The following is a 54617-nucleotide window of genomic DNA, read 5'->3' as shown; positions in this document are numbered from 1 at the left end:
TTCCAGCTTGTCGCGTTCCTCGTTGATCTTGAATTCTTCCAGGCGGGCCAGCTGGCGCAGCTTGGTTTCCAGGATGTAGTCGGCCTGCTCGTCGTCCAGGCGGAAGCGCGCCATCAGCACGGGCTTGGGTTCTTCCTCCGTACGGACGATGCGGATCACCTCGTCGATGTTGAGGTAGGCGATGCGCAAGGCCTCGAGCATGTGCAGGCGGCGCTCGACCCGGCCCAGTCGGTGGTTGAGCCGTCGCGTGACCGTGTCGGTACGGAAGCGCAGCCACTCGCTCAGGATCATTTTCAGATCCTTCACCTGCGGCCGCCCGTCCAGGCCGATCATGTTCATGTTGACGCGGAAGCTCTTTTCCAGGTCCGTCGTGGCGAACAGGTGCTGCATCATCTCGTCCGCGTCCACGCGGCTGGAGCGCGGCACGAGCACCAGGCGGATCGGGTTCTCGTGGTCGGACTCGTCGCGCAGGTCCTCGATCATCGGCAGCTTCTTCGCGCGCATCTGCGCGGCGATCTGCTCGAGGATCTTGGACGGCGAGACCTGGTGGGGCAGGGCGGTGATGACGATGTTGCCATCGTCGCGCACGTAGACGGCGCGCGCGCGGACCGAGCCGACGCCGTTCTGGTACATCGCCGCCAGCTCGCGGCGCGGCGTGATGATCTCGGCATCCGTGGGGTAGTCCGGACCCTGCACGTGTTCGCACAGATCCGCGATGGTGGCGTCCGGGTCGTCCAGCAGACGGATGCAGGCGCTGGCCACCTCGCGCAGGTTGTGCGGCGGGATATCGGTGGCCATGCCGACGGCGATGCCCATGGAGCCGTTGAGCAGCACGTGCGGCACGCGGGCGGGTAGCCACGAGGGCTCGTTCATCGTGCCGTCGAAGTTAGGTACCCAGTCCACGGTGCCGTGGCCCAGTTCGGACAGCATGACCTCGGCGATGGGGGTGAGGCGCGACTCGGTGTAGCGCATGGCCGCGAAGCTCTTCGGGTCGTCGGGCGAACCGAAGTTGCCGTGTCCGTCCACCAGCGGATAGCGGTAGGAGAAGGGCTGGGCCATCAGCACCATGGCCTCGTAGCAGGCCGAGTCGCCGTGTGGGTGGAACTTGCCGATGACGTCACCGATGGTGCGAGCGGACTTCTTCGGCTTGGCCGTGGCGCCCAGCGCCAGCTCGCTCATGGCGTACACGATGCGCCGCTGGACGGGCTTCAGCCCGTCGCCCACGAAGGGCAGGGCGCGGTCCAGCACCACGTACATGGAATAGTCGAGATAGGCCCGCTCGGCGTAGTCCTTGAGCGGGATCTGTTCGTAATTGGCTTGCAGGTTCATGGGTTTGGCTGTCCGGCAGGCGCGCGTCCGCGCGTCGTAGCCGGAGGATGGTGCCAGAAAGCGGTCTCAGGAGCGAAGACCGGATGCGTTCAACCTAGAAGCTGGTGTCGAAGCGGTTCGTCTTGTTGGTCAGCGTCCGCGGCGAAACAGGCTCCTCTTTATCCATCGTTTTGAAGGTGCCTCCACTATATCGAAGGGGGACGCCTATGTCGCTGAAATACCGAGCTTTGTTCGGCTTTGGGACATTCCCCGAGCCGATAGCGGTATAGGTCTGCGTCATACGTACCACCTTACTGCCGTGCTCCTGCTTGGCGTGGACCGTCATATCGCTCATATGCCCGTGGCCGGAGCTTTCGAGGGTGACATGAGGGTAAGGGCGCGGCGTCATCGTCCCATCCACTGTCCCAATAGGGAGGAACACCTGCCGACCGTCCAGCGTCTTATTCCCTGCGAATACCGCACGGCTGTCTATGGTCTTCGGCGCCTTCGGCGGCCCCGATCCTCCGATCGAACTCATGTCTTGCTCCTTTGTAAGAGCCGCCGAGGAAGACGGCGGCTGCCTGATCGGGGCAAGGCCGAATCACGTTTCGTGCCAACAGCCCTATGGCTCGCGCAGGTGTGTCGCGCCGTGTTTACGCGCGGCGGGGAGGATGGATCGATCCTGATCGGGCGTGTGGAAAAGCACCCGCCGTGTGTCGGCAGCCACACCGGCTACACCGCTTTCACATCCACATCACGTAGCCAAAGCGGAGCGGAACGAAAGAACCTGCGTTCACCGGAGGGCCAAGTCGGTCTTGCTTCCATGACCGTTTTTCTCCGGAAGGACGATGACCAAAGACCTCTCAGCCGACGGACTGCGTGGCCTCGCCGCGGTCAACGTGCTGCTGTGCCATCTTTTCCTGGCCTTCCTGCCCGGCGGCTTCGCCTGGATCTACCCGGACACCACCACGCCCGCCGCCATGCACGGCGTGGTCGACCACGTGATCGCCTTTCCTCCGCTGTCGGTGCTGTGGAACGGGCAGTTTGCTGTCTGCATCTTCTTCGTGCTGAGTGGCTACGTACTGACCAAGTCGTTCATCGAGAACGGCGACGCCACGGTGTTCCGCCTGCGCGCGTCACGCCGCTACCTGCGCCTGGGCGTACCCATCTTCGGCTCGGTGATATTCGCCTGGCTCGTCATGGCCATGGGCTGGAGTCACGCCGTGGAAGCGGGGGCGCTTTCGGGCTCGCACTGGCTGGCGGACTTCTGGAAGAAGCCGGCCGACCTGATGGAGGCCCTGCGCGACGGTACCTACGGCACGATCCTCGGCGGCTGGTCGCGCTTCAATCCCACGCTTTGGACGATGAAGATCGAATTGCTTGGGTCGATGTTCGTCTTCGCCTACCGGTCGCTCACGCTGCCGGGGCGTGCCGCACCGTTGAATTTCGTCTTCGCGGTGGCGCTGCTGGCGTGGTTTTTCCCGCACGACTGGCCGTACTACACGGCGTTCCTGGCCGGCAGCCATATCGGCGAGGCCCGACTGACCCGGTCGCGTACGTGGCTGGCGCTGGCGGCGATCGGTGTGGTGATCTGCGGCGGCTTCGACGCGTCGCCGTGGTACGACTGGACCCGCGTGTTGCCGCTGGCCGACAACGAGCGCAAGGCCTTCTTCAACGTGCTGGGTGGCGTGCTGCTGCTTTACATCGTGCGGTGCGGCTGCCTGGATCGTGTCCTGCAGAGCCGCCCCGCCCAGTTCATGGGGCGTATCTCGTACGCGTTCTACCTCGTCCACCTGCCGATCCTGCTCAGCGTCTCCGCCTGGTGCTTCATCCAGATGGCGGGGCGCTTCGCGCTCGATCCGGTGCTGGCCGCACTGATCACGGTGCCGGTGACCTTCGCGGTGGTCATCGCCGCGGCCATGGTGTTCGACCGAACCTTCGACCGGTGGGGCATCCGGCTGGCGGCGTGGGTGTTTCCCGCTCCGCGCTCACCGGTGCGCACCGTGGCATTGCGTAGCGCGGACGGCTTCCGTCGCCGCGTGCGCTACCACCGTCGTCGCCCGCTGGAGAAGGCGGGCTGACGCGAGACGCGTGACGAACGGGCCATGCGGCGCCCCGGTGCTACCGCGATGATCGAGGTTCCATCCAGGAAACCAGGGGCCCACCATGTCGCGTCGTCTCGTCCTGCTGTCCGCTTCCTTGCTCGCTTGCGCCGGCGCCGCCACGGCCGCGGTGGCGAGTGATTCGTCGGCTACGCCCGAAGCCGCCGTTTCCCGTTACGTCGCCGCCGAGCACGCGTTCGACGTGGCGACCTTGCGGGCGGTGCTGCTACCGCGCTTCGTCGAGGTATCGCCACGCGGCGAGGTGGACGAGCACGATGCCGTGCTTGGGTTCTATGCGCCCGAGAAAAAGACCACGGCGCCGCCCGTCGCCTTGCGCGACGTGGTGTCCCGCGTGAACGGCGATACCGCCTTCGTCACGGCGTCCGTCGTGTTCACGGTGAAGGATGCGGAGCATCGCCTCACGCTGGGCGCGTCGGTGGTGAAGGGCGCGGATGGCTGGCGCCTGGCCTCGGCGCAATACACCGGCGTTCCGCCGCGCAGCCCGTCGGCGCCCCAGCAGCCCTCGGCACCGACGCCGCCTGCCGCACCCATGGCGCCCCGGCCGCAGGCCTGAGCGCACGGACGCGGCGTGTGCCGGATCAGAGCGCGAAGTCTGCCTGCACGGGGAAGTGATCGGAGGGATATCGCCCGTTCTTCGACGTGGTGACCGTCTGCGCGGAGGTCGCTTCGACGCCCCGGTAGAGAATCCAGTCGATCCGTTTGGTCGCCTTGCCGGTGAAGTCGTGGAAGGTTTCCGCCGGGCCGGTGTGCGTCGGCGCGGCGACCCATGCGTCCTTGAACGTGGCCGTGAGCGCCTTGTGCGTTTCGCTTTCCGGTCCCGTGTTGAAGTCGCCCGTAAGGATCACCGGTACGTGGGCGGGAAGCTTCGCGATCCATGCTGCGATCTGATGCGCGCTGCGCGAGCGGGCGTCTTCGTCCTGGTCGCGATAGGGGAAATGCGTGTCCAGCAGGTAGAACCGCTTGTGGTCCGACAGCCGCTCGAACAGCGCCCAGTTGACCATGCGTGGAAACACGTTGCCCCAGGTGATGCTGGCCACCTTGTCCGGCGTGTCGGACAGCCAGAAGTCGCCCGATTCGATCACCTTCAGGCGGTCTTTCCGGTAGAAGATGCCCATGTGCTCGTCACGGTGCTCACCGAAACGGTCGCGGCCGAACCAGGTGTATTCCGGCAGCCGCGCCACGGTGTCGTCGCCCTGCGCCTTGTACAGCTCCTGCGTGCCGACGATGTCCGGATCCAGTTGGCGGATGGTATCGGCGAACAGGTCGCGTCGGTGCGGCCAGTCGTTCAGTCCGTCGTTGCCGGTCATCGTGCGTACGTTGAACGTCATGACTTTCAGGTCGTCCGCCATGGCGGGCGTGACGAAGGCGGCGGCCAAGCCGGTGATCAGGGCGAGGTGGCGAAAGCGAAGCATGCGGGTCGGCTTCCTTCTGGGGAGGGATCGCCCGACTATAGCGACGTAACGCCGTAACGGCATGAAGCCGCCTTTCTGCAGCGACGCGACATTGCGCCGCCCACCGCACGACGGCCGATGGTGCAGAATGATCGTCCGCCATTCGATGGAAGCCGGGATCCCGCCATGACCGAAGCCGACCGCAACGCAACACCCTCCGGCTCGAACGGTCGGCGGACGGCGATCATCGTCATCCTGGTGGCATTCATCGCTTCGGCCACCACCACCTTCCTTGCCATCACCGAGTCGCATCGCGTGCGCAAAGCAGATGCCGTCGCCCAGGACGCTGATGTACGCGATCTGCGCGCCTTCGCCAGCGACTGGGTGTCGCGCGTGGGGCAACTGCGCGAGGCGCCTGCCGCGGTCCAGCCGGATCGGTTGGCGGCACTTCCGCCCCGTATCGAAGCACTCGCGGCCTGGAAGCCGCGTACGCCCTGCGGCAACGATGCGCGCGAGGCCTTGCGCGCGTCGATGGAAACACGCGTGGGTTATGTCCGGCGCGTGCTGGCGAAAGACACCGTGCCCGAGGCGCACATCGACGAAGGGCGCGCTCTAGAGCAGAGCCTGCAGCGTTGCATCGCGGAACAAGGGCGGGACGTCCCGACCTGAGCTGCCGGTGGCTCACCTGTGGCCGTGCATCCGCATGAGCAGAAAACCGGGGATCACGCCCGGGTAGTTGCCTCGGCGTCGTAGCGCTGGCGCGCCGCGTCTACCTCGTCGAGGTTCCGGTGCATCCACACGTAAAGCTCCTTGAACGGCCTATGTAATGACCGGCCCAGATCGGTCAGTGCGTATTCCACGCCGATGGGCGCGGCCGGCAAGATGGTCCGGGTCAGCAGGCCGTTGCGTTCGAGGCGGCGCAGGCACTGGGTCAGGGCCTTCTGCGTCACGCCTTCAAGCTGGCGTTTTATCGCGTTGAAGCGCATGGGGCCGCTGTGCAGCACGGTGAGCACCATCATCGACCACTTGTCGGTTACCTGCTCGAACAGCAGGCGGCTGGGGCAGCCGGCGGAAAACCGCTCGGGACTGCACGTGGCCGATAGGGTGGTTTCCATGGATATACCTGAGCGCCTGCAAGTGCCTTATTGACGCCAAGTATATCGCGTATACCATGCGGCGCATCCTCCAATGCGAAAAATCTCATGTCCCAGGCCGCCGTCGATCCGCTGTTTCGTCCCTTCACCATCAAGGGCTTGACCCTTAAAAACCGCATCGTCATGGCGCCCATGACGCGCACGTTCGCTCCGGAGGGCGTGCCCGGCGAGGCGAACGCCGCCTATTACCGTCGCCGCGCCGCCGGCGATGTCGGCCTGATCCTCTCGGAAGGCACGGTGATCGATCGTCCCGCGTCGCGTAACGAGCGCGACATCCCTTCGTTCTTCGGTGAGGCGGCACTTGCCGGCTGGCGCGGTGTGATCGACGAGGTGCACGCCGCAGGCGGACGCATGGGCCCGCAGATCTGGCATACCGGTGCCACCCACGGCCGCTCCGGTTGGAATCCGCCCGCGCCGAAGGAAAGCCCCTCCGGCCTGAACGGCCCGGGCGATGCCAATGGCGTGGCCATGACCGAGGAAGACATCGCCGACACCGTGGCGGCGTTCGCCAGCGCGGCGGCGAGCGCGAAGGTCCTGGGCTTCGACGTGGTCGAGCTGCACGGTGCGCACGGCTACCTCATCGACCAGTTCTTCTGGCAGGGCTCCAACGAGCGCACCGACCGCTACGGCGGCGCGACCCTGGCCGAGCGTTCGCGCTTCGCCGGCGAAGTGGTGGCTGCCATACGCGAAGCCATCGGTCCGGACATGCCGCTGATCCTGCGGGTCAGCCAGTGGAAGCAGCAGGACTACAAGGCCCGCCTGGCGCCGACGCCGGCCGAACTGGAGGCCTGGCTTTCGCCACTGGTTGATGCGGGCGTGGATGTACTGCACTGCTCGCAGCGCCGGTTCTGGGACCCTGAGTTTCCGGAGATCGACGGCGAGAACGGCCTCAACTTTGCCGGCTGGGCGAAGAAGGTCACCGGCGCCGCAACGATCTCGGTCGGGTCGGTGGGGCTTTCGGGTGAGTTCCTGGCATCGTTCGGCGGCGAGACGTCGTCACCGGTGGGCGTGGAGCGTCTTGCCGAGCGGCTGGAGCGGGAAGAGTTCGACCTGATTGCCGTTGGTCGTGCGTTGATTGCCGATCCGGATTGGGTGTCGAAGGTGCGTGCGGGAGAGACCGAGAAGATGAAGTCGTTCGATCCGGCGTCGTTGGCCGAGCTGGTCTGAGGTTTGCGAGCTGGCTATGCGTAGGGTCGGCTCGACCGGCGGCACCAGTACATCGTCATCGCCGCATTGACGATGACCAGGGCCGCCGGCAAAAGCAGGCCCGCCCGTGGATGGCCTGCATGGAGGACGGCCCCTGCCGTCGCGCCGGCAATGAAGCAGGTGATGACCAGCACACTGACCTGGGCGCGTCGGACGTCAGGGGCTGCGCCGCGCAGCCATTGGCCGAGCGTGATGCCCAGGTCGGTGAACATGCCCGTCAGGTGCGACGTACGTAGCACCGCACCGGTGACGAACGATGTGGTGCCGTTTTGCAGGCCGATGGCCAGCGCGCACAGCCACGCCGCGCGCGCGGGATACACCTCGATGGACCAGGCCGCGGCGCCCAGGAGCGCGGCCTCGAAGAGGAGCATGAGTGCCGCCGCCTGGCTCGCCCGCCATCGCTCCGCCCGAATACACCATGCGCTGATCGCGCACCCGGCGGTGAAGAGGCCGATGACCAGCCCGGCGTGGCCCAGCAGGTTGGCGTCCGCACTGGCCATGCCCAGGGCTGCCTCGGTGCTGACACCGGTGAGGTGCGTGACACCGCCGTGCTGGAGGGCGAGAAGCGCCGAGGCGTTGACCGCGCCCGCCACGAAGGGGAGGGTGATGGCCCATAACCAGATCCATCGGGGAAATGCGGGGATCATTTGGTGGGATGCCGTGTCTGTTGGCGCAGTGTGGGAAGGGAGTGATGCCGTGTATGCACGCGACCTGGAAACGATCTGATCGCTACAGTCCGAGAATCTCGAATGCATCGTCACGTGGGGCATAGCCGATCGCGCGTTTCGTCTTCTCGATGGAAAGACGCTTGTAACGGTTGTCGGAAACCCCGTTCACAACGGTGAAGCCCTGTAATTCCGCCTCGATGCAACGGGCAAGAAGTGCAACCACGTCTCTGTAACTGACGAACGCAGCCACGTCTCTTGCGCTATGTGTCTCACCTGCCTTGAAGTCGGCCACGTTTGCTATACGCACGGCGACCGTGGTCATTGATCCATCGTTCGAGTGCAGCGAAGCCATGGCTTCCCCAAAAGCTTTGCTCGCGCCATAAAGGTTGCCCGGTCGTGCCGGTGCATCTTCATCGATCTGGACATCCGTCGGGTAGCCCTCGATCGCTTGGGCACTGCTGGCGAAGATGAAGCGCTTGCAGCCTTGTGCCTGGGCCGCGGCCAACATGTTGTAGGTACCGACGATATTTATCGGCAGCAGCGACTCCATGAACGGTGCATCGGGGTTGGGATCGGCCGCCAGGTGGAGCACGGTATCCATGTCCTCGCAAGCCTTGAGGCACGCAGCGTAGTCGGTTACGTCGAGCACCACTTTTCCCGACGAATCAGGCAGGCTGCCTGGATTGATATCCGCGAGCCGCAGATCGAAGCGGGTGCCTTGCGACATGTAAAAAGCAGAGCCAATCCTGCCACCGGCCCCTGTGACCAATACCCGCCGCAATGCCATGGATAACTCCTGTAGTTGTCGGAGCATTTTAGCGTGCATAAGGGACGGTTTAGCTTGTCCGCTCATTGGCGGCGTTTGCTCGGACACCGTGTTCGTCGCCCCGGTTTGGCAAAGGCTGTCGGTGTGAGGCGCCCGCCTCAAAGCGAAGCTGAATGGAAGTCGACGAGGCCAAGCACAACGGTCATTTGACGAAGGGCGAGCAGAAGCGCCTCAATCAGTCGGAAATCGCGATAGCAATCACATTTACCGTCAGAAGCACTGATGCCTGCTTGAAGAAATGCATGCATGAAAAAGGCCACCGCAAGGGAGGCCTTTTCAATGAATAAATGGTGGCTCGGGACGGAATCGAACCGCCGACACGGGGATTTTCAATCCCCTGCTCTACCAACTGAGCTACCGAGCCACGAGTGCCTGCGACGATCGTCGCGGCGTGTGGAGCCGCGTATTAAATCGGGTGAGGGCCCCCGCGTCAAGCCTCTTGTTCGGGCGGCACGTAACCGGCGGGCTGGATCACGTCGCCGCCGAAGAAATACTTCTCCATCTCCCCGCTGAGGAACCCGCGCGTCTTCGGGTCCAGCGGGGACAGGCGCATCTCGTTGATCAGCATGGTCTGGTGCGACAGCCACTGGGCCCAGGCTTCCTTGGACACGCTCTCGTAGATGCGCTTGCCCAGATCGCCGGGCCAGGGGGCGAAGTCGAGGCCTTCGGCATCGCGGCCGAGCTTGACGCAGTGGACCATGCGGGTCATGGGGATATCTCCGGAAGATTGTCGAGCAGCGTGCGAACGGGGGCGGGAAGGCCCAGCGCGGCCAACTCGCCGGGCGAGCACCAGCGGCGGTCGTCGCGGTCGGCCACGGCGGCCAGCGGGGCCGCATGGTCGAACAGGATGGGCGATACGTCCAGCCGGTAGTGGCTGAACACGTGGGTGAAGGCGGGCAAGGCGTCGGGCTGGCCCACACGTGCGAGACGCAACGCGGCGGCGGGCGCGGCCTCGGCATCGGTCGCCTCGGGCAGGCTCCACAGGCCGGACCACACGCCTTGCGGGCCGCGCTTCTCCAGCAGGATGCGGCCTTGCGCATCGCGCAGCAGCAGCATCGCCAGGGCGCGGGTGGGAATCTTCTTGCCGGGCTTGGCCGTCGGCAGCATGGCGGTCAGCCCGTCGCGATGGGCGACGCACGTGGTGGCGTGCGGACACAGCAGGCAGGCCGGCTTGCTGCGTATGCACAGCGTGGCGCCCAGATCCATGATCGCCTGCGTGTAGTCGGCGGTGCGCTCGGCGGGCGTGTGCCCGTCCGCGTGTATCCACAGGCGCTTTTCCACGGCGCTTTCGCCGGGATGCCCGGCAATGCCGTGGTAGCGGGTCAGCACGCGCTTGACGTTGCCGTCCAGGATCGGGTGCCGCAGTCCATAGGCCTGCGCCAGGATCGCGCCGGCCGTCGAGCGACCGATGCCGGGCAGGGCCATCAGTGCGTCGAGGTCGCGCGGCAGCTCGCCGCCGTGGCGCTCGACGCATAGCTGCGCGGCACGATGCAGGAAGCGCGCGCGACGGTAATAGCCCAGGCCGGACCACAGCGCGAGCACGGTGTCTTCGTCGGCGGCCGCCAGTGATGCGAGGGTGGGCAGGCGCTGCACGAAGCGCTGGAAGTAACCGATCACAGTGACCACCTGCGTCTGCTGCAGCATGATCTCCGACAGCCACACGCGGTAGGCGTCGCGCGGGTGCTGCCAGGGCAGGTCCTTGCGGCCGTGATGGTCGTACCAGCGCAGCAGTTCGCGGGCGAAGGGATTCATCGCGGGGTGCCGGCCTTCGCTGCGGTGGCGGTGTGCGCGGGCGTAGGTGTCGGCGCGGTGACGGTCCCGGCGGGCGCGGATGTCGAAGCCGATGCCGGGAGGGTCGCCGCGTCGTCCGCCGTGGCGCGAATGCGCAGGCCCGTCACGTGCACCGATCCCGCATCCACCGCCTGCGCGTCCACCGTGCCGAGCAGGGGCGGCAGCGTCGGCGTGCCGCCTGCGTTGATACCGGTCCACCATTGAGCCACGGCCAGCGGCGGCACGCGCACATCGACGTGCTCCGTGGGGCTGTCGACCTTCAGCGCCACGGAGAGCGGGTCCTTCTCGTTCGCCGGCGTCATGCCCAGCGCGATGTCCAGCGGCGGTGCATCGTGACGTGTCGCGCGGCCGGCGAGCGACGCGCCCACGTCGGCACCGCCGCGCCAGGTGGCGGTGCCTTGCAGTGAAGCGGCGAAGCGATCGTCACTGGACAACTCCAGTTGCAGTTCCTCCAGGGTGAGTACACCCCGGGCCAGGAGCGGTCGCGTGCCCAGCGTCATCGCGTAGTGGCGGTCGCCGATCAGGGCGGACAGCATGAGATCGAACACGCGGCCGTTGGCGAGGCGCCCCGCGTCGATGTCCACATTGGACATCAGCAGGCGATTGCCGCGGGTCAGCGTGCCGCGCGAAATACTGAAGCCCGCATCGATGCCTGGCAGGAAGGCACCGGACGTCGAGGGCTGCGGCGGCCGTGTGTCGAGGTAGGCGGACACGGCATCCATGTCGATACGCGCGCCTTCCAGCTCCAGTCGCGACACCGTGGTCTCGCCGCCCAGCAGCGTGCGCCAGGGCAGCACCAGCTTGCCACGCGATGCCACGATCAATGGCGTGCCGGAGCCGCGCGCACGAAGGGTAAGGCCTTCCAGCTCCAGCGCGGGTTTCGGCCACAGCGTGGGGCTGGCCGGGTTGGCCAGGCCGAGGTCGAGCCCGGCGGCCTCCGCGCGCGACTGCAGCATGGCGGTGAAGCGTTCGGGCTGCAGCACCACGTACATGGCGATCAGCGCGGCAAGCAGGAAAACGACAAGCAGGCCGGCGACGGCGAGCACGCCGATCCGCAGTCGACGGGTCACGAAGTCGACCTGTGTGCCATGCCTGTCATCAGCCGCCGAGGTTGGCCGGGAGCAGCCCGTCGACGAAGGCGGCCGCATCGAACACGCGCAGGTCGGTGGCGGTTTCGCCCAGGCCGACGTAGCGGATCGGCAGGCCGAACTCGCGGGCCAGCGCGAACATGACGCCGCCCTTGGCGGTGCCGTCCAGCTTGGTCACCACCAGGCCGGTGACGCCCGCCGTGTCGCGGAACTGGCGCAGCTGGCTGATCGCGTTCTGGCCTGTGGTGCCGTCGATCACCATCAGCACCTCGTGCGGCGCGGCGCCATCCAGTTTCTTCATCACGCGGACGATCTTGCCCAGCTCGTCCATCAGGCCGCCCTGCGTGTGCAGGCGCCCGGCGGTGTCGGCGATCAGCACCTGGGTGCCACGCGAGCGCGCCGCCTGCAGGGCGTCGAAGATGACACTGGCGGAGTCTGCATCCTGCCCCTGCGAAACCACGGGCACCTTGTTGCGGTCACCCCAGGTTTTCAGCTGCTCGACGGCAGCGGCGCGGAAGGTGTCGCCGGCGGCCAGCATCACGCCGCGGCCCTCGTCCACGTAGCGCCGCGCCAGCTTGCCGATGGTGGTGGTCTTGCCCACGCCGTTGATGCCGACGGTGAGGATCACGAAAGGCGTGTGGGTGGAGACGTCCAGCGGGCGCTCCACCGGCTTGAGCAGGGCGACCAGTTCATCGCGCAGGGCTTTCAGCATGACGCCCGCGTCGGCGAACTCGCGCTTGTGCATGCGCTTGCGCAGCCCTTCGACGAGTTGGGTGCTGGCGTCGACGCCCACGTCGGCGGTGATCAGGGCGGTTTCCAGCTCGTCGAGCAGGTCGTCGTCGAGCTTGGGGTGGCGCACGAACAGCGCGCCCAGGCTCTTGGCGAAGCCGCTGCCGGACAGGCGATCGCGCCAGCTACGCCTGGCGGCGGCTTCCGGCACGGGATCGGCCTCGCGCGCGGCTTCGACCACCACGGCCGGCTCGGCCTCGGGTTCTACCTCGGGGGCTTCCGGCTCGGGCGCGACGGTCTCGGCCAGCGCCTCGGCGACCAGGCTGCCCAGGTCGGTGGCGGCCGGATCGGCAGTGCGATCGACACGGTCGTCAGTGACCGGGGCGTCCGTCGGGGCGGGGTCGGCGGGCTTCTTTTTCCAGAACTTGAGCATTGCGCGAGGGATTCAAAGACAATGGGCGAATGCTAGCACTCCCGCCCACACTGGCCGCTGAGCGATGACCGCCACCGGCCGCATCCGCATCATCGGCGGAACCCTGCGCAACTCCCGCCTGGCCGTCCCCGAACTGCCGGGGCTGCGGCCTACCGCCGAGCGTGTGCGCGAAACCCTGTTCAACTGGCTGCAGCCGGTGCTTGCCGGGTCGCGCTGCCTGGATGCCTTCGCCGGTACGGGCGCGCTGGGCATCGAGGCCCTGTCGCGCGGCGCGGCGGCGGTGACCTTCGTCGAGCGCGACACGCGCCTGGCCGCGGCGCTGCGGGACAACCTGTCGCGTCTGAAGACGGCGGGGGCGGTGGTCGGCGACGACATCGCCCGCTGGCTGACGGGCCCGGCCACGCCGTTCGACGTGGTGTTCCTGGACCCCCCGTTCGCGCTGGCCGCCTGGGCGGATACGGCGGCCCTGCTGGAGGCCGGCGGCTGGCTGACCCCCACGGCGTGGATCTACGTCGAGACCCCGCGTGGGGCCTCCTTCACGTTGCCCGACACATGGCGTCCGCACCGCCAGGGCCATGCCGGTGAAGTCGCCTACGCCCTCTATCGCCGCGCCCCGGCCGATCCGTTAAGCTAGCCCGCGATTTCCCTGACCTTAGTGTCCATGACTCCTGCGCCGGCCAATCCGCGACTTGCCGTCTATCCCGGCACGTTCGACCCCATCACGAATGGTCACGCCGACCTGGTGTCGCGTGCTGCCCCGCTGTTCGACCGCATCGTGGTCGCGGTGGCGGAAAGCCGCAACAAGGGCCCGGGCTTCAGCCTGGGCGAGCGCATCGCCCTGGCGCGGCTGGCCCTGGCCGACCTGCCGAACGTGGAGGTGCGCGGTTTCGACTGCCTGCTGGCCCACTTCGTCACGGAAATCGGCGCGGGCGTGATCCTGCGCGGCCTGCGTGCCGTGTCCGACTTCGAATACGAATTCCAGCTGGCCAGCATGAACCGTCACCTGATTCCCCAGGCCGAGACGCTGTTCCTGACCCCGGCCGAGCAGTACAGCTTCATTTCCTCCTCGCTCGTGCGTGAAATCGGTCGCCTGGGTGGCGATATTTCCGGCTTCGTGCATCCGGCGGTGCAGCAGGCCATGCGCCAGCGCTGGCGCAACTCTTGAAACCAAAGGTGATCATCATGCGTAAGTTCGTCCTCGCCGCGTCCGTGGCCCTGACCGCCGCCCTGGCTCTTTCCGCCTGCAACAAGTCGGAAGACACCGACCAGGCAGCCACGCAGCAGGAAGCCGCCGTCGCCAAGCCGTCCAACCCGACCGATACCAAGGCCTGGAGCCAGTACTTCGGCCAGATCGTGCGCAAGAACATGGAAGGCATGACCGCCGACCGTCCGTTCCCGTACTTCGTGCCGGCCGGTGACGACCAGAACGGCCAGGACGGCCGCGCCCGCCAGCTCGAGAACGTGCAGGGCACCGTGGCCCGTGGTGTCACCCCGGGCAACATGCTCGTGTTCGGCGGCCCGGAGTCGACCAAGACCGCCGACCTGATCGTCGAGGCGTTCAAGGGCGCCAATGCGGGCTCGTTCAAGAACGTCATCGTGCTGTTCATCGGCGACCAGGCCGACCAGCAGCGCGTGACCGACGCCCTGACCCCGACCGGCGCCACCGTCCGCTTCGTGCAGATGTAAACGGCCCGGTCTAGCGGTACGTGATGAAGAAGGCGCCGCACCCGCGGCGCCTTCTTCCGTTATGGGAGTAAAATGCCGCCATGTCCCTGATCATCCTCGACACCTGCGTCAACTGCGACGTCTGCGAGCCTGTGTGCCCCAACAAGGCCATCTCCCTGGGCGAGCAGTACTACGTGATCGACCCGGACCTCTGCACCGAGTGCGTCGGCCACTTCGATAACCCGCAGTGCGTGGAGGTGTGCCCGGTGGAGTGCATTCCCCACGACCCGGATCGTGTGGAAACCGAAGACCAGCTGCGGCTGAAATACGAACACCTGATGGCCCGGGCTGCTTCCTGAGACCCGCCAGGGTGCCATGCGGTACCCTCGTGGGCAGAGAATTTTCCTGTCCGGAGACAACATCCATGGTCCATGCTCCGTCATGGCGCGTGCTCGTCGCGAGCCTCGTCCTGGTCCTTGGTGCCGGTGCGTCCGCCGCCAAGGACACCGCCAAGGCCTCGCGCGGCCCCGGCCACGCGGCTATCGCCAGCGCCAATTTCCTCGCCACCAACGCCGGCTTCGAAGTGTTGGGCAAGGGCGGCAACGCCTTCGACGCCGCCGTGGCGGTCTCGGCCACGCTGGCCGTGGTGGAGCAGCAGAGCTCCGGCATCGGCGGCGGCTTCATGGCGCTGCTGCATCGCGCATCGGACAACCGCGACGTGTTCATCGATGCGCGCGAGGCCGCGCCCCAAGCCGTGGACATGAAGGCCTACGTCGGCAGCGACGGCAAGCCCAACCGCGACACCTCCACCAATGGCCCGCTGTCGTCCGGCATTCCCGGCGAGCCGGCCGGCCTGGTCTGGATGGCCGAACACTACGGCAAGCTGCCGTTGTCCACGTCGCTGGCGCCAGCCATCCGCATCGCGCGGGAAGGCTTCCAGCCGGATGCGCGCTTCCTCGGTGCCATCGAGGGTCGCCAGGCGGTGCTGTCGCGTTACCCATCGTCCGCCGCCATCTACCTGCCGGGTGGCGCGGTGCCGTCGCCGGGTTGGACATTGCGCCAGCCCGACCTCGCCAACACGCTCGAGCGCCTTGCCGCCAAGGGGCATGACGGCTTCTACAAGGGCGAGACAGCGAAGCTGCTGGTCTCGTCATCGCGTGCCGCGGGCGGCAACTGGACAGCGGCCGACCTGGATGCCTACAAGGTCAAGGAGCGCCAGCCGCTCACGGTGAACTACAAGGGGTTTCGCATCGTCACGGCGCCGCCGCCGTCCTCCGGTGGCGTGGCCATCGCCGAGGTGCTGAACATCCTTTCCGGCTTCGACCTGACCAGGCTCGACATGGCGCACGCCACGCACCTCACCATCGAGGCCATGCGCCGGGCGTTCCGCGATCACAACGAGTACCTGGGCGATCCGGACTTCGTGAAGATGCCGCTCGACATGCTGCTGTCGCCGTACTACGCCGACGGCCTGCGCGCGACGATCTCTCCCGACAAGGCCACGCCCTCCGACCTGCTGCCCACCTCCATGGCGCCGGAGCCGGGCATGCACACCACGCATTTCTCGGTGATCGATGCCGACGGCAACATGGTGGCCTCCACGCTCACGGTCAATCTCGAGTTCGGCTCGGCCTTCGTCGCCGCGGGCACCGGTGTGGTGCTCAACGACGAGATGGACGATTTCGCGCTGGTGCCGGGACAGCCAAACGCGTTCGGCCTGCGCGGCGCACTGGCCAATGCACCCGCCCCCGGCAAGCGCATGCTCTCGTCGATGTCGCCCAGCTTCGTGTTCGGCGCGGACCGCACGGCGGTCATCGGCTCGCCCGGCGGCTCCACCATCATCACCCAGGTGCTGGAAGGCATCCTGGCTTTCGTCGACGGCAAGAGCGCGTCCGAGATTGCCGCGCAAAAGCGCTATCACCACCAGTACCTGCCCGATCGCGTGGACGTGGAAGCCGGCGTGTTCGACGATGCCACCACGAAGACACTGACCGACATGGGCCACGTGCTGAAGAACCGCTCGCCGTGGGGATTCATGAACGTGGTGACCTGGGACCACCGCACCGGCAAGCTCGAGGCCGCCAGCGATCCGCGGCGTCCGTCCGGCCTGGGCAAGGTGCAATAGGAGCACGCATGAAGCTGTGGTCGCTGATGGGTAATTCGCAGAAGCTGGACGGCGGTGCCATGTTCGGCAACGCCCCTCGCGCGCTGTGGTCGCGCTGGGCCGAGCCCGACGAGCACAACCGCATTCGCCTGGCCTGCCGCTGCCTGCTCGCGGCCGGGCTGGATGGCCGCAACGTGTTGTTCGAGACGGGTATCGGCGCGTTTTTCGAGCCCGCCATGCGTGAGCGTTACGGCGTGATGGAAGACCGGCACGTGCTGCTGGAGTCGTTAGCCGAGGCCGGCTTCCGCCACGAGGACATCGACGTGGTGGTGCTGTCGCATCTGCACTTCGATCATGCCGGCGGGCTGCTGGCGCCCTGGGCGGATGGCGAGCCGGCACGGCTGCTGTTTCCCAACGCGCGCTTCCTTGTCGGTGCCGCGCACTGGGCCCGCGCGACCGATCCGCATCCGCGCGATCGTGCCTCGTTCATTCCGGACATCGTGCGGTTACTCGACGAGAGCGGCCGGCTCGAGCTGGTCGAGCCGGGTGTCGCGACCTCGCTGGGCGAGGCCGTGCGCTTCGAGTTTTCCGAAGGACACACGCCGGGACTGATGCTGGCTGAAGTGGGCGGCATGGTCTTCTGCGCCGACCTGATTCCGGGCACGGCGTGGGTGCATGTGCCGGTGACCATGGGCTACGACCGCTGGCCCGAAAAACTGATCGATGAGAAGAAGGCTTTTCTCGACGACAAGATCGCGCGGGGGGTGAAACTGTTTTTCACTCACGACGAACACTGCGCCGCAGCCACGCCTGTAAAAGACGATAAAGGCCGCTACCTCGCGGCCGATATGCTGGAGAGACTTGCCGGCGTCGATAGCAAGGCGGGTGCCATACGGGAATCGGGATGCGGTCCAGACACACGATGAAACACACCGGCCTGGCCTGGGCGTCACGGCTGGCCGGTGCGGCGTTGCTCCTGGTAGGGCTGGGTCTGATCGCCTGGAACGAACGGCGCGTCATGGATTACGGCACCGCGGTCGCCCGCCACGGCGGCGCGGCTGTGCTCGACCTGGGCGCGAACGGGCGACCCTCCGCGGGGCAATACGGCTCGCTGACGCGGGTCAGCGGTGTCCCGAAGATCATCGATGCGCCGCGCGATGCGGACTTCAACGTACGTGTCGAGTCCACCGTGCTCGTGCGCCATGTGGAGATGTACCAGTGGCGTGAGATCACCGTCGGTGGGGTCACGCACTACGAGGTGGACTGGGTCGATCGCCCGATCGATGCATCGGCGTTCGCCAAGCCGGCGGGGCACGTCAACCCGGGCGCCTTCCCGATCCAGGGGCGTCAGTTCGAGGCGGGCGAGGTCAGGCTCGGTCATTTCCGGCTGTCCACGCCCATCCTCCGGGCGTTCCCCGGTCGCGTCGATGTCGCGCCGGACGAGAAGAAGCTGCCGGCCAACTTCGCCGCCACCTTCCAGCGCGCCGGCGATGCGCTGGTCACCAGCGCCAGACCGGATAACCCGCGCCTGGGCGACCTGCGCATCTCTTGGGAAGCCGTGCCCGTGCAATCGATGACCGTGCTGGCCCGCATCGATGGCGACACCCTGGTACCCGGCACGCCGGTGAGGGAAGGGGATGCCGGGTTCGACGTGCAGGTGGGCGTCCGCAGCCTGCTCGACGTCATGCCCGTGCTCCCGCAGGCGCCAGGCGGCGTGACCTGGGTGCGCCTGGCCGCTTTCCTCGCCGCCTCGCTGGGCGCGCTGCTGCTTGCCTGCACCAGTCGCCTGCGCCGCGACGTGCTTTTCGCCGCCGGTACCGGGGCCGTTATCGTCGCGTCCGTGGCCGGTGTGATGTGGATGGCTGGCGACGCGATGGCTGCCAGCGTATGGTTGCTCGTCGCCGTACTGGGGGCGGGGCTGGCCATCTGGCGTGTGCAGCAACGAACCTCACCGGTATCGAACTGACCTGGGAAGACAAGGCATGCGTATCACGGGATTGTATGCGGCGCTGGTTGCGCTGCTGATGATGGGACTCGCCATTCGGGTGATACGGCTGCGCCGGCGCACCAGCATCGGGCTGGGCGATGGTGGCAACCGCGCCGTGGCGTGTGCGGCGCGTGCCCATGGCAACGCCGCCGAGTACGTGCCCCTGGCACTGATCCTGCTGCTGGTGCTGGAGCTCAACCAGACCCTGCCGATGCTGTTGCACGTGTTCGGCATCGTGCTGGTGGTTGCCCGCGTGCTGCATGCGATCGGGCTCTCGCAGACCCCGGGCGTCTCGGCGGGGCGTGCTATCGGTGCGGGGCTGACCCTGCTGGTGATTTTCGCCATGGCGGCGATGCTGATCTGGCAGTACGTGGTGATCCACCTGATCGCGCCGGCGACACTCTGAGCCGGCGATCAGGCCTCGGCGGTGGCGGAGCCGTCCGCGAACGCGTAGACGTGATCCGCCCAGCTGGTCGCCTCGACATACATGGTGGCCATGGCGGCCACGTGCTGCTCGCGTAGCGCGTCTTCGCTCTCCACCTCGCCCTGTTCCCAGTGGCGGACCTGGTCGAGGATGGTGGCGAAGGGCCCGGTGCCGTCAAGCAGCGCCTCGCGGATCTCGATGGCCAGGGGCAGGTGCTCCAGCACATAGGCCATCGACGCGTTCATCAGCGTATCCAGCAACGAGAACAGGCCGGCGGTGAAGGCCATCTCCTGCAGCTCGGGCTTGATGCTGCGGGCCAGTTTCTCGCACATGTGCGCGCGCACCAGGGCCAGCCGCAGCAGCTCGGGCGGACGCTCGTCCATGCCCGAGACGGCCATGGTGAAGATCCAGTTGCGCATACGGTTGACGCCGAAGAACACGGCGGCCTGTTCCACGGATTTCAGCTGGCGGGGCAGGGCGAAGTAGGCGGAGTTGACGCAGCCCAGCAGCTTGTAGCTGAGGATGGCATCGTCGCGGACGATCTTGCCCAGTTCGACGGGGCCGTTTTCCGGGTCTTGCAGGGCGCCCATCAGGCGCAGCACGCCCAGCTTGCTGGGCGTCAGCCGCGGCATGTCCACCCGCTCGGGGCGAAGCAGGTACTTGCCCTGGAAACCATCGACGTCCTGTTCGGCGTAGTCGACGAAGTTCTCGTGGGTGTCGATGCCGGTGAGGATGACCTTGACGCCGAACGCATGGACGTAATCCATGTGCGCCCGTGCGGCCACGGGATGCCGGTGGTCCACCGCGATCTTGGCGAACTGGACGATACGCAGCAGGGCATCCACGCCGGCACGGTGTTCCGGATCGGCGGGGAGGTTGAAATCTTCGAGCATGAACAGGCAGCCGTGGCTTTTCAGCTCACGCAGCTTGGTCAGCAGGGCTTCGTCGCTGCCGACATCGGCGCCGATACTGGCACCCAGGCGCGCGTTGTGACGCAGGATGTCGGCGTGCTCGAGAAGCAGCGAGCGCGACATGTGCAGGAAGGCGCGGTTGTCGCGCACCAGGCGCTTGAGGCTGCCGTCGGCGATGGCGCTCAGCGTCGCCTGCGTATGCGCGATGGCGGCCGTCTCGATGTCGGTGCCGGCCGGCCGCGGGAAGATCAGCTCGTACGCGAACAGCGACTGCTTCTTGTCCAGAACGGGGACGCGGACGATGGGCAGGATGCCGTCGTCGTTCACCGCTATCGGCTGGGGGGATGCTGCCATGACTGTCTCTTACGCCGTGTGGTGAACCTGCGGTATCGCGTGTGCCGTGGTGTCAGGCCTGCGCCAGCATCCCGGAACGGAGCCTTACTTTCGTCGCGCCGGTGGGGCCGTAGGTGGAGCCGCCCGGCGCATCGCCCGCCAGCAGGGCAAGAGCCTGCCGTACATGGGCCATGCGTTGCGCCACGATGCGGCCGTTGACGTCGTTGAGCCGACGGCATTCGAGCAGGCGCTCGATGGTCGGCGACCAGCGGGCGTCGTGCAGGCTGTCGACGCCGGCGGCGTCGCTGATCTGACGGCGCTCGACGTCGAGTTTTTCGATGTGGTCCAGCAGGCGGCTCTTGGTCCGTCCGGCGACTTCCAGCGCGGGCATGTTTGCCTGATCGAGCGCCATGCGCTCGTCGATCAGGCTGGCGTGCAGCGCATCGACGTCACGGGCGAGGTCGCCCATGACGGCGCCTAGCGCCACGTCGAAGTCGGAGGCGGACGTCGGGCTCATGCGCTGCCGGCGCCTCCGATCTGGCCTTCCATCGCAAGAAACTTGCTGGCGATGGCCTGGGCGTCGGGCTTGTAGCTGCCCTCGGCGAGGCGCGAGCGGATCTCGTCGACGCGCTTGGCGTCGATGCCGTCGCCGCGGCTGGCGGCATCCAGCGCCTTGGCCGAGTCCGTGATCCTGACGCTGTCGCCGCTCGGACGAGCCGGGCTGGCGTTCTGCGTCGGGGCGGCCGAACCCGTGGCGGCGTTCTGGGTGCGGAGCTGCACCGGCGGCTGCTGGTTAGGAATACCTGGCTTGATGGTCGTGGTCATGGTTTTTCCTCGGATCTGTTGTCCCTCAAGATCCTTATCGGCGGTCCCTCGGAGAACTTTAACTGGCGCGGGTCGGAAATGTGACGCGGTCGGGCTTTTGCTCAGGGTAGCACCGCGACCAGGCCCGGGCCCCGCACCACGGCATCCAGCACCTTGCCCGACGAGGCGTTGCGCACCTTAAGCCGCGAGCCGGTATCCCCGGCTCCCATGGCCACGCCTTCGGCACGGATGACCACACCTTCGACGCTGGCCTCCATGCTGACGGCGTCGCCGATGCGTACGGCCTGGCGGCCGGCCAGCATGCCCGGCGTCAGTACGGTGCCGGCATTGATCGGGCGGGCCAGCGACCGTCCGCCGGCCTGCTCCAGGTCGGCGACGTAGCCGTAGGCCAGTGTGGCGACGTCGCGTTCTTCCGTATGGACATCGGTGGCGCCCAGGCCGTCGCCGCGGGCCAGCGGGTGGCTGCTGACGAGTACGGGGGCGAAGAGCTTGACCATCACGGGCACGCGCACCGTCCAGCCACCCGGCACCGGGCAGCGTACGGTAACGCTGACGCGCGCGTTCAGCGGGCGATTGCCGGGCAGGGAGGCATCCAGGGGCGACGGACAGTCGGCCAGGCGCAGCCGGCTGTCCAGCGGCGCCGCCTCCAGCACCATACGGGTGCCGGGCAGCGCGCGATGGGTTTGCAGCCAGGTCACCGCAGCCTGGCTCACCGCGTCGATCGGCTGCGCCGCCGCCGCGGCGAGCGGCCAGCCGCACAGTGTCGCCAGGGCGATCCCGCAAGGCAGGGCGCGACGGATCACGCAGCGCGCTCCGCGAGGGCGGCGGACAGGCCCTGGATCACGGTGTCCAGTTCCTTGTTGAGGCCGGCGACCATGTGGCTGGCGTCGGCATGGCGTCCTTCGCCCAGCGTGATGGCGAACTGCGAGGCCATCGAGGTGAAGCGCTCGCCAGCGCCGCGGATCCCGTCGATCGATACATCCGGGCGGCGCACACGGAGCTGGTCGATGCAGCGCATCAGCGGCGTGGTATCCAGCCAGCGGCGATCGAGGCCGGCCGGGTCGCGCGACGCCAGTTCCACCGCATAGCGGAGGCCCTGGCAGGCTTCGCGGATCATCTGGCTGAGACCGGCGGCGTCGAGGGCCCCGTCGGTCTCGAGGCGGGCAAGGCTGAGGCGATGCGCCAGCACGGCGGCACGCGCACCGGCATCGGCCTGGCGACGGGCCTCGTTGCCGATGCGGCCCAGCGACGTCTGCGACGTCTGGATGGCAGCGACACGAGTGTTCAGTGCGCCCATGCCCTCGCGAGCGGCATCGAGGCTGCCCTGCGCACCGCGCACGGCGGCGTCCACGCGCCCCAGCGAGGCCTGCATCCCGGCGATACCGGATTGGGTCTGGTCCAGCCGGCGCAGGCTGTTCTGCACGGCGTCGTCCAACTGGCCGGAGAACTCGCCGACGGTCTGCGTGACCTGGTCGATCTCGGCGGTGGCCTGCGTGGTCTTCTCGGCCAGCTGCTTCACCTCGTCGGCCACGACGGCAAAGCCGCGGCCGGCTTCACCGGCACGCGCCGCTTCGATGGCGGCGTTGAGGGCCACGAGGTTGGTCTGGTGGGCGATGTCCTGCACCGCGGCGGTCAGCTTGCGGATCGCCGTGAAGTATTCGGAGAACTGGGCGTGATTGCGGCTCATGCCCGACAGGGCGCTGCGCAGCAGGCGCAGCTGGCCGTCGAGGTCGCCCGCGGTGGCCTGGCCCTGGTTGCCCGACTCGGCCATGCCCGCGACGCTGCCGTGCGCGTGGTCGATCGCCGTCGAAATCCTGGCGCTGGCCTCCGTCAATCGACCGGCGGTGTCGCGTGCGCCCTCGAGGTTGCCCACCAGGTCCTGCAAACTGACGCCTAGCGCCTGCGCGTTGGTCAGCACCATGCCCTGCTGCTCGATCGCCTGGATGGTGGTGGCCGGCGGCGTTCGCGGCACCTCGGCAGGCCTGAGCAAGGCGCCGAGCGCGCTGGCGGCCGCCGGGTACTGGGCGGAGAGGGCGCTGACTCGTGCGGCGTCGCCCGTGGCGGCGGCGTTGGCGAGGAGGCGTACGTGCTGGCTCCAGAGGAGGGTCATGATTTCGCTTTCGCTTGGTCGGATGGTCGCCCCTAGTAATCGTCCAGGAGCCGTCGTTCTTGAGCCAAGCAATCCGCGTGCCATGTTGGGTCGGGGCAAGAGCCGGCGGGTGCCACCCTCGTGGCCACGCCTGCGGCGACCCGTCAATGAAGGGCCGCGTACGCGGCCGTTTATCGATTGCCCTTCGGGCCGGGTCGGGCTTCGAACGGGGGTTTTCGACTCGACATCCTGTCTCGCGAAAACGGCCGGCCGTCCTGGCCGACCCCGCTTCGCGGCCTTTTCCGTTCGAATCCCTCGCCTGCGGCTACCGGCCACGAGGGTGGCACCCGCCGGCTCTTTCGACGACTGAGGTTGCGTGTGGGAAAAGCTAAGAGCTGGGTTTCGCTTCGTGGGTGGGAACGCTCGCTTGCCTGCTTTGCATGGCACCGGTCGCCTTAGGTACGTCGAGGGTTCGCGCACGTGCGTGCGCTCCTACCCCCCCAGACGGCGGATAACGCGTTGGATATGCCACAACCTGTCCTATCCCTGGGGTAGGAACCCACGATGTGGGCGAAAAGCCAACAAAGCGACGACGCCATACCCCGCACCTCTGCGACCGCTCGCGTCACAACCCACCTCAGTCTTGGAAAGAGCCGGCGGGTAGCCCCCTCGGTGCCGGTAGCCGCAGGCGAGGGATTCGCACAGATCAGGCCCGAAGGGGGCCGGCCAGGACGGCCGGCCGTTTTCGCGAGACGGGATGTCGAGTCGAGAACCCCTGTGCGAAGCCCGACCCGGGCCCGAAGGGCCATAAGGATACGGCCGCGCCAGCGGCCCTTCCTTAGCGGGTCGCCGTAGGCGTGGCACCGAGGGGGCTACCCGCCGGCTCTTGCTCCGAAGCCAGCATGCTCTTGCTCCAAGACACCAAGACTCTCGCTCCGAGCCCCCCTCAGGCTCAAGCAAACCGCCCCGCCGCCGATACGCTCCGCGACACCCCCTTTCGCAAGCCCAGGCACGACATGGCCCGCCCGCTGCTCGACACCGTCGAAACCTTCACCCGCCTGGCCGGACACAATCGCGTGGCCATGCTGCTGTTCCGCCTGGGCGACCGCCAGGCGTTCGGCATCAACGTGTTCAAGGTGCGCGAGGTACTGCGCCGCCCGCGGCTGGAGCGCATGCCCAGCATGCACGAGTTGGTCTCGGGCAGCTTCGATTATCGCGGCCAGACCATTCCGGTGGTCGACCTGGCCGCGGCCATGGGCTACCCGCCGCTGGCCGACGTCGCCAGCGCGCACCTCATCGTCACGGAGTTCAACCGGTCCGTGCAGGGTTTCCTCGTTTCCGACGTGGATCGCATCGTCCATATCGACGGCTCGAACATGGCCGCCCCGCCGCCGGCCCTGGGCTACGGAGCGCGGGTGAACGCCGTGACCCGCCTCGACGGCGACCTGCTTGCCGTGGTCGATGTGGAACAGGTGCTGGCCAGCGTGGACCCCCGCGCCGTGGAGCTCTCGGAGCGCGTCCAGCAGGCCGCCCACGTACAGAAGGTCGGCAGCCGCCGCGTGCTGGTGGTGGACGATTCCCTGGTCGCCCGCACCCAGATCGTCGACCTGTTCCGCAAGATGGACCTGGAGTGCGTGGTGGCGAAGGACGGCAAGGAGGGCCTGGAGAAACTGCGCGAGCTGGCGGCGGGCCCGGCGGCCGATCGTGTCGCGCTGGTCGTGTCGGACATCGAGATGCCGCTCATGGACGGCTACGCGCTCACCCGCGCCATCCGCGAGGAACCGGGACTGCGCCATTACAAGGTCCTGCTGCACAGCTCGCTCAGCGGCGTATTCAACGAGGCGATGGTCGAGCGCGTGGGTGCCGACCGCTTCATCGCCAAGTTCCAGCCGGACGTGCTGGCCACGGCGGTGCTGGAACTGCTCCCGGCCTGACGTTGGCCTGACACGGAGGCTGCCGCGCCGCGTCGGAATTCCGGCGCAGCGCCGGGTCGCTCCCCTGCATCACCCCGAAAACGGCGCTACGGCGCCGTTTTTCGTGAAGCCTGCCGCGTGGCACGCGTCTTGCTCAACCCCTCGGGCCAGGATCACCGAGGGGAAAGCCCATGATCGACTCATCCGACAAGCTGTTCGGCGTACACGCCCAGGCCCTTGGCCTGTGGCAGCGCCGTGCCGAGGTCATTTCCTCCAACCTCGCCAACGCCGACACGCCGGGCTTCCTCGCTCGCGACCTCGACTTCAAGAAGGCCATGACCGCCGCCACGGGTGCCACCGACGGCACCACGCTGCCGATGACGGCGACCGAGTCCGGCCACATCGGCGGCAACCCCGCCGTGGCGCTGGGCGAAGCCAACAAGATGGCCTATCGCGCCGAGACGCAGCCGTCCATGGACGGCAACACCGTCGACACCCAGGTCGAGCAGGCGCAGTTCGCCGCCAACGCCATCCATTACCAGGCGTCGCTCAGCTTCATCAACGCGCAGATCCACACCATGCGCCTCGCCATCACCGGGACCGCCTCATGAGCCTGCTGAAGATCTTCGATGTGGCCGGCTCGGGCATGGCCGCCCAGTCCGCCCGGCTCAATACCACCGCCAGCAACATGGCCAACGCCGACAGCCTGTCGGGCAGCGAGGCCACCGCGTACCGCGCGAAGCAGCCCACGTTTGCCGCCGTGCAGCAGCAGGTGGACGGGCAGACGGAAAACGGCGGCGTGCGCACGCTCGGCGTCACCGAAAGCCAGGCCCCCGTGCAGTCGCGCTACGAGCCGGCCAATCCGCTCGCGGATGCCAACGGCTATGTCTATTCGAGCAACGTCAACCCGGTCGACGAGCTGGTCAACATGATCTCCGCGTCGCGCTCCTACCAGAACAACGTCGAAGTCATGAACAGCGCCAAGCAGCTCATGCAGAAGACGCTGGACCTCGGCAAATAAGGCTCCTACCCATGGTCGACTCCGTTACCGGTTCCACCTCCACGTCGTCGTCCGCGACCACGCCTACCTCCGCCGCGTCCTCGTCCAGCCAGCTGAAGGAACAGACCCTCAACCAGTCCGACTTCCTGAAGCTGATGGTCACCCAGATGACCAACCAGGACCCGACCAAGCCGATGGACTCCACGCAGATGGTCGCGCAGATGGCGCAGTTCTCGCAGGTGGCGGCCACGCAGCAGCTGCAGGGCTCGTTCGATTCGCTGTCCACCAACCTCACCGGCGACCAGTTCGTGCGTGCGGCGTCGCTGGTCGGCAAGGATGCGCTGGTGCCCTCCACGGCGGCCAAGCTCGAGGGCAGCGCCATGAGCGGCGCGGTCAACGTGGGCAGCTCCGGCACCTACGTCAATGTCCAGATCAAGGACGCCTCCGGCAACGTGGTGCGCAACATCCCGATGGGCCAGCCGGATGCCGGCCTGCAGACCTTCGCCTGGGACGGCAAATCCGACGACGGCACGCAGCTGGCCGACGGCGTGTACCAGATGTCCGCCACTTCCGGCGGCACCGCGATCAATACCTTCGTTCGCGGAAAGGTGGAAGGCGTCGGCGCTTCGGGCACCGACGGTACCTACGTGCAGGTGGCCGGCTACGGCGGTGCCCTGCTCAGCCAGATCGCACAAATCCTGTAACTCCAGCAAGGAATACCCACCATGCCTTTCGATATCGCCCTCAGCGGCATCAACGCGGCGTCTTCCGACCTGGAAGTCACCGCGAACAACATCGCCAACGTCAACACCGTCGGCTACAAGGGCTCGCGCGCCGAGTTCTCGCAGGTCTACTCGGTGGCCGGTGAAAACCTCTCCGCCACCGCCGCCGGCAGCGGCGTGCGCCTGACCAACATCGCCCAGCAGTTCGGCGACGGCAACGTCACCCAGACCGGCAACTCGTACGATTTCGCCCTGAGCGGCGCGGGTTTCTTCACGCTGCGCGACGCCTCGGGTTACTCGTACTCGCGCGCGGGCAACTTCCATCCGGACGACAACGGCAACATCGTCAACGCCACCGGCCAGAACCTGCAGGTGTACCCGCCCACCGCCACCGGCGGCTTCGACATCAGCGCCCTGAAGGACCTGAAGATCACCACGGGCACCAGCGCGGCCAAGGCCAGCGGCACCGTGGGCCTGACCGCCAACCTGTCCTCGTCGGACACGGTCAAGACCGCCGCCTTCGATCCCACGAACGACCAGAGCTACAACTACGTGTCGACCTTCCAGTCGTACGACTCGCTGGGCGCGACGCATACCACCAACGTCTACTACGTCAAGGATGCGGCCACGCCCAACTCGTGGAACGCCTATATGACCCTGGACGGCACCCAGGTCGGTACCGCGCAGCCGCTGACCTTCAGCTCGGGCGGTTCGCTGACCACCCCGGCAAACGGCAAGCTGAACTTCGGTGCGGCCACGCCCAACGCCGGCGCGGCGCCGATCAACCTGTCGGTCGACATGACCAAGGTCACCCAGTTCGGCAGCTCGTATTCCACCTCGGCGATCACGAATGACGGCTTTGCCGCCGGCAAGTTCTCCAAGATCGACGTTTCCAAGGACGGTACGGTCTCGGCGGTCTACACCAACGGTGTGTCCACGCCGATGGGCCAGCTGGCCATCGCCACGTTCGCCAACAACCAGGGCCTGCGCCAGCAGAACGACACCAACTGGGTGGCCTCGGTCGATTCCGGCCAGCCGATCCGCGGCGTAGCGGGTTCCGGTGACGTGGGCTCGGTGCAGGCCGGCTCGCTCGAGGCGTCCAACACGGCCGACCTCACCGCCCAGCTGGTCAACATGATCAAGGCGCAGCGCAACTACCAGGCCAACGCCCAGGTCATCTCGACCGACAACACGTTGACCCAGACCATCATCAACATCCGCAACTAAGCGGGGGCCTAAGCCATGGATCGTTCCGTCTATGTCGCCATGACCGGGGCCTCGCAGATCATGCGGGCCCAGGCCGAAGTGGCGCACAACCTGGCCAATGCCAACACGGCCGGCTTCAAGGCCGAGCTGTCGGCGTTCCAGAGCATGCCCGTGAAGGGCGACGGCCTGCAGACGCGGATCAACGGCGTCGCCCAGGGCACGGGCTGGGACACCACGGCCGGTCAGCAGATGCACACCGGCAACGACCTCGACATCTCGGTGCAGGGCGACGGCTGGATCGCCGTGCAGACCCCGGACGGCACCGAAGGCTACACGCGGGCGGGCAACCTCCGCGTGGACGCCGACGGATTGTTGACGGACATGCGCGGCAATGCCGTCCTCGGCGGCGGCGGCCCGATCACCATCCCGCAGTCCACCAGCGTGAAGATCGGCTCGGATGGCACGATTTCCGTCGTGCCGCTGGGTGAAAGCCCGGCCACGGTGGCTACCACGGACCGGATCAAGCTGGTCAATCCGGGCAACGACCAGCTGACCTATGCCAGCGACGGCCTGATGCACATGAAAGACGGCTCCCAGGCGCCGGCCGACGCCAACGTCAAGGTGGTCAACGGCACCCTGGAATCCAGCAACGTCAACCCCTCCGACGTGCTGGTGAAGATGATTTCCCTGTCCCGCGAATTCGAAATGCAGGTCCGATCGATCAAGACGGCGGACGAAAACGCCCAGTCGGCATCGAAATTGCTACAGGTGGGTTAACCCCCACCAGGCGACGCAAAACCGTCGCCGGTATGTAGAGCGCCAACGCGCAGGAGTCAACGATGTTCACGTCCCTCTGGATCGCCAAGACCGGCCTCGACGCTCAGCAGACGAAGATGGACGTCGTCTCCAACAACCTGGCCAACACCAACACCACGGGCTTCAAGCGCGCCCGCGCCGAGTTCGAAGATCTGTCCTACCAGAACCGTGGCCAGGCCGGCGCCCAGACCACCGAGCAGACGCAGTCGCCCACGGGCTTCATGATCGGCACCGGTGTGCGCGTGGTGGGCACCCAGAAGATGTTCGAGCAGGGCGGCGTGCAGCAGACCGACAACCCGCTGGACGTGCGCATCGATGGCCGCGGCTTCCTCCAGGTGACCTTGCCCGACGGCACGGTCGGGTATACCCGTGACGGCTCGCTCAAGCGCGACCAGGACGGCCAGATGGTCACCAACGACGGTTACCCGCTGGAGCCGTCCATCACCATTCCGGCCAACGCCTCCACCGTGACCATCGGCACCGACGGCACCGTGAGCGTCACCGTGCAGGGCTCCGCCGCCGCGCAGAACATCGGCACGATCCAGCTGGCCGACTTCGTCAACCCCGCCGGCCTCCAGCCCAAGGGCGACAACCTCTACGTGGAAACCGCGTCCAGCGGTGCGCCGCAGACCGGCACCGCCGGCCTCAATGGGCTGGGCACGCTCAACCAGAACAGTCTCGAAACCTCGAACGTCAACGTCGTCGAGGAGATGGTGAACATGATCGAGACACAGCGCGCCTACGAGATGAATTCGAAGGCGATCACCGCATCCGATCAGATGCTCCAGACCATCACGAACAAGACCTGAGACACGTCATGAATCGCACCTTCGCCCGTGTTTTCTCCGCCGCGCTGCCGCTGGCCCTCCTGGGTGGCTGCGCCATCGTGCCGCCCACGCCGCGGCCGATGTACGCCGCCACGCTGCCGGAAGACCCGACCGCGCAGCCGCGCGCCACGGGCTCGATCTATGCCGACCAGCAGTCGATGGAACTGTTCGCCGACCCGCGTGCGCATCGCATCGGCGACATCCTGACCATCACGCTGGTGGAATCCACCCAGGCCAGCAAGAAGGCCAAGACCAACACCAGCAAGAAGAACGGCAACACCATCACCTCGCCCACCCTGCTGGGCCAGGGCCTGCGCATCGGCGGCAACAGCGCCGACAGCTCGCTCGCCAGCAACAACGCCTTCACCGGCGACGGTTCCAGCGAGCAGAGCAACCAGCTCACCGGCGAGATCACCGTCACCGTGGCGCAGCGCTTGTCCAACGGCGCGCTGGTGGTGCGTGGTGAGAAATGGCTGACGATCAACCAGGGTGAGGAACTGGTCCGCATCTCCGGCATCGTGCGCCCGCAGGACATCGGCAACGACAACATCGTCGCCTCCAGCCGCGTGGCCGACGCCCGCATCGAATACGTGGGCAAGGGCACGCTGGCGGATTCGAACACGCGCGGCTGGCTGTCGCGGTTCTTCGATTCCAAGTGGATGCCGTTCTGATGAAAGCCGTGCCGCGCTTTCTCACCTTCGTGCGCAGCGCCGCCATCGTGCTGGCGCTCGGCGCCGTGCTGCCCGCCCACGCCGATCGCATCCGCGACCTGGTGCAGGTGGGCGGCGTGCGCAGCAACCAGCTGATCGGCTACGGCCTGGTGGTGGGCCTGGACGGCAGCGGCGACCAGACCAGCCAGGCGCCCTTTACCACGCAAAGCCTGGAAAACATGCTCCAGCAGTTCGGCGTCAACGTGCCGGCCAACGTACGCCCGCAGCTGAAGAACGCCGCGGCGGTCACCATCACGGCCGACCTGCCGCCGTTCGCCAAGCCGGGCCAGCGTATCGACGTCACCGTGGCCTCCATCGCCAACGCCAAGAGCATCCGTGGCGGCCAGCTGCTGATGTCGCCGCTCAAGGGCGCCGACGGTCAGGTCTATGCCATCGCGCAGGGCAGTGTCATCGTCGGTGGTGTCAGTGCCCAGGGCAAAAGCGGCTCCAGCGTCCAGGTCAACATCTCCTCCAGCGGTCGCATTCCGGGTGGCGCCAGCATCGAGCGCAGCGTGGCCTCGTCCTTCGACAAGGGCGGCGACCTCATGCTCAACCTCAACACGGCCGACTTCACCACCGCGGCGCGCATCGCCCAGGCGGTCAACCAGAACTTCGGCGCCGGCACGGCCAACGCCATGGATTCCGGCTCCGTCGCGGTGCGCGCGCCGATCGATCCCTCGCAGCGCGTGGCCTGGTTGTCCACCATCCAGTCCCTGGAAGTGACCCCGGGCGACGCGCCGGCACGGATCATCATCAACTCGCGCACCGGCACGGTGGTAATCGGTTCCGACGTGAAGGTGGGTGCCGCAGCCGTGGCCCACGGCTCCATCCAGGTGACCATCAGCGAACAGCCTCAGGTCAGCCAGCCGGGCGCGTTCAGCCGCGGCCAGACGGCCGTGGTGCCGAGCAGCCAGGTGGCCGTCAGCGAAGACGGCGGGCACATGTTCAAGTTCGGCCCGGGCACCAGCCTCGACGCCATCGTGCGGGCCGTCAACCAGGTCGGCGCATCGCCGAGCGACCTCATTTCCATCCTGCAGGCGCTGAAAGAATCCGGCGCCCTGCACGCTGAATTGGTGGTGATCTGACATGGTAAACGCGGCCGACAACCTGAAGCTTGGCACCTACACGGATATGTCCGGGTTCGCGGGCCTGCGTTCGGCCGCGCAGAAGGACCAGGCGTCGGCGTTGCCGGTCGTCGCCAAGCAGTTCGAATCGATCTTCACCCAGATGATGCTGAAGTCCATGCGCGACGCCAGTTCGGCGATGGGCGACGACATCATGGGCTCGCAGGCGGGCAGCGCCTACCGCGACATGTTCGACAAGCAGCTGTCGGTCACCCTGTCCCAGGGCAAGGGCATCGGCATCGCCGACATGCTGATCCGTCAGCTCGGCGGCGCGCAGTCGGCCCAGGGTGGCTCCAGCGACAACACGCTGTTCGCGGGTGTCACGGGCGTGGCCAGCACGGCTGACGCCGTGTCGTCCAAGTCCGATCAGGACAGCGGGTTGATGAACTCCCTGGAGCGCATCCTGGGCAGCGCCGGCAAGGCGGTGGGTGACGGCGCCAGCGCCGTGGCCAGCGCGGTCGGCAAGCTGACCATCGGCTCGCCGGAGGAATTCGTGCAGAAGCTGGCGCCGCATGCCATCGAGGCGGCGAAGAAGCTCGGGGTGTCGGTACGCGCGCTGCTGGCCCAGGCGGCGCTGGAAACCGGCTGGGGCAAGCACATGCCCGCGCAGGGCAGCACCACCAGCTTCAACATGTTCGGTATCAAGGCCGGCAGCAGCTGGGACGGCAAGCGCGTCAACGTGCCCACCCTCGAATACGAAAACGGTGTGGCCGTGCGCAAGAAGGACAGCTTCCGCGCCTATGACTCACCGTCGGATTCGTTCAAGGACTACGCCGATATGGTCGCGAACAGCCCACGCTATGCGGACGCGGTGGGCCGGGGTGACGACGTCAAAGGGTTCGCCAAGGCGCTGGTCGACGGCGGTTACGCCACCGATCCCAGCTACGCCCAGAAGCTTGCCGCCATCGCCAACGGGCCGGTGATGAAGCAGGCACTGGCCGCCCTCGAACATATCGCCGCCGAACTGTAAGGAAGGAACGCAACGATGGCCGATCTGCTCTCCACAGGTGTTTCAGGACTGCTTGCCTCGCAAGTGGGCCTTTCCACCGTCGGACACAACATCAGCAACGTCAACACCGCGGGGTACACGCGGCAGACGACGTCGTTCAATGCGCGCACGCCGGAATACAACGGCGGCTTCTACGTCGGCCAGGGCGCCGATGCGGTCAGCGTGCAGCGCGCCTATAGCCAGTTCCTCACCCAGTCCATGTGGTCGGCCAACTCGGGCCAGTCGCGCGCGTCGCAGTACGCCACGCTCACGGCGTCGGTCAATAACGTGGTCAGCGGCTCGGCCAACCTGCAGACGGCGCTGGACGGCTTCTTCGGCGCGGTCAGTGACGTCGCCAACGCGCCGGTGGATACCGCCAGCCGGCAGGCGCTGCTGGGCAAGGCCAGCACGCTGGTGTCGACCTTCCGTTCGCTGTCCTCGCAGTTCCAGCAGCTCGATCAGCAAAGCAACGCGCAGATAAGCAATGCGGTGGATTCGATCAACGCGCTGACCAAGAGCATCGCCGGCCTCAACGGGCAGATCCAGCAGGGCTATGCGGGCGGCGCGGTGCCGAACGACCTGCTTGACGCGCGTGACCAGGCGGTTTCCCAACTGTCGCAGCTGGTCGGCGTCAGCGTCACCCAGAACGACAACCACATGGTCACCGTAACGGTGGGTAACGGGCTGTCGCTGGTCAACGGCACCGATTCCGCCCAGCTGTCCACGGCGGCCAACGTCTACGATTCTTCCCGGCTGGAAGTGACCGGCCCCGGCGGCTCGGTGATCAGCAGCCAGCTCGGCTCGGGCTCCCTGGGTGCCACGTTCGACTTCCGCACCAATGTTCTCGACCCGGCGCGCAACCAGCTCGGTCGCTCCGCCATCGCCATGACCGCTGCCTTCAACCAGCAGCACGCGCAAGGCATCGACCTCAACGGCGCAGCCGGCGGCAACTTCTTCACGATCGCCAATCCGGCTGTCTACAACAGCACGGCGAACAAGGGCACCGGTTCGATCACCGCTACCGTCGCCGATCCGTCCAAACTCGATGCCTCCGACTACGTGCTGCGCTTCGATGGCGCCCAGTGGACGGCATCGACGACGGCCGGCGCCACGGTGCCGATGACCGGCACAGGATCGGCCACCGATCCGTTCAAGATCGGTGGCCTGTCGATGGTGGTCGGCGCGGGCGCGGTGGCCGGCGATTCCTTCCAGATCCAGCCGACCCGCAATGCCGCGTCGTCCATGAGCGTGGCGATCAGCGATACCAGCAAGATCGCCGCCTCCGGCCCGCTCGCCGCCCTCAAGGGCGCGTCCAACACGGGCAAGGCGACGCTGGGCAACCTCACCGTTACCGATGTCGCCAATCCGGCGTTCAACACGCCGGCCAGCATCGTGTTCACGTCGCCCACCACCTATACCGTCAACGGCGGCGCCGCGCAGACCTACGCCTCCGGTGACACCATCACCGGCAATGGCTGGACGCTAAAGCTTTCCGGCGTGCCGGCCGCTAACGATACGTTTAGCGTGAAGCCCGCCGGCACGGCCAGCGGCGACAACGGCAACGCGCTGGCGTTGGCGAACGTCGCCAACAAGGGCATCCTCGACAACGGCGTGACCACGGTGGGCAAGTCGTATAGCCAGTTGATCGCGCAGGTGGGTACGGCCGGTTCGCAGGCCAACACGGCGCTGTCCGCGCAGCAGAGCATCCTCGACCAGGCCACGGCGTCGCAACAGAGCCTGTCCGGCGTCAACATGGACGAGGAAGCCGCCAATCTCCTGCGTTTCCAGCAGGCCTACTCCGCGTCCGCCCAGGTGATCACCACGGCGAACACCATTTTCCAGTCCCTCCTGAGCGCGGTGAGAAACTGATGCGTATTTCGACGTCATGGGGTGCCCAGCAGTCCGTCAACAGCATGCTGGACCGGCAGTACCAGCTGTCGCAGACGCAGCTCGCGCTGGGCAACGGCAAGGCCATCCAGTCGCCGGCCGACAACCCGGCCGCCGCCGCGCGCTCCGTGGACATCAGTGCGGCCAGCGCGCAGAACGACCAGTACACGCGCAACATCAACTCGGCCACGACGCGACTGTCGACGGAAGAAACCGCGCTGTCGTCCGCCGGCAACATCCTCGATCGCGTGCGCACCCTCACCTTGCAGGGCGTCAACGGCACACAGACCGACCAGTCCCGGCAGTCGATCGCTACTGAACTGCGGCAGACGCTCAACCAGCTCGTGGCACTGGGCAATACCAAGGACGGGCAGGGCGAATACGTCTTCGCCGGCAGCCGCACCACCACACAGCCTTTTACGATCGACGGCTTGTCGGTCAGCTACGGCGGCGACCAGACCCAGCGCATGGTGGCCGCGGCCGCCGGCCTGCAGGTCGCCACCGGCGACAGCGGCGACGACGTCTTCATGGCGATCCGCGGCGGTAACGGCACCTTCGTGACCTCGGCCGCGGCCGCCAACACGGGCACGGCGGTGGTCGGCTCCACCTCGGTCACCGACGCCACGCAGTGGGATGGCGGCCAGTACTCGGTCAACTTCACGTCGGCCACCACGTATGAAGTGCATGACGCCACCAATCCGACCGGGCCGGCGCTGTCCACGGGCACGTATACGGGCGATGTCGGCACGATCAACTTCAAGGGCGCGCAGCTCAATGTCACGGGTACGCCCGCGACGGGCGACTCCTTCAGCGTAGGGCCGTCCTCCTCGCAGGACGTCTTTTCAACCATCGCGGGCATCATCCAGGCGTTCGAAGCGCCAGGCGGCAGCGCGGCGATGAACAACCAGGTCAACGGGCAGCTGCAGAACCTCGACCAGGCCTCCACGAATTTCATGAACACGCGTACCCGCATCGGCGCACGCATGAACACGCTGGATCAGCAGTCGGACATCGGCTCGGACGTGAAGTTGTCCTACGACAGCACGCTTTCGGACCTGAACGACCTGGACTATGCCAGCGCCGCCAGTAAGTACACGCAGCAGCAGACGGCATTGGATGCCGCCCAGCAGTCCTACGTGAAGATGCAGAACCTCTCGCTGTTCAATTACCTGAAGTAGTCGATCGCTCCATCCGTAAAACCGTGCGTATGCGTCGAGGCAGGGTGGCCTGCCGATGCCACTTACAAGGTTTCAGTCGATCAGTCCTAAACCCTTTCGGGGTGCTGCCGATAAATTGACTGAAGGGGCCTGGGCGTCACCATCCGAGCCCCTCGAAGCAAGAAAGTAGTTGACAGTTAGAAAAAGCTCTCAAGTTTCCTCCCGGCGTGCCGTAAACCTCTCTGAGGCGGAAGGCTTCCTTCACGGAACCCCGCCGGACTACGCCGCACAACCTCCGGCATTTCGGTTCCGCTTAAAAAGGATCAATCCCATGGCACTGACCATCAACACCAATATCATGTCGATGAACGCTCAGCGTAACCTGAGCATGACGCAGACCAAGCTGTCTTCGGCCATCGAGCGTCTCTCGTCGGGTAGCAAGATCAACAGCGCGAAGGACGACGCCGCCGGCCTCGCCATCTCCACCCGCATGACCACTCAGATCAACGGTCTGAACCGCGCGGTGCAGAATGCCAACGACGGTATCTCGCTGTCGCAGACGACTGAGTCGGCTCTGGACGAAGTCACGAACAACCTGCAGCGCATCCGCGAGCTGGCCGTGCAGTCCACCAACGCGTCCAACTCCTCGTCGGATCGCGCCGCGCTCGACGCCGAAGTGCAGCAGCGCCTCTCGGAAGTCACGCGTATCGCCACGCAGACCAACTTCAACGGCATGAAGGTCCTGGACGGTTCCGCCCAGAACCTCAGCTTCCAGGTCGGCGCGAACGTCGGTGAAGTCATCAACGTCAGCCTCAACCAGGGCATGAAGTCCAACCAGGTCGGCCAGCTGGCCGCCGGTTCCGCCACCCCGCCGCTCGTCGCCACGGCCGCCGTCGCCGGTACCAAGGGCACGACCGTCGCTGGCTCGGCCACGACCAACTTCGACTTCTCGACCACCGCGTCGTCGTTCTCGGTCAATGGGCAGACGGTCACGCTGAACCAGAACTACACCAACGCCGCTGGCCTCGCCACCGCGATCAACACCCAGCTTTCGGCCAACGGTTCCGGCGCGTCGGCTACCCAGACGGGTGGTACGTTCACCTTCACCAACACGGCCAACGGTGCGACGTCGCCGACCGTCGCTGGTGCAGGCGCCGCCGCGCTGTTCGGTACCACGACCTCGACGGCCGGTACGGCCGACGTCGCCGTCGGCGATGCCACGCCGATCACGCTGGCTGCGGGCGACCTGACCCTGAAGGTCGGCAGCAACGCTGCATTCAGTGTCACCGGTACCTTCAAGTCCACGCAGGACATGGCCGACGCGATCAACTCGAAGTCCGGCGAAGGTATCAATGCCTATGTCGCCACCGATGGCTCGCTGAAGTTCGCGTCCTCCTCGGCCATCACCGTCGGCGGCACCAAGGCAGCGGCCTCGGGCTTCACCGCTGGTACTGTCGCCGTCTCGACCACCTCCACCCTGGCCGATTCCAGTGTGAAGACGGTCGATGGCGCCAACGACACGATCAACCGCATCGATGCCGCGCTGCAGTCGGTCTCCGACCTGCGCTCCACCCTCGGCGCGGTGCAGAACCGCTTCGAGTCGACCATCTCCAACCTGCAGAACATCTCGCAGAACCTGAGCTCGTCGAAGTCGGCCATCACCGACACCGACTTCGCCCAGGAAACCGCGAACATGTCCTCGGCTCAGATCCTGCAGCAGGCCGGTGTCTCCGTCCTCGCCCAGGCCAACCAGAGCCAGCAGATCGTCACCAAGCTGCTCCAGTAACAGCGGTGACACCGCCACCCCGGGTCATCCCGGGGTTGGCAGGGTAATTGCTTAGTTGTCCATGGCTGGCTCCAAAAAGGGGCCAGCCGTCGGCAAATTGGCGCCCAGGCAGTGAGGCGTCTTCACGGAGAGTCTCATGGCCACCGGTTCAACCAGCGTCTCGATCGGCTCCAGCTCTATCGACGTCACCTCGATCGTCAACAACCTCGTTGCCAACAAGCGCGCGGCCAAAGACAAACAGATCGCCGCGGCGCAGAGCAGCACCACCACCCAGATTTCGGCGATCGGCAATTTCAACTCGTCCCTGACGAGCTTGCAGTCCGCCATCAAGGCGCTGAGCGACGGCACTGCGTTCAAGGCGCAGAAGACCACGGTCGGCGACTCCACCATCCTTACGGCTACAGCCGACGCCTCGGCTAAGCCCAGCGTCTATAACGTCAACGTTACCCAGCTCGCCGCATCGCAGAAGACCACCTCGGTGGCCTTTACCGATGCGAAGACGGCGGTGGGTACGGGCACCCTCACCCTCGCGGTGGGCTCGAAGTCCATGAGCGTCGACATCACTGCGCCGGCGAACACGCTGCAGGACGTCCGCGACGCGATCAACAACTCCAAGAGCAACCCTGGCGTCAGCGCCTCCATCGTCACCGGCACCGATGGCGCCCACCTCGTGCTCACCTCGCTGACTACCGGCGCGGCGAACGCCTTCACCGTCACGTCCAGCGGTGGCGACGGCGGGCTGGCCAAGCTCAATTTCGACCCCAGCACGTCCACGCCGACGATCAAGGCTCAGGATGCCCTGTTCACCATCGACGGGACCGCGGCCAGCAGCGCCACCAATACCACGGGCGTGGCGATTGACGGGGTCACGCTTTCGCTGGCCAAGGTCGGCACCAGTAGTGTCACGATCGCGACGGACACCAGCGCCGTCAGCACGGCGATGCAGTCGCTGGTCACGTCCTATAACTCGTTCGTGTCCACGTACAGCACGCTGACCAAATACGATGCGACCAACCAGCAGGTCGGCGCCCTGATCGGCGACGCTACGATCAACTCGATCAAGAACCAGGTCTCCACGCTTCTCGGCTCACAGCTCACCGGTGCCACCGCCAGCCCGCGGTCGCTGAGCGACCTGGGCGTCCAGTTCCAGGTGGACGGCACACTGAAGTACGACGCCACCAAGCTGACCGGCGCCCTGGCGACCAATCCGGGTGGCGTCCAGGCACTGCTCAGCGGCAGCAGCGGCATCGCGCCTAAGCTCGACGCGCTGATCACCGGCTGGACGTCCTCCAGCGGCATCCTGACCCAGCGTACGACCAACCTGAACCAGAAGATCAAGGATCTGACCGCTCAGCAGACCGCCTATGACCGGACCATCAGCGACTACACGACTCGGCTGACCACGCAGTACGGCGCGCTGGACGCGATGATGACCAAGCTCAGCAACACCAGCAGCTTTCTGACGCAGCAGTTCGATTCGCTGTCCAAATCGTCCTGATAAGGACAGGAAACCGACATGGCACTTGGATACTCCCGCGGCGCTGGCGCTTACCAGCAGATCCGCACCGGTGGTGGGCTCGAGCAGGCCGATTCGCATGGCCTCATCACCTTGCTTATGGATGGCGGCCTCGAGCGCATCCGGCTCGCGCAGGCCTGCATGGCCACAGGCAACGTCGCGGGCAAAGGCGAGGCCATATCGAAAACGATCGAGATCGTCGGCGGCCTGCAGTCGGGGCTGAACCACGATGTCGACTCGCCGCTGGTGGGCCAGCTCGACGCCCTTTACGACTATATGAGCCGTCGTCTCCTGCACGCCAATCTGCATAGCGATCCGGACGCCCTCGATGAGGTGGCCCGGCTGCTCGGCCAGATCCGTGCGAGCTGGGTCGCCATCCCGGCCGAGGCGCGGCAGGTGGCCGGGGCCGGCGCATGACCGACGCCACGTGGTGCGACCTGCCTCGCGTGCTCGACCTCACCGAGTCCATGCATGCGGCCGCCAGCGAAGGCCGCTGGGATGTGCTGACCGCCCTGGAAGCCGAGCGTGAGCCCGTGCTGATGCAGGGCAGCATGCGTCCGGCGCCGGAAACCCTCGAGTCGCTGAAATCGATCATGCTCCTCGACGGCCTCATCAAGGACTTGGTGACCGCCGCGCGCGACGAGACCGCCGCGCAGTGGGACGAGTCGCGCCGCGTGCGCCGCGCCGTTGCCGCGTATAGTTCGTTCTGACCTACTCAATGGCATGGCGGGCGGTCGGATGACTGACGAATCGTGGAAGGCCTTTGCCGACCGGGTAGCCTGGGACTCGCGCTTCCATGCCGTCTGCCTGGCCGCCGAACGGCCGGACATCACCGAACTGGCCCTCATCAACGACCGTAACGCCAGTGTGCTGGTGGCGGTGTCGGCCCTGATGGACCGGCGTAGCGACACCGGCGAGGACGATAGCCCGCTGACCCAGGAAGTGGCTCGCCTGGACGCCAAGCTCAATGTCCTCATGGAAATCGTCAACCGCCTTCTGCTGCCGCAGGCCGGGCTTCCACCGCGCATTCCCGTCCGCGTGAATGCCGCCGGTGCCGCACTGCCCTGGGACGGACTGCCGCCGGTTGGCGCGCCCGTCATGCTCAAGCTCCACTTCGATGCCTGCCGGGCGCTGCCCCTGGAATTGCCTGGCCTGCGGATGGCCGGTCCCACAGACGGCAAGGGCTTCGTCGCCTTCGACGGCCTCACCGAGGCCGTGCGGGATGGCATCGAGCGCCTGGTTTTCCGCCAGCACCGGCGGCAGGTGGCCGAGGCCAGGGCCCACGCACGGCCCCAGGACAGCTCAGGGGAGTGAAGTGACCTTTTACGTCACGTGACGTTGGAACGTCGCGTGGCGTCCTGCGTCACATTCGTGACGCGTGTTGTCACGGCTGACGTTGGTGCGTCGCTTCACGGGCTACTCACGCGACATGAAGGGTTTCCTCACGTCGTCTGGCGCCCCTTCCGGACATGGATTGAGGCCCGATAGCGCCGGAATTCCGACGTTGGCACGCTCCTTGATTGATACCTTGCAACGAAGGCGACGGGATTCCATCGCGAACCCGGTCAGGGGCCTTCGATCACATGCAACGTGAGGTATCCCAGGTGAAGTCTTCCAACTTTCTCGTCGTCGAATCCGACGCTTCCCGCGCGGAAGCCGCTGCCTCCGCGCTGGCGTTCCTGGGCTACCGTCCGGTGCTTGCCAGCCGCATGCAGGCGGCCGATGCCGCCGACGGCTGGCGCGGCGCCTATGTCGGCACGGTGGATGACGAAGCCCAACTGGAAGGCTACCTCGCTGCCTTGGGCCGTCACGGCCGCAACCTGCCGCTGCTGGTGTCCGCCGACTCCCCGGTGGCCAGCGCGCTGACCGCCGGCGACGAAGCACAGACCCAGCATATCGAGTTGATCGAGCTGCCGCTGCGCTACGAGCGCCTGTCCGAAGCCCTGCGTACCCTGCAGGCGCGCATGCAGCCGGTAAATAACAACCTTCGTTTCGTCGGTCAGTCGGGCCCGATGCAGCGTGTCAACGCGCTGATCCGCCAGGTGGCGCCGTTCGATTCGAGCGTGCTGGTGCTGGGCGAGTCGGGCAGCGGCAAGGAACTGGTCGCCCGCACCATCCACGAATGCTCGCCGCGCCGCGACAAGCCGTTTGTCGCCATCAACTGCGGCGCGATTCCCGCCGAGCTGCTGGAAAGCGAGCTGTTCGGCCACGAGAAGGGCGCCTTCACCGGCGCGATCAGCACCCGCAAGGGCCGCTTCGAGATGGCCGAGGGTGGCACGCTGTTCCTCGACGAGATTGGCGACATGAGCCTGCCGATGCAGGTGAAGCTGCTGCGCGTCCTGCAGGAGCGCGTGTTCGAGCGCGTCGGCGGCAACCGTCCGCAGCGCTGCGACGTGCGCATCATCGCCGCGACCCATCGCGACCTCGAAGGCGCGATCGAGCGTGGCGGCTTCCGTGAAGACCTTTTCTACCGTCTCAGCGTGTTCCCGCTGGAAATGCCGCCGCTGCGCCAGCGCCTGGAAGACCTGCCGGCCCTCATCACCGAGTTCAACCAGCGGCTGGTGCAGCGCGGCCTCACCTCGGTGCGCTTCGCGCCCAGCGCCATGGCGGCACTCTGCCGCCATCCGTGGCCCGGCAACGTCCGCGAGCTGTCCAATCTGGTGGAGCGCATGGCCATCCTGATGCCCCAGGGCGAGGTGCGCGGCGCCGACCTGCCGGAGAAATACCGCGGCGCGCTGCCCATCGAGGAAGTGTCCGGTGCCGCGCTGATCGCCATGATGGAAGCCGAGCCCGAGGTGGTGGCCGAAGCCTTCGGCTTCGCAGGTGAGATGGATCCGGCGGTGCTGCCGCAGGGCGGCCTCGACCTCAAGGACCACCTCGCCGGTATCGAGATCGGCCTGATCCGCCAGGCGCTCAACTCGGCCAACGGCGTCGTGGCGCATGCGGCCAAGCTGCTCCGCGTCCAGCGCACCACCCTGGTCGAGAAACTGCGCAAGTACGGCCTTTCCGAGACCGTGCAGGTCGGCTGAGTTCCATCGTCTTGGCACACCTCGTGCATCGGGTGTCGGTAAGCCGATAACGCGTTGGAAAACCGTCATGACCACGATCGATGTGAACAGCCTGCTGCTCCAGATGCGCCGCATCAGCGCGCAGACCGAGATGCCCGCGATCCGCGGCGTCGGCGAGACGGGGCAGGCGGCAAAGGGTTCGTTCGGCGATGTCCTCAAGCAGTCCATCGAGGGCGTGTCGCAGTCGCAGGCCAAGGCGGCGCAGATGTCCTCCGCGTTCGAACGTGGCGATCCGGGTATCGATCTGGCGCAGGTGATGATCCAGGGCCAGAAGGCCGATCTCTCGTTCCGCGCCATGACCGAAGTGCGCAACAAGATGGTCGATGCGTACAAAGAAATCATGAACATGTCGGTCTGATCGTCCTGATCACACACCGCACGCGTCACCTCACAGGATTCCGGTTCCCCCATGGCAGATAACGGCGTAGCCAACACGGATAGCAACGCGTCACGGCGCATGGACTCATTGAAGTCCCTGTCGCAGACGCCCGCGGCACGGCAGCTCTTCATGCTCGCGGGTATCGCCGGCGCGGTGGCCATCGGCATCGCCGCCGTCATGTGGTCGCGCGCACCGAACTACGGGCTGCTTTACGGCGGCCTGGAACAGAAGGATGCCGCTGCGGTCACGCAGGCGCTGCAGGCGGGCAACACGCCCTATACGCTGAGCACCGACGGCAGCTCGATCTTCGTACCCGCCGCCGATGTCGCCGGCGTGCGTCTCAAGCTGGCCGGCCAGGGCCTGCCGCAGGGCAGCGCCGCCGCGGCCCTGCCACAGGCCGATTCGCCGTTCGGCATGAGCGACATGGCCGAGAGGTCGCGTTACCAGTCCATGCTGGAGACCGACCTCTCCAACACCATCGCCGGTTTGCAGTCGGTGCGTGGTGCCCGCGTCCATCTCGCGCTGCCCAAGCCGTCCGCCTTCGTGCGCGACAACAAGCCGGCGTCGGCGTCGGTGGTGGTGTCGCTGTATCCGGGGCGCCAGCTCGATCAGGGCCAGGTGGCCGCGATCGTCCACCTGATCGCCGCCAGCGTGCCGGAGCTGGACACCCGCCAAGTCTCGGTCATCGACCAGACCGGCAACCTGCTCACCGTCAGCGATCCGGACAGCGCCTCCGCCATCGGCGACAGCCGCCTGCGCTTGTCCAACCGCATCGAATCCACGTACACGCAGCGCGTCGAAGACCTGCTCACGCCGCTGGTGGGTGCGGGCAAGGTGCGCGCGCAGGTGTTCGCCGACCTGGATTTCTCCCAGACGGAGAAGGCCAGCGAAACGTTCAACCACGACAACCCGGCCCTGCGCAGCGAGCAGACCAGCAGCGACACGCGCACCGAGCCCAATGCCAATGCCAACGCCGGCGTGCCGGGCGCGCTCAGCAACCAGCCACCCAACACTGGCGGCAATCCCACGGCGGCCAATCCGGCGGCGGGCAACGGCAAGCCGGGCGGTCAGAACGCCAGCACGCAGGCGGCCGCCACGCCGACGCAGCAGACGCAGAACGCCACGCGCAACTACGAACTCGACCGCACGGTCAGCCATGTCACCGATCCCGCCGGCAAGGTCGCGCGTCTCTCCGTGGCTGTGGTCGTCGACAACAAGCAGGTGGTGGGTAAGGATGGCAAGTCCACCAGCGTGCCATTCACCCCGGAAGAACTGACCCGGCTGACCGAACTCACCAAGAACGCCGTGGGCTTCAATGCGACGCGCGGCGACAGCGTCAGCGTCATCAACGAGGCCTTCCGCGGCGCCGTGGCGGAAGAAGAGCCGCAGGGCACGCCGTTCTACGAGCGCCCCGGCATGCTCGACCTGATCAAGCAGGGCCTGGGCGTGATGATTGCGCTGATCGTCGGCTTCTTCGTCCTCCGGCCCATCCTCAAGGGCCTGCTGAAGCCCGCGCCGATTATGATGAACAACGTCGCGCTCGCCGGTCCGATGCCCACGGTGTCGGTCATGGTGGACGACGACGACATGACGCCCGACCGTGTCAGCACGTCGCCGCAGCTGGGCTCGCCCGCGCTGCTGGCCTACGAACAGAAGGTCGGCCTGGCCAAGCGCATGGCCGCCGAGAACCCCAAACAAGTGGCGCAAGTCGTGAAGAGCTGGGTATCCGACGATGGCAGCTGATCCGAAAGAGCCCCTGACCGGCGCCCAGAAGGCCGCGATCCTCCTGCTCACGCTCGGTGAGGAAGACGCCGCCGCCATCCTCAAGCACCTGGGTGCCCGTGAAGTGCAGGCCGTGGGCTCGGCCATGGCCGCCCTGAAAAACGTCAGCAAGGAGCAGGTCGAACTGGTGCTGACCAAGCTGCAGGACGATGTCGGCCAGCACACCTCCATCGGTGTGGGCACCGAGGAATACATCCGTCGCATCCTGGTCAACGTGCTGGGCGAGAACAAAGCCGGTGGCCTCATCGACCGCATCCTGCTGGGTCGCAGCAGCAAGGGACTGGAATCCCTCAAGTGGATGGAAAGCCGGGCCATCGCCGAAATGATCGGCCAGGAGCATCCGCAGATCATCGCGCTGGTCATGGCACACCTCGAATCCGACCAGGCCGCCGAGGTGATCGGCTACCTGCCCGCGCGCACGCGCAGCGACGTGGTGATGCGTATCGCCACGCTGGATGGCGTGCAGCCGCATGCGCTGAACGAGCTCGACGAAATCATGGAGCGCCAGTTCTCCGGCAACTCCAACAAGCTGAAGTCGTCCACGGTCGGTGGACTCAAGGCCGCGGCCGACATCCTCAATGCGATGGAGACCGCGCGCGAGGCCGAACTGATGGCCTCCATCCGCGGCATCGACTCCGGCCTGGGCGAGCGTATCGAGGAGCTGATGTTCGTCTTCGACGACCTGGCCGACCTGGACGACCGCAGCATGCAGACGCTGTTGCGGGAAGTGCCCTCGGCCCGTCTCATCACGGCGCTCAAGGGTGCCGAGGTTGCCATCCGCGAGAAGATCTTCGCCAACATGTCCAAGCGTGCCGCCGACATGCTGCGCGACGACCTGGAGGTCAAGGGTCCGGTCCGTCTTTCCGAGGTGGATGCGGCGCAGAAGGAAGTGCTGGCCACCGCGCGCCGTCTGGCTGACGCGGGCCAGATCAATCTCGCCGGTGGCGGGGAAGAGTTCGTCTGATGAGCCTCACCTCGATCCTCGCCCGCGAACGCGTCGACCAGTTCGAGCGCTGGGAGCTGCCCCTGGTGGGTGGCGCCGTGCCGCACGAGGTGGCAGAACCCGAAGACGAAGGCCCGCACCGTCCCACCGTCGCCGAAATCGAATCGATCGAGCGCCAGGCGCGCGAGGAAGGCTTCAATGCCGGCCTCAACGAAGGGCGTGCGATGGCCCGGCGCGAACTGGAAGCCCAGGTTGCCCGCCTCGATGCCTTGTTCGCCGCGGTGGAGCGCCCCTTTGCCGACCTGGACGCCGATGTGGCCGGCGACCTCGCCATGCTGGCCACGATCATCGCCGAGCGCGTGCTCGGCCACGACATCGCCACGCGTCCGGAAACCATCCTGGAGGTAGTCCGCCAGGCGGTGGACGTGCTGCCGGCCGGCAGCCGCCAGTTGAAGATCCATCTGAACCCCGCGGACGCCGCCATCGTGCGCGAGCACCGCGCGTCGGCCGACCATGAGGGCACGGTGGTGGACGACGCCACGCTCCAGCGCGGCGACGTACGCCTGGAAAGCGAACATTCGCGTCTGGATGCACGGGTGCGTACGCGCCTGGCCGCCGTGATCGACAGCGTGCTCGACGGTCGGGCTCCGTCCGACGAGTCGCAGGACGAACCGCAGGACGAGCCGGCATGAGTGCCGAGTCGCATAACGCCTCCCGTATCGCGCACTGGCGTGAATCGCTGGCTGCCCAGCGTGCCAGCGCCGAGGGCGTCCGCCCGATGCAGGCCGAAGGCAAGCTGCGCCGGGTGGTCGGCCTGACACTCGAGGCCGTGGGTTGCGAGGCGCCCGTCGGCGCGCGCTGCATGGTCTCGTCGGCCGACGGCAAGCAACTGGAAACCGAAGTCGTCGGTTTCTCCGACGGCCGCCTGCTGCTGATGCCCACGGGCGAAATGCACGGCGTGCTGCCGAATGCGCGCGTGACCCCGGTGGCCGCCATCTCCGGCATTCCGGTGGGCGACTCCCTGCTGGGTCGCGTCATCGGCCCGGATGGCGTGCCGCTGGACGGGCAGGGGCCGTTGCTGGCCCGTGAACGTGCGCCGCTGCGTCGTGCGCCCATCAACCCGATGCTTCGCCGGCCGATCGACACACCGCTCGACGTCGGCGTGCGCGCCATCAATGCCCTGCTCACCGTGGGCCGCGGGCAGCGCATCGGCCTGTTCGCCGGCTCCGGCGTGGGCAAGTCCACCCTCATGGGCATGATGACGCGCTTCACCGATGCCGACGTCGTCGTGGTTGGTCTGATCGGCGAGCGCGGTCGCGAGGTCAAGGAATTCGTCGACCACACGCTGGGCGAGGAAGGTCGTCGTCGCGCCGTGGTGGTCGCCGCCCCGGCGGATGCGCCGCCGCTGAGCCGGCTGCGCGGCGCCCAGGTGGCCACCGCCGTGGCCGAGCATTTCCGCGACCAGGGCAAGCGCGTGCTGTTGTTGATGGATTCGCTGACGCGTTACGCCCAGGCGCAGCGCGAGATCGCCCTGGCCATCGGCGAACCGCCAGCGACCAAGGGCTACCCGCCGTCGGTGTTCGCCATGCTTCCCGCGTTGGTAGAGCGCGCGGGCAACGATGCCGAGGGCATCGGCTCGATCACCGCGTTCTACACCGTGCTAACCGAAGGCGACGACTATCGTCACGACCCCATCGCCGACTCCGCCCGCGCCATCCTCGATGGTCATATCGTGCTGTCGCGCGACATGGCCGAGGCCGGCCACTATCCGGCCATCGATATCGAGGCCTCCATCAGCCGCGTCATGCCGGCGGTGGTCAGCAAGGAGCACATGCGCTCGGCGCAGCGGTTCCGCCAGGTGTACTCCGCGTATCGCCAGCAGCGCGACCTGATCGCCGTGGGCGCGTACCAGAAGGGCAGCGATCCCCGCACGGACGAGGCCATCGCCCTGTATCCGCGTCTTTCCGCGTTCCTCCAGCAGGAAACCGACATGCCGGTGAACCTCGCCGAAGCCGAGGCGGAACTGGTCGACGCCGCGAGTGCCGGCTGATGGCGTCGCGCGCCGACCGCCTGCAGCCCGTCGTCGACCTGGCGGCCGAGAAGGCGGAGGAAGCGACGCGGGTACTCGCCTCGCACCAGCGCGCGCTGGCCGAGAGCGAGCATCAACTGGTCGAGTTGCGTCGTTATCGCAACGAATACGCCTCCATGCCCGACGGCATCGGCGTCAGCGCGTTGCTCAACCGCCAGCAGTTCCTGCAGAAGATCGACATGGCCATCGTGCAGCAGCTGGGCGAGGTGCAGCGACGCGAGCAGGCGCTGGAGCATGCGCGGCAGGGCTGGTCCGATGCGCGCGGACGCGCCAAGGCGCTGGATTCGGTCACCGTCAAATACCGCGAGCAGGAGCGCAAGTCGCAGGACCGGCGCGAGCAGGAACAAGCCGACGAGCGCTCGCAATACCGCAAGAACCCTACCGGAAGAACCGCATGAACAACGCCAACGTCGCCCTCAATATCGCCCGCCCGGTCAGCCAGGCACCCTCGTCCGCTTCGGCGAAGGCGACGGACGATACGACGCCGTCGAAGCGCTTCGATGCGGTGCTCGGCAATGCCCATGCGCAGGTACATGCGCAGGCCCATGCGAGTACGCACGCCACGCCGCACGCGGATGCCGGCCGCGCGGCAGCGCGTACGGACAACAGGAACGATGCGCGCACGGCGAAGCAGGACGCCGGTGACGACAAGGACGCCGACGCCGGCGCCACGTCCCATACCGCCGCGGCGGACGACAAGTCGGCCGCCGCGAAGCAGGACGCCACGGCCGCGAAGGACGAACCGAACAAAGACGACGCCTCCGACGACGACCATTCCATCGCCACGACGATGCTTGCGCTGATCGGTGTACCGCCCAAGGTCACGGAACTGGCGACGAAAACACTCGGCGCGCTCAAGGACGCCGGCGGCAAGACCGGCGACCTGACCGCCGGTGCGCTGGCCATGGGCCTGCCGCTGGCTGATGGCGTGCCGGCCCCGGCCGGCGGCGATGCCGCCAAGGCGCTGCTCACCTCGACCGATACCTCGGCCTCGTCCGGCGTGCTTGCGGCCACGGCATCGCCTGTCGCGGTATCGCCGCTGGCCACGCTGCTCGCCGCCCGCGCGGCGGTGACCACGGGTGCCAAGGACGACGTGGCATCCGATCCGACCGCGAGTCCCATGCCCCTGGTGCATACGCCGGGACTGGCCCCCGTGGATGGCGCCATGGTCCAGGTGCAGGCCACGCAGGCCGCCACCGCGCCGCAGTTCGCGCAGGAACTGGGCGAACAGATCGCGTGGATGGGCAGCGGCCAGATCAAGGAAGCCCGGATCAAGCTGCACCCGGAAGAACTCGGCAGCATGGACGTGCGCGTGAGCATGGAGGGCGGCAAGGTCAATGTGGCCATCCTCGCCCAGCATCCGGCCGCCGTGCACGCCGTGCAGCAGACGCTGTCGCAACTGGACAGCATGCTCGCCCACCATGGCCTGTCCCTGGGCCAGGCCGATGTCGGCCAGCAGCAGGCCGGGCAGGGCCGTCAGGGCACGAGCGACGGCGGTAACGGGCAGGGCGGAACGGACGAGCCTGCCGTCGCCACGGTGCTGGCCACCTCCCGCGTGTCGCGGGGCCTGGTCGACGAGCGCGCCTGAGGGCGCTTCGGCGGCATTGCATTGGCGCGCGTCAAGCTTTCGACGCGCCACGGCGAACCGCCCGGACGCCCGTGCCGCGTCGCAGGGCGGTTTCCGCTAGCCGCATCGCCTGACCCCGGCTGGCACGTCGCTTGCAATAAGCCCCTCGGGCCCATCGGGCAACGATTCCACCGCATTCGCACCACAGAGGTTTTTCAGGCATGGCCGACGTAGAACAGGACGCCCCCGAGGGCACCCCGAAGAAAAAGAAGGGCAAGGGCAAGTTGCTGGTCATCGCCGCGATCGTCGTGCTGGCGGCCGGTGGCGCCGGTGGCTGGTTCATGATGAAGGGCGGCCACGGCAAGCCGGGCGCCGCGGCGGCCGCGGAAGCGGCCAAGGCCAAGCCGGCCGTCTACCTGCAGATGGACCCGGCCTTCGTGGTCAATTTCCAGGACGAGAACGCGCTGCGCTTCCTGCAGATCGGCGTCAACGTCATGTCCCACGACCCGGAAGCGATCGCCGCCGCGAAGGAAGCCGATCCGGAGATCCGCAACGCGCTGCTGATGCTGTTCTCGGCGCAGGACGTCAAGAGCCTTTCCGACGTGAAGGGCAAGCAGAAGCTGCAGGCGGCCGCGCTGGCCGAAATCCAGCGCGTGCTGAAGGAAAAGATCGGCCGTCCGGGTGTGGATGCCGTCTACTTCACCAGCTTCATCATGCAGTGACGGGAAGCCAACGGCGATGAGCGACATTCTCACCCAGGAAGAAATCGACGCGCTGCTGGCCGGTGTGGAAGGCGGGGCCGTCGATACCGAGGTCGAGCTTCCGCCGCCCGGTGGTATCCACGATTACGATTTCACCCAGCAGGACCGCATCGTCCGCGGTCGCCTGCCCACGCTGGAAATGGTCAACGACCGTTTCGCCCGTTATTTCCGCGCCAACCTCTTCAACGTGCTGCGCAAGTCGTGCGAAGTCTCGGTGCTGGGCGTGAAGATGACCAAGTTCAACGAGTACGTGCATTCGCTCGCGGTGCCCAGCAACCTCAACCTCATCCGTATCAAACCCCTGCGCGGCACTGCCCTGATGGTGTTCGAGCCGCGCATGGTGTTCACCGTGATCGACAACTTCTTCGGCGGAGACGGCCGCTACCACGCGCGCATCGAGGGCCGCGACTTCACGCCCACCGAGAACCGCGTGATCCAGATCGTGCTGGCCGAGGCCTTCACGGCCATGGCGGAAGCCTGGGCGCCCGTGCTGAAGATGCAGTTCGAGTTCCTCAACTCGGAGATCAATCCGCAGTTCGCCAATATCGTCAGCCCCACCGAGACGGTGGTGGTGTCGCGCTTCCACATCGAGCTGGATGGCGGTGGCGGCGAAGTGCACCTGACCTTGCCCTATTCGATGGTCGAGCCGATCCGCGAACTGCTGGACGCGGGCGTGCAGAGCGACCGGGCGGAGCGCGACGAGCGCTGGATCCAGAACCTGCACGAGGAAATCCTCGACGCCGAGGTGGAGATCACCTCCATGCTGGCCGAGGCACGCCTCACCATCGGCGACTTCCTGCACCTGCGCAAGGGCGACATCATTCCGATCTCGTTGGCCGAAACGGCCACCGTGTTTGCCGAGGACGTGCCGATCTTCCGCGGCCGCATGGCCAACTCCGGGGGCAACAAGGCGGTGCAGTTCGAGTCGCTGATGCGCAAGCGCGGCGAGGGCAGGGCCATGCCCGTGACCACCACCGAGCCGATGCCCGTACTGGCGTGATACGCCGTCAATGGACCGGCATGGTGTCTTAGTGCCGTCGAGCGTCAGGTTTCCGGCGAGTGTCACTTTCCGGTCGTAGCCCGCGACCGGAGAGGGATGGGCAAGGCACTGAGTGCACACGGAAAATTGACGATTCCTTTCGCTTTTCAGGCATGGCACGCCGTTTGCTTTCTACGTTCCGTATCCCGGTAAATCACTTCTGGAACGGACATGAACGAACCCTCCCCGCTCGACTCCATCGAAGGCGCATCCGACGCCTCCCTCGCCCGCACCATGGGACTGGGCAACGAGGTGAACCTCGATGTCATTCTCGATGTGCCGGTGACGATGGCCATGGAAGTGGGTCGTACCAAGATCAGCATCCGCAACCTGCTCCAGCTCAACCAGGGCTCGGTAGTGGAACTGGACCGCGCCGCCGGCGAGCCGCTGGACGTGTTCGTCAACGGCACCCTGGTCGCCCACGGCGAAGTGGTCGTCATCAACGAAAAATTCGGCATCCGGCTGACCGACGTGATCAGCCCGGCCGAGCGCGTCCGCAAACTGCGGTGACCGGCATGCGCCGCATCTTCGCCGTCCTTGCGGGCGGCTTCCTTCCCTGCGCCCTGATGGCGGCCCCGGTCGCCCCCGCGCCGGTCGATACGGGCGCCGACGTGGTCCGCGTCCTCGTCAGCCTGCTCGGCGTCGTGGCGCTCATTTTCTTCGTCGGCTGGATGGCCCGTCGTGCCCAGGCGCGCGTCAGCCCGGGCGGCCGGAAGATTCGCGTCATCGAATCGATGCCAGTCGGCATCAAGGAGAAGGTCATGCTGATCGAAGTGGGCGGGACACAGCTTTTGGTCGGGGCCTCGCCCACCGGCGGCCTGCGCACGCTGCATGTGCTGGCCACCGCGGTGCAGGACGATCCCGGCGCCGCCACGCCGCCGGCGCTGCGCGGCTTCCGCGACGTGCTTGCCCAGTGGAAACGGCCATGACCGCCCGCCGCCGTCACCCGCTGCTACGCTGGAGCGCTTTCGTGCTGCTCCTGCTGCTGCCCCTGGCCGCGTTCGCCGCGGACCCGCCGCCGGGCATCCAGCTGCTGAACGTACAGCCGGGCGCCAACGGTGGCCAGACCTGGTCGCTGTCGATCCAGATGCTGGCCCTGATGACCGCGCTGACCGCGCTGCCGGCGCTGCTGCTGATGATGACCTCGTTCACCCGGATCATCATCGTGCTGGGCTTCCTGCGCCAGGCGCTGGGCACCAACAGTACGCCCCCTAACCAGGTGATCCTGGGGCTGTCGCTGTTCCTGACGCTGTTCGTGATGTCGCCGGTGATCAACAAGGCCTATGACAGCGGCATCAAGCCCTACATGGACGGCCAGATGAGCGTGCAGGATGCCCTGCCGCTGGCCGGTGCGCCGTTCCGCCACTTCATGCTGGAGCAGACCCGCGAGCCCGACCTGCAGCTGTTCACCCGCCTGGCGGGCGAGCAGCCCTATGCCGACAAGGACGCCGTGCCCTACCGCGTCGCGCTGCCCGCGTTCGTCACCAGCGAGCTGAAGACCGCTTTCCAGATGGGCTTCCTGCTGTTCATCCCGTTCCTCATCATCGATCTGGTGGTGGCTTCGGTGCTGATGTCCATGGGCATGATGATGGTGTCGCCGATGATCATCTCGCTACCGTTCAAGATCATGCTGTTCGTGCTGGTCGACGGGTGGACCCTGTTGCTGGGGACCCTGGCGGGGAGCTTTTACCAGTGACACCGGAATCCGTCATCGCCTTCGGCCAGCAGGCGCTGCACATCGCCATGCTGATCGGCGCGCCGCTGTTGCTCACCGCGCTGGCGGTGGGCCTGCTGGTGGGCATGATCCAGGCCGCGACGCAGATCAACGAACAGACGCTCAGCTTCATCCCGAAGCTGATCTGCATGGCGCTGGTGATGATCGTCACCGGCCCGTGGATGCTGCGCACGCTGGTGCAGTTCACCCGTACCCTGATTGAAAGCCTGCCCCAGGCGGTGCGTTGATGCCGATCGACCTCAGCCAGCTGGAAGGATGGGTGGGGGGTGCCCTCTGGGCGCTGGCGCGTATCTCCGGCCTCATGCTCATGGCGCCCGTGCTGGGCTCCAACATGATCCCGATGCGCATCCGGATCGGCCTGACCATCCTGCTGACCGTGACGCTGGCGCCCCTGGCGCCGCTGGATATCCGCCCGCTGTCGGCCGCCGGCGTCGCCGTGCTGGCCCAGCAGGTGCTCATCGGCGCCGCCCTGGGCTTCATCCTCAAGCTGGTGTTCGAGGCGGTGGCTTTCGGCGGCCAATTCGTCTCGCAGGCCATGAGCCTGGGCTTCGCCGAAACCGTGAATCCGGGCGTGGGCGGCACCACGCCGGTGATCAGCCAGTTCTACACCATGCTGGTGACCCTGCTGTTCCTGGTGATGAACGGCCACCTGCAGCTGATCTCGCTGCTGGCCGACAGCTTCCGCACGCTGCCTGTGGGCACGCAGGGGATCGGTGCGGAAGGCCTGTGGGGTGTGCTGACGTTCGCCACGCACCTGTTTGCGGGTGCGGTGCGGGTGGCCCTGCCGGCGCTCACCGCGGTGCTGGTGGTCAACCTCGGCTTCGGTGCGATCAGCCGCTCGGCCCCGTCGATGAACCTGTTCGCCGTCGGCTTCCCCATCACCATCTGCCTGGGCGTGCTGGCCGTGTGGCTGTCGCTGCGGGCGCTGCCCGGCGCGTTCGAGTCCCTGCAGGTCACCGCCTGGACCGCCATGCGCCAGTTGATCGGGAGGTAGCCGGCCATGAGCGAGGGCGCCGACAACGAGGACAAAACCGAATCACCCAGTGACAAACGACTGCGCGAAGCGCGCGAAAAGGGCGACCTGCCGCGCTCGCGCGACCTGTCCACCGCCATCGTGGTGCTGGCGGGCGTGTCCACGCTGATCGCCTCGCGCGAGCAGATGGCCGTGCACGCGGCCAACATCATGCATGTCGGCCTGCGCTACGGGCGCGACGACCTGTTCGCCGCCAACGGCCTGTACCACGCGCTGATGACCGCGGTGATGGAAGGCTTCTGGATGCTGGTGCCCGTGTTCATCGCCACGATGATCGCCGCGATCGCCGCGCCCACGGTGATGGGCGGGCTCAATTTCTCTTTCGAGGCGCTGGTACCCAAGTTCGACCGCATGGACCCGATCAAGGGCTTCGGCCGGCTGGTGTCCATGAACGGCCTGGTGGAGCTGGGCAAGTCGCTGCTGAAGCTGGCCCTGATCGGCGGCACGCTGGTCTGGTTCCTCAATCGCAGCACCCGCGAGATGTACGCGGGCGGTACGGGGCCCGTCGCCGAGGGCATCGCGCATGCCTTCGGCCTGTTCGGCCATGCGTCGCTGGTGTTCGCCGTGGCGCTGGGCGCGGTGGCCCTGGTCGACGCTCCCTGGCAGAAATACAGCTTCACCAAGAAGATGAAGATGACCAAGCAGGAAGTGAAGGACGAGCACAAGGAAAGCGAGGGCAGTCCCGAACTGAAGTCAAAAGTCCGGCAGATGCAGCAGCAGATGTCCCGCCGCCGGATGATGGAAGACGTGCCCACGGCCGACGTCATCGTGACCAACCCGACCCACTTCGCCGTGGCCCTCAAATACGACGAGAACCGCATGGGAGCGCCCCGCGTGGTCGCCAAGGGCGTCGACCTGATCGCCCAGCAGATCCGCGACGTGGCGGGCGGGGCGAAGGTTCCTGTCGTCGAGGCACCGCCGTTGGCACGAGCCTTGTATGCCACCACGGACATCGGGCGCGAAATCCCCTCGGCGCTGTATGTCGCCGTGGCCCAGATCCTGGCCTACGTGTTCCGGCTCAAGCAGGCGATCGCCATGGGCGACCTCCCGCCCGAGCTGCCCACGCAGGACATCGATCCGGACCTGCTCGGCCCCTACCGCATGGATAACTGACGAATGGCTGCTTCCTCCAACCTGATGGGCACCTTCCGGCAGATCGGCCGCCGCGGCGTCGCGGCGCCGGTCGCCATGCTGATCATGCTCGGCATGATGATGCTGCCGCTGCCGCCCTTCATGCTGGACCTGCTGTTCACCTTCAACATTGCGTTGTCGCTGGTGATCCTGCTGGCCACGATGTACGTCATGCGTCCGCTGGAGCTGGCCTCGTTCCCCACGGTGGTGCTGTTCGCCACCTTGCTGCGCCTGGCGCTGAACATCGCCTCCACCCGCGTGGTGCTGCTGCACGGCCATAACGGCCCCGGTGCGGCGGGCAAGGTGATCGAGGCCTTCGCCGAATTCGTCATCGGCGGCAACTTCGCCGTGGGTTTCGTCGTCTTCGCCATCCTCACCATCAT

At 66.7% G+C, this 54617-nt stretch carries 62 protein-coding genes and 1 tRNA gene (2 of these 63 cut by a window edge); 47 read left to right on the top strand and 16 right to left on the bottom strand.

The genetic code is table 11. The features are described from left to right. On the bottom strand, positions 1-1329 hold the 5' portion of the coding sequence (gene parC, locus FA89_RS00535; RefSeq protein ID WP_036137102.1) for a DNA topoisomerase IV subunit A. 912 nt of this gene lie to the left of the window's left edge; only the first 1329 of its 2241 coding nucleotides appear in the window; it begins with the start codon at positions 1327-1329; its stop codon lies beyond the left edge, outside the window. A gap of 94 nt (positions 1330-1423) precedes the next feature. Continuing rightward, complete coding sequence (locus FA89_RS00530) at positions 1424-1846, bottom strand: hypothetical protein (RefSeq protein WP_036137100.1); 423 nt, start codon at positions 1844-1846, stop codon at positions 1424-1426. 310 nt (positions 1847-2156) lie between these two features. Here FA89_RS00530 and FA89_RS00525 point away from each other — a divergent pair, with 310 nt between their 5' ends. Both FA89_RS00525 and FA89_RS19030 read left to right on the top strand, forming a co-directional pair. Then, positions 2157-3389 carry an acyltransferase family protein gene (locus FA89_RS00525; RefSeq protein WP_036137097.1) on the top strand — a complete coding sequence of 411 codons (1233 nt, stop codon included), beginning with the start codon at positions 2157-2159 and terminating at the stop codon, positions 3387-3389. A gap of 85 nt (positions 3390-3474) precedes the next feature. After that, a complete protein-coding gene (locus tag FA89_RS19030) occupies positions 3475-3984 on the top strand; it encodes a nuclear transport factor 2 family protein (RefSeq protein WP_051938430.1) in 510 nt (169 codons plus the stop codon). 25 nt (positions 3985-4009) lie between these two features. Here FA89_RS19030 and FA89_RS00515 read toward each other — a convergent pair whose 3' ends face one another. Further along, on the bottom strand, positions 4010-4843 hold the full coding sequence (locus FA89_RS00515; protein WP_036137095.1) for an endonuclease/exonuclease/phosphatase family protein: 834 nt from the start codon (positions 4841-4843) through the stop codon (positions 4010-4012). 165 nt (positions 4844-5008) lie between these two features. Between FA89_RS00515 and FA89_RS00510 the strand changes: the two genes are divergently transcribed. Further along, positions 5009-5491 (top strand): hypothetical protein, encoded by a 483-nt coding sequence (locus FA89_RS00510; RefSeq protein ID WP_036137093.1) that lies wholly within the window; start codon positions 5009-5011, stop codon positions 5489-5491. A 53-nt stretch (positions 5492-5544) separates the two neighbouring features. Here the strand turns inward: FA89_RS00510 and FA89_RS00505 are convergent, their stop codons facing one another. Next, complete coding sequence (locus tag FA89_RS00505) at positions 5545-5937, bottom strand: winged helix-turn-helix transcriptional regulator (RefSeq protein WP_036137092.1); 393 nt, start codon at positions 5935-5937, stop codon at positions 5545-5547. 87 nt (positions 5938-6024) lie between these two features. On the opposite strand from FA89_RS00505, the gene FA89_RS00500 reads away from it, so the two are divergent. Then, a complete protein-coding gene (locus tag FA89_RS00500; RefSeq protein WP_036137091.1) occupies positions 6025-7143 on the top strand; it encodes an NADH:flavin oxidoreductase in 1119 nt (372 codons plus the stop codon). A 14-nt stretch (positions 7144-7157) separates the two neighbouring features. On the opposite strand, the gene FA89_RS00495 is transcribed toward FA89_RS00500, so the two are convergent. Next, on the bottom strand, positions 7158-7829 hold the full coding sequence (locus tag FA89_RS00495) for a YoaK family protein (RefSeq protein ID WP_036137090.1): 672 nt from the start codon (positions 7827-7829) through the stop codon (positions 7158-7160). Positions 7830-7911: 82 nt separating this feature from the next. Next, positions 7912-8637 (bottom strand): NAD-dependent epimerase/dehydratase family protein, encoded by a 726-nt coding sequence (locus tag FA89_RS00490; RefSeq protein ID WP_036137089.1) that lies wholly within the window; start codon positions 8635-8637, stop codon positions 7912-7914. Positions 8638-8789: 152 nt separating this feature from the next. On the opposite strand from FA89_RS00490, the gene FA89_RS19960 reads away from it, so the two are divergent. Next, positions 8790-8963 (top strand): hypothetical protein, encoded by a 174-nt coding sequence (locus tag FA89_RS19960; RefSeq protein WP_185754184.1) that lies wholly within the window; start codon positions 8790-8792, stop codon positions 8961-8963. 1 nt (position 8964) lies between these two features. Here FA89_RS19960 and FA89_RS00485 read toward each other — a convergent pair. The 5 genes from FA89_RS00485 to ftsY all read right to left on the bottom strand — a co-directional run bounded on the left by FA89_RS00485 (position 8965) and on the right by ftsY (position 12717). After that, positions 8965-9040 (bottom strand) — tRNA-Phe (locus FA89_RS00485). 66 nt (positions 9041-9106) lie between these two features. Continuing rightward, positions 9107-9385, bottom strand: a complete 279-nt coding sequence (locus FA89_RS00480; RefSeq protein ID WP_036137087.1) for an oxidative damage protection protein — start codon at positions 9383-9385, stop codon at positions 9107-9109. Further along, positions 9382-10428, bottom strand: coding sequence for an A/G-specific adenine glycosylase (mutY, locus tag FA89_RS00475; RefSeq protein WP_036137086.1), 1047 nt, complete (start codon positions 10426-10428; stop codon positions 9382-9384). Before mutY ends, FA89_RS00480 begins: the two co-directional genes overlap by 4 nt. Beyond that, a complete protein-coding gene (locus FA89_RS00470) occupies positions 10425-11537 on the bottom strand; it encodes an AsmA family protein (RefSeq protein ID WP_051938429.1) in 1113 nt (370 codons plus the stop codon). Before FA89_RS00470 ends, mutY begins: the two co-directional genes overlap by 4 nt. A 28-nt stretch (positions 11538-11565) precedes the next feature. Beyond that, complete coding sequence (gene ftsY / locus FA89_RS00465) at positions 11566-12717, bottom strand: signal recognition particle-docking protein FtsY (protein WP_036137084.1); 1152 nt, start codon at positions 12715-12717, stop codon at positions 11566-11568. Between the two features lie 64 nt (positions 12718-12781). Between ftsY and rsmD the strand changes: the two genes are divergently transcribed. The 8 genes from rsmD (at position 12782) to FA89_RS00425 (ending at position 18879) form a co-directional block, all read left to right on the top strand. Then, positions 12782-13351: a 16S rRNA (guanine(966)-N(2))-methyltransferase RsmD gene (rsmD, locus tag FA89_RS00460; protein ID WP_036137083.1), complete on the top strand. Its 570-nt coding sequence runs from the start codon at positions 12782-12784 to the stop codon at positions 13349-13351. 27 nt (positions 13352-13378) lie between these two features. Continuing rightward, complete coding sequence (coaD, locus tag FA89_RS00455; protein ID WP_036137081.1) at positions 13379-13882, top strand: pantetheine-phosphate adenylyltransferase; 504 nt, start codon at positions 13379-13381, stop codon at positions 13880-13882. Positions 13883-13899: 17 nt separating this feature from the next. Continuing rightward, on the top strand, positions 13900-14403 hold the full coding sequence (locus FA89_RS00450) for a hypothetical protein (protein ID WP_036137079.1): 504 nt from the start codon (positions 13900-13902) through the stop codon (positions 14401-14403). Positions 14404-14483: 80 nt separating this feature from the next. Continuing rightward, positions 14484-14741: a YfhL family 4Fe-4S dicluster ferredoxin gene (locus FA89_RS00445; protein WP_036137077.1), complete on the top strand. Its 258-nt coding sequence runs from the start codon at positions 14484-14486 to the stop codon at positions 14739-14741. 65 nt (positions 14742-14806) lie between these two features. Further along, positions 14807-16507, top strand: coding sequence for a gamma-glutamyltransferase (gene ggt, locus FA89_RS00440; protein ID WP_036137075.1), 1701 nt, complete (start codon positions 14807-14809; stop codon positions 16505-16507). 8 nt (positions 16508-16515) lie between these two features. Then, positions 16516-17412 carry an MBL fold metallo-hydrolase gene (locus FA89_RS00435; RefSeq protein ID WP_051938428.1) on the top strand — a complete coding sequence of 299 codons (897 nt, stop codon included), beginning with the start codon at positions 16516-16518 and terminating at the stop codon, positions 17410-17412. Further along, a complete protein-coding gene (locus FA89_RS00430; protein ID WP_240003831.1) occupies positions 17391-18452 on the top strand; it encodes a TMEM43 family protein in 1062 nt (353 codons plus the stop codon). The genes FA89_RS00435 and FA89_RS00430 overlap by 22 nt, the downstream gene beginning before the upstream one ends. Before the next feature lie 16 nt (positions 18453-18468). Then, positions 18469-18879, top strand: a complete 411-nt coding sequence (locus tag FA89_RS00425; RefSeq protein WP_036137061.1) for an MAPEG family protein — start codon at positions 18469-18471, stop codon at positions 18877-18879. A gap of 8 nt (positions 18880-18887) precedes the next feature. Here FA89_RS00425 and FA89_RS00420 read toward each other — a convergent pair whose 3' ends face one another. The 5 genes from FA89_RS00420 to FA89_RS00400 form a co-directional block, all read right to left on the bottom strand. Next, positions 18888-20162: an EAL and HDOD domain-containing protein gene (locus FA89_RS00420; RefSeq protein ID WP_051938427.1), complete on the bottom strand. Its 1275-nt coding sequence runs from the start codon at positions 20160-20162 to the stop codon at positions 18888-18890. Between the two features lie 52 nt (positions 20163-20214). Beyond that, the gene (locus FA89_RS00415; protein ID WP_036137057.1) at positions 20215-20658 is read right to left on the bottom strand and encodes a flagella synthesis protein FlgN; all 444 of its coding nucleotides are present in this window, start codon (positions 20656-20658) and stop codon (positions 20215-20217) included. Then, positions 20655-20966, bottom strand: coding sequence for a flagellar biosynthesis anti-sigma factor FlgM (gene flgM / locus FA89_RS00410; protein ID WP_036137055.1), 312 nt, complete (start codon positions 20964-20966; stop codon positions 20655-20657). Before flgM ends, FA89_RS00415 begins: the two co-directional genes overlap by 4 nt. Before the next feature lie 101 nt (positions 20967-21067). Continuing rightward, positions 21068-21769 carry a flagellar basal body P-ring formation chaperone FlgA gene (gene flgA, locus FA89_RS00405; protein ID WP_036137053.1) on the bottom strand — a complete coding sequence of 234 codons (702 nt, stop codon included), beginning with the start codon at positions 21767-21769 and terminating at the stop codon, positions 21068-21070. Then, positions 21766-23076: a methyl-accepting chemotaxis protein gene (locus FA89_RS00400; RefSeq protein ID WP_036137050.1), complete on the bottom strand. Its 1311-nt coding sequence runs from the start codon at positions 23074-23076 to the stop codon at positions 21766-21768. Before FA89_RS00400 ends, flgA begins: the two co-directional genes overlap by 4 nt. Positions 23077-24071: 995 nt before the next feature. On the opposite strand from FA89_RS00400, the gene FA89_RS00395 reads away from it, so the two are divergent. The 34 genes from FA89_RS00395 to flhA form a co-directional block, all read left to right on the top strand. Then, positions 24072-24989, top strand: a complete 918-nt coding sequence (locus tag FA89_RS00395; RefSeq protein ID WP_036137047.1) for a chemotaxis protein — start codon at positions 24072-24074, stop codon at positions 24987-24989. A 170-nt stretch (positions 24990-25159) separates the two neighbouring features. Continuing rightward, a complete protein-coding gene (gene flgB / locus FA89_RS00390; protein WP_036137045.1) occupies positions 25160-25579 on the top strand; it encodes a flagellar basal body rod protein FlgB in 420 nt (139 codons plus the stop codon). Continuing rightward, positions 25576-25989, top strand: coding sequence for a flagellar basal body rod protein FlgC (gene flgC, locus FA89_RS00385; protein ID WP_036137042.1), 414 nt, complete (start codon positions 25576-25578; stop codon positions 25987-25989). Before flgB ends, flgC begins: the two co-directional genes overlap by 4 nt. A gap of 11 nt (positions 25990-26000) precedes the next feature. Further along, on the top strand, positions 26001-26672 hold the full coding sequence (locus tag FA89_RS00380) for a flagellar hook assembly protein FlgD (RefSeq protein ID WP_036137039.1): 672 nt from the start codon (positions 26001-26003) through the stop codon (positions 26670-26672). A 21-nt stretch (positions 26673-26693) separates the two neighbouring features. Next, positions 26694-27917: a flagellar hook protein FlgE gene (flgE, locus tag FA89_RS00375; RefSeq protein ID WP_036137037.1), complete on the top strand. Its 1224-nt coding sequence runs from the start codon at positions 26694-26696 to the stop codon at positions 27915-27917. A gap of 15 nt (positions 27918-27932) precedes the next feature. Then, complete coding sequence (flgF, locus tag FA89_RS00370; RefSeq protein ID WP_036137034.1) at positions 27933-28673, top strand: flagellar basal-body rod protein FlgF; 741 nt, start codon at positions 27933-27935, stop codon at positions 28671-28673. Positions 28674-28735: 62 nt separating this feature from the next. Beyond that, positions 28736-29521 carry a flagellar basal-body rod protein FlgG gene (flgG, locus tag FA89_RS00365; protein WP_036137032.1) on the top strand — a complete coding sequence of 262 codons (786 nt, stop codon included), beginning with the start codon at positions 28736-28738 and terminating at the stop codon, positions 29519-29521. Between the two features lie 8 nt (positions 29522-29529). Beyond that, the gene (gene flgH, locus FA89_RS00360) at positions 29530-30210 is read left to right on the top strand and encodes a flagellar basal body L-ring protein FlgH (RefSeq protein WP_051938426.1); all 681 of its coding nucleotides are present in this window, start codon (positions 29530-29532) and stop codon (positions 30208-30210) included. Beyond that, a complete protein-coding gene (locus tag FA89_RS00355; RefSeq protein WP_081916289.1) occupies positions 30210-31334 on the top strand; it encodes a flagellar basal body P-ring protein FlgI in 1125 nt (374 codons plus the stop codon). Before flgH ends, FA89_RS00355 begins: the two co-directional genes overlap by 1 nt. Before the next feature lies 1 nt (position 31335). Further along, positions 31336-32343, top strand: a complete 1008-nt coding sequence (gene flgJ, locus FA89_RS00350) for a flagellar assembly peptidoglycan hydrolase FlgJ (RefSeq protein WP_036137030.1) — start codon at positions 31336-31338, stop codon at positions 32341-32343. A 15-nt stretch (positions 32344-32358) separates the two neighbouring features. Continuing rightward, positions 32359-34230 (top strand): flagellar hook-associated protein FlgK, encoded by a 1872-nt coding sequence (gene flgK, locus FA89_RS00345; RefSeq protein ID WP_036137029.1) that lies wholly within the window; start codon positions 32359-32361, stop codon positions 34228-34230. Continuing rightward, entirely contained in the window at positions 34230-35426 is a 1197-nt protein-coding gene (flgL, locus tag FA89_RS00340; RefSeq protein ID WP_036137027.1) for a flagellar hook-associated protein FlgL, read from the top strand. The genes flgK and flgL overlap by 1 nt, the downstream gene beginning before the upstream one ends. Positions 35427-35736: 310 nt before the next feature. After that, positions 35737-37191 (top strand): flagellin N-terminal helical domain-containing protein, encoded by a 1455-nt coding sequence (locus tag FA89_RS00335; protein ID WP_036137024.1) that lies wholly within the window; start codon positions 35737-35739, stop codon positions 37189-37191. Positions 37192-37327: 136 nt separating this feature from the next. After that, a complete protein-coding gene (gene fliD / locus FA89_RS00330; protein WP_036137021.1) occupies positions 37328-38689 on the top strand; it encodes a flagellar filament capping protein FliD in 1362 nt (453 codons plus the stop codon). A gap of 18 nt (positions 38690-38707) precedes the next feature. Next, a complete protein-coding gene (fliS, locus tag FA89_RS00325) occupies positions 38708-39124 on the top strand; it encodes a flagellar export chaperone FliS (protein ID WP_036137018.1) in 417 nt (138 codons plus the stop codon). After that, on the top strand, positions 39121-39417 hold the full coding sequence (locus tag FA89_RS00320; RefSeq protein WP_051938425.1) for a flagellar protein FliT: 297 nt from the start codon (positions 39121-39123) through the stop codon (positions 39415-39417). The genes fliS and FA89_RS00320 overlap by 4 nt, the downstream gene beginning before the upstream one ends. A 28-nt stretch (positions 39418-39445) precedes the next feature. Next, entirely contained in the window at positions 39446-40021 is a 576-nt protein-coding gene (locus FA89_RS00315; protein WP_051938424.1) for a PilZ domain-containing protein, read from the top strand. A 290-nt stretch (positions 40022-40311) separates the two neighbouring features. Beyond that, positions 40312-41736 (top strand): sigma-54 interaction domain-containing protein, encoded by a 1425-nt coding sequence (locus FA89_RS00310; RefSeq protein WP_036143313.1) that lies wholly within the window; start codon positions 40312-40314, stop codon positions 41734-41736. Positions 41737-41803: 67 nt separating this feature from the next. After that, the gene (gene fliE / locus FA89_RS00305) at positions 41804-42133 is read left to right on the top strand and encodes a flagellar hook-basal body complex protein FliE (protein WP_036137015.1); all 330 of its coding nucleotides are present in this window, start codon (positions 41804-41806) and stop codon (positions 42131-42133) included. A gap of 51 nt (positions 42134-42184) precedes the next feature. Then, positions 42185-43897: a flagellar basal-body MS-ring/collar protein FliF gene (gene fliF / locus FA89_RS00300; RefSeq protein ID WP_036137012.1), complete on the top strand. Its 1713-nt coding sequence runs from the start codon at positions 42185-42187 to the stop codon at positions 43895-43897. Between the two features lie 13 nt (positions 43898-43910). Then, entirely contained in the window at positions 43911-44900 is a 990-nt protein-coding gene (fliG, locus tag FA89_RS00295) for a flagellar motor switch protein FliG (protein ID WP_221174347.1), read from the top strand. Further along, positions 44900-45571, top strand: coding sequence for a FliH/SctL family protein (locus FA89_RS00290; protein WP_051938423.1), 672 nt, complete (start codon positions 44900-44902; stop codon positions 45569-45571). Before fliG ends, FA89_RS00290 begins: the two co-directional genes overlap by 1 nt. Then, the gene (gene fliI, locus FA89_RS00285) at positions 45568-46929 is read left to right on the top strand and encodes a flagellar protein export ATPase FliI (RefSeq protein WP_036137006.1); all 1362 of its coding nucleotides are present in this window, start codon (positions 45568-45570) and stop codon (positions 46927-46929) included. Before FA89_RS00290 ends, fliI begins: the two co-directional genes overlap by 4 nt. After that, positions 46929-47366: a flagellar export protein FliJ gene (gene fliJ / locus FA89_RS00280; protein WP_036137004.1), complete on the top strand. Its 438-nt coding sequence runs from the start codon at positions 46929-46931 to the stop codon at positions 47364-47366. The genes fliI and fliJ overlap by 1 nt, the downstream gene beginning before the upstream one ends. Next, positions 47363-48556, top strand: a complete 1194-nt coding sequence (locus FA89_RS00275) for a flagellar hook-length control protein FliK (RefSeq protein ID WP_036137002.1) — start codon at positions 47363-47365, stop codon at positions 48554-48556. Before fliJ ends, FA89_RS00275 begins: the two co-directional genes overlap by 4 nt. Positions 48557-48756: 200 nt before the next feature. After that, the gene (locus FA89_RS00270) at positions 48757-49257 is read left to right on the top strand and encodes a flagellar basal body-associated FliL family protein (RefSeq protein ID WP_036137000.1); all 501 of its coding nucleotides are present in this window, start codon (positions 48757-48759) and stop codon (positions 49255-49257) included. Positions 49258-49273: 16 nt separating this feature from the next. Continuing rightward, positions 49274-50296, top strand: a complete 1023-nt coding sequence (fliM, locus tag FA89_RS00265) for a flagellar motor switch protein FliM (RefSeq protein WP_051938422.1) — start codon at positions 49274-49276, stop codon at positions 50294-50296. A 273-nt stretch (positions 50297-50569) separates the two neighbouring features. After that, positions 50570-50845, top strand: a complete 276-nt coding sequence (fliN, locus tag FA89_RS00260; protein WP_240003940.1) for a flagellar motor switch protein FliN — start codon at positions 50570-50572, stop codon at positions 50843-50845. A gap of 5 nt (positions 50846-50850) precedes the next feature. Further along, a complete protein-coding gene (gene fliO, locus FA89_RS00255) occupies positions 50851-51264 on the top strand; it encodes a flagellar biosynthetic protein FliO (protein ID WP_240003830.1) in 414 nt (137 codons plus the stop codon). Next, positions 51261-52031 (top strand): flagellar type III secretion system pore protein FliP, encoded by a 771-nt coding sequence (gene fliP, locus FA89_RS00250; protein WP_036136996.1) that lies wholly within the window; start codon positions 51261-51263, stop codon positions 52029-52031. The genes fliO and fliP overlap by 4 nt, the downstream gene beginning before the upstream one ends. Further along, a complete protein-coding gene (fliQ, locus tag FA89_RS00245; protein WP_036136992.1) occupies positions 52028-52297 on the top strand; it encodes a flagellar biosynthesis protein FliQ in 270 nt (89 codons plus the stop codon). The genes fliP and fliQ overlap by 4 nt, the downstream gene beginning before the upstream one ends. After that, positions 52297-53064 carry a flagellar biosynthetic protein FliR gene (gene fliR, locus FA89_RS00240; RefSeq protein ID WP_051938421.1) on the top strand — a complete coding sequence of 256 codons (768 nt, stop codon included), beginning with the start codon at positions 52297-52299 and terminating at the stop codon, positions 53062-53064. The genes fliQ and fliR overlap by 1 nt, the downstream gene beginning before the upstream one ends. Positions 53065-53070: 6 nt before the next feature. Further along, on the top strand, positions 53071-54216 hold the full coding sequence (gene flhB / locus FA89_RS00235; RefSeq protein WP_036136986.1) for a flagellar biosynthesis protein FlhB: 1146 nt from the start codon (positions 53071-53073) through the stop codon (positions 54214-54216). Positions 54217-54219: 3 nt separating this feature from the next. Continuing rightward, positions 54220-54617, top strand: the 5' portion of a protein-coding gene (gene flhA, locus FA89_RS00230; protein WP_036136983.1) for a flagellar biosynthesis protein FlhA. 1714 nt of this gene lie beyond the right edge of the window; the window shows 398 of its 2112 coding nt (coding positions 1-398); the start codon lies at positions 54220-54222; its stop codon lies off the right edge, out of view.

The organism is Luteibacter sp. 9135 (genome assembly GCF_000745005.1).
Lineage (GTDB): Bacteria > Pseudomonadota > Gammaproteobacteria > Xanthomonadales > Rhodanobacteraceae > Luteibacter.
This window is presented reverse-complemented; position numbering and strand designations above follow the sequence as displayed.

What these genes read in the sequence shown, in the direction of transcription:
- FA89_RS00530 (WP_036137100.1), bottom strand. Translation starts at nt 1,846, where the DNA reads ATGAGTTCGATCGGAGGATCGGGGCCGCCGAAGGCGCCGAAGACCATA.
- FA89_RS00525 (WP_036137097.1), top strand. Translation starts at nt 2,157, where the DNA reads ATGACCAAAGACCTCTCAGCCGACGGACTGCGTGGCCTCGCCGCGGTC.
- FA89_RS19030 (WP_051938430.1), top strand. Translation starts at nt 3,475, where the DNA reads ATGTCGCGTCGTCTCGTCCTGCTGTCCGCTTCCTTGCTCGCTTGCGCC.
- FA89_RS00515 (WP_036137095.1), bottom strand. Translation starts at nt 4,843, where the DNA reads ATGCTTCGCTTTCGCCACCTCGCCCTGATCACCGGCTTGGCCGCCGCC.
- FA89_RS00510 (WP_036137093.1), top strand. Translation starts at nt 5,009, where the DNA reads ATGACCGAAGCCGACCGCAACGCAACACCCTCCGGCTCGAACGGTCGG.
- FA89_RS00505 (WP_036137092.1), bottom strand. Translation starts at nt 5,937, where the DNA reads ATGGAAACCACCCTATCGGCCACGTGCAGTCCCGAGCGGTTTTCCGCC.
- FA89_RS00500 (WP_036137091.1), top strand. Translation starts at nt 6,025, where the DNA reads ATGTCCCAGGCCGCCGTCGATCCGCTGTTTCGTCCCTTCACCATCAAG.
- FA89_RS00495 (WP_036137090.1), bottom strand. Translation starts at nt 7,829, where the DNA reads ATGATCCCCGCATTTCCCCGATGGATCTGGTTATGGGCCATCACCCTC.
- FA89_RS00490 (WP_036137089.1), bottom strand. Translation starts at nt 8,637, where the DNA reads ATGGCATTGCGGCGGGTATTGGTCACAGGGGCCGGTGGCAGGATTGGC.
- FA89_RS19960 (WP_185754184.1), top strand. Translation starts at nt 8,790, where the DNA reads ATGGAAGTCGACGAGGCCAAGCACAACGGTCATTTGACGAAGGGCGAG.
- FA89_RS00480 (WP_036137087.1), bottom strand. Translation starts at nt 9,385, where the DNA reads ATGACCCGCATGGTCCACTGCGTCAAGCTCGGCCGCGATGCCGAAGGC.
- mutY (WP_036137086.1), bottom strand. Translation starts at nt 10,428, where the DNA reads ATGAATCCCTTCGCCCGCGAACTGCTGCGCTGGTACGACCATCACGGC.
- ftsY (WP_036137084.1), bottom strand. Translation starts at nt 12,717, where the DNA reads ATGCTCAAGTTCTGGAAAAAGAAGCCCGCCGACCCCGCCCCGACGGAC.
- rsmD (WP_036137083.1), top strand. Translation starts at nt 12,782, where the DNA reads ATGACCGCCACCGGCCGCATCCGCATCATCGGCGGAACCCTGCGCAAC.
- coaD (WP_036137081.1), top strand. Translation starts at nt 13,379, where the DNA reads ATGACTCCTGCGCCGGCCAATCCGCGACTTGCCGTCTATCCCGGCACG.
- FA89_RS00450 (WP_036137079.1), top strand. Translation starts at nt 13,900, where the DNA reads ATGCGTAAGTTCGTCCTCGCCGCGTCCGTGGCCCTGACCGCCGCCCTG.
- FA89_RS00445 (WP_036137077.1), top strand. Translation starts at nt 14,484, where the DNA reads ATGTCCCTGATCATCCTCGACACCTGCGTCAACTGCGACGTCTGCGAG.
- ggt (WP_036137075.1), top strand. Translation starts at nt 14,807, where the DNA reads ATGGTCCATGCTCCGTCATGGCGCGTGCTCGTCGCGAGCCTCGTCCTG.
- FA89_RS00435 (WP_051938428.1), top strand. Translation starts at nt 16,516, where the DNA reads ATGAAGCTGTGGTCGCTGATGGGTAATTCGCAGAAGCTGGACGGCGGT.
- FA89_RS00430 (WP_240003831.1), top strand. Translation starts at nt 17,391, where the DNA reads ATGCGGTCCAGACACACGATGAAACACACCGGCCTGGCCTGGGCGTCA.
- FA89_RS00425 (WP_036137061.1), top strand. Translation starts at nt 18,469, where the DNA reads ATGCGTATCACGGGATTGTATGCGGCGCTGGTTGCGCTGCTGATGATG.
- FA89_RS00420 (WP_051938427.1), bottom strand. Translation starts at nt 20,162, where the DNA reads ATGGCAGCATCCCCCCAGCCGATAGCGGTGAACGACGACGGCATCCTG.
- FA89_RS00415 (WP_036137057.1), bottom strand. Translation starts at nt 20,658, where the DNA reads ATGAGCCCGACGTCCGCCTCCGACTTCGACGTGGCGCTAGGCGCCGTC.
- flgM (WP_036137055.1), bottom strand. Translation starts at nt 20,966, where the DNA reads ATGACCACGACCATCAAGCCAGGTATTCCTAACCAGCAGCCGCCGGTG.
- FA89_RS00400 (WP_036137050.1), bottom strand. Translation starts at nt 23,076, where the DNA reads ATGACCCTCCTCTGGAGCCAGCACGTACGCCTCCTCGCCAACGCCGCC.
- FA89_RS00395 (WP_036137047.1), top strand. Translation starts at nt 24,072, where the DNA reads ATGGCCCGCCCGCTGCTCGACACCGTCGAAACCTTCACCCGCCTGGCC.
- flgB (WP_036137045.1), top strand. Translation starts at nt 25,160, where the DNA reads ATGATCGACTCATCCGACAAGCTGTTCGGCGTACACGCCCAGGCCCTT.
- flgC (WP_036137042.1), top strand. Translation starts at nt 25,576, where the DNA reads ATGAGCCTGCTGAAGATCTTCGATGTGGCCGGCTCGGGCATGGCCGCC.
- FA89_RS00380 (WP_036137039.1), top strand. Translation starts at nt 26,001, where the DNA reads ATGGTCGACTCCGTTACCGGTTCCACCTCCACGTCGTCGTCCGCGACC.
- flgE (WP_036137037.1), top strand. Translation starts at nt 26,694, where the DNA reads ATGCCTTTCGATATCGCCCTCAGCGGCATCAACGCGGCGTCTTCCGAC.
- flgF (WP_036137034.1), top strand. Translation starts at nt 27,933, where the DNA reads ATGGATCGTTCCGTCTATGTCGCCATGACCGGGGCCTCGCAGATCATG.
- flgG (WP_036137032.1), top strand. Translation starts at nt 28,736, where the DNA reads ATGTTCACGTCCCTCTGGATCGCCAAGACCGGCCTCGACGCTCAGCAG.
- flgH (WP_051938426.1), top strand. Translation starts at nt 29,530, where the DNA reads ATGAATCGCACCTTCGCCCGTGTTTTCTCCGCCGCGCTGCCGCTGGCC.
- FA89_RS00355 (WP_081916289.1), top strand. Translation starts at nt 30,210, where the DNA reads ATGAAAGCCGTGCCGCGCTTTCTCACCTTCGTGCGCAGCGCCGCCATC.
- flgJ (WP_036137030.1), top strand. Translation starts at nt 31,336, where the DNA reads ATGGTAAACGCGGCCGACAACCTGAAGCTTGGCACCTACACGGATATG.
- flgK (WP_036137029.1), top strand. Translation starts at nt 32,359, where the DNA reads ATGGCCGATCTGCTCTCCACAGGTGTTTCAGGACTGCTTGCCTCGCAA.
- flgL (WP_036137027.1), top strand. Translation starts at nt 34,230, where the DNA reads ATGCGTATTTCGACGTCATGGGGTGCCCAGCAGTCCGTCAACAGCATG.
- FA89_RS00335 (WP_036137024.1), top strand. Translation starts at nt 35,737, where the DNA reads ATGGCACTGACCATCAACACCAATATCATGTCGATGAACGCTCAGCGT.
- fliD (WP_036137021.1), top strand. Translation starts at nt 37,328, where the DNA reads ATGGCCACCGGTTCAACCAGCGTCTCGATCGGCTCCAGCTCTATCGAC.
- fliS (WP_036137018.1), top strand. Translation starts at nt 38,708, where the DNA reads ATGGCACTTGGATACTCCCGCGGCGCTGGCGCTTACCAGCAGATCCGC.
- FA89_RS00320 (WP_051938425.1), top strand. Translation starts at nt 39,121, where the DNA reads ATGACCGACGCCACGTGGTGCGACCTGCCTCGCGTGCTCGACCTCACC.
- FA89_RS00315 (WP_051938424.1), top strand. Translation starts at nt 39,446, where the DNA reads ATGACTGACGAATCGTGGAAGGCCTTTGCCGACCGGGTAGCCTGGGAC.
- fliE (WP_036137015.1), top strand. Translation starts at nt 41,804, where the DNA reads ATGACCACGATCGATGTGAACAGCCTGCTGCTCCAGATGCGCCGCATC.
- fliF (WP_036137012.1), top strand. Translation starts at nt 42,185, where the DNA reads ATGGCAGATAACGGCGTAGCCAACACGGATAGCAACGCGTCACGGCGC.
- FA89_RS00290 (WP_051938423.1), top strand. Translation starts at nt 44,900, where the DNA reads ATGAGCCTCACCTCGATCCTCGCCCGCGAACGCGTCGACCAGTTCGAG.
- fliI (WP_036137006.1), top strand. Translation starts at nt 45,568, where the DNA reads ATGAGTGCCGAGTCGCATAACGCCTCCCGTATCGCGCACTGGCGTGAA.
- fliJ (WP_036137004.1), top strand. Translation starts at nt 46,929, where the DNA reads ATGGCGTCGCGCGCCGACCGCCTGCAGCCCGTCGTCGACCTGGCGGCC.
- FA89_RS00275 (WP_036137002.1), top strand. Translation starts at nt 47,363, where the DNA reads ATGAACAACGCCAACGTCGCCCTCAATATCGCCCGCCCGGTCAGCCAG.
- FA89_RS00270 (WP_036137000.1), top strand. Translation starts at nt 48,757, where the DNA reads ATGGCCGACGTAGAACAGGACGCCCCCGAGGGCACCCCGAAGAAAAAG.
- fliM (WP_051938422.1), top strand. Translation starts at nt 49,274, where the DNA reads ATGAGCGACATTCTCACCCAGGAAGAAATCGACGCGCTGCTGGCCGGT.
- fliN (WP_240003940.1), top strand. Translation starts at nt 50,570, where the DNA reads ATGGGACTGGGCAACGAGGTGAACCTCGATGTCATTCTCGATGTGCCG.
- fliO (WP_240003830.1), top strand. Translation starts at nt 50,851, where the DNA reads ATGCGCCGCATCTTCGCCGTCCTTGCGGGCGGCTTCCTTCCCTGCGCC.
- fliP (WP_036136996.1), top strand. Translation starts at nt 51,261, where the DNA reads ATGACCGCCCGCCGCCGTCACCCGCTGCTACGCTGGAGCGCTTTCGTG.
- fliR (WP_051938421.1), top strand. Translation starts at nt 52,297, where the DNA reads ATGCCGATCGACCTCAGCCAGCTGGAAGGATGGGTGGGGGGTGCCCTC.
- flhB (WP_036136986.1), top strand. Translation starts at nt 53,071, where the DNA reads ATGAGCGAGGGCGCCGACAACGAGGACAAAACCGAATCACCCAGTGAC.